Genomic DNA, 57,671 nt, shown 5'->3' on the forward strand with positions numbered 1-57,671 from the left:
AATCTTTCTTTTTATCGATTTAAAATCAGATTTGAATTTAGGCGCATAAAATTTAAGCAAGCTTAGTCTTACATATAAAATCCTATTTGGTTACTGGTATGGTCATTAGAGCACTATTTTTTTTATTGCTAATAAAATTTCCTGAAAAATTAATTCTGATACTATATTATCCACTTTTGAAATTTTAAAAAGTGATCCTTTGGGCGTAAATATTTTATTCTGATAAATAAAATATTGAATAAAAGCCATTACTTTCTAAAAACTATGATTATTGTCTTATATTCATATATTACCCACTTTTTTTTCCATATTACACTAAAATACAATCCTTTTTTATGCATATTTTAAAAAACTGGTAGGTACTGGTATGTGCTGACGAGGAAACATTTCTAATTTTGGTTTTCACATTTTATTGTCTTTCACGAAAACGAGAAAGTAAATTACTAACCAAAAACCATTTTTACAAAACATGAAATTATTAATCAAAGACAAACCAACAACTGTTTGGCTTACTTCTGAAATCTGGAAGTTTACCAAATTGACACCTGGATTTCTGTTAGCTATGACCCTGCAAGTTTCTGCAGCAACAGAATCAAAAGACAGCAATTTTTTCCTAAAGTTACATAACACTCCATCCACGGGGAGCACAGAAACAGGAACAAAGAATGAAACTATTTTATCAAACTTTCAAAAAACGATCAAAGGTACCGTAACAGGCTCAAAAGGAGAACCCCTGCCTGGCGTTAACATACTTGTAAAAGGAACCAATAACGTCGTGACTACAGACTTCGATGGTAAATTCTCCATTGATGTTCCGGACTCCAATAGCATTCTTGTTATCTCATTTACGGGTTTTGTAACTAAAGAAGTTAGAGCTGCTGACAGCTTAAATATTCAACTGGAAGAAGAAAATCAAACCCTGAATGAGGTAGTTGTTGTGGGATACGGTACTCAGAAAAAAGCCTCTACAACAGGAGCAATTGCTTCTATCAAAGGTGGAGTATTGACACAAAACGCATCTGCAAACGTTTCAAATGGTATTGCAGGACGTATGTCTGGTGTTATTGCCAATAATCGTTCGGGAAGACCTGGTGATGACAGTTCAAGCCTTCTAATTAGAGGATTTAACTCTTTTGGAGGTGGAACCAGCCCTCTGGTAGTCGTAGATGGTATTCCGGATCGTGATTTAAACAGAATCAATCCGGATGATATCGAATCGGTTACGGTTTTAAAGGACGCATCGGCCGCAATTTACGGTGTTCGATCTGCAAATGGAGTAATCTTAGTGACTACGAAAAGAGGTAAAGTGAGCGCGCCAACGATCAAAATTGATGGCTCCCATGGTGTTCAGCAATTAACCCGAATGGATGAAAAAGTAAATTCATGGCAATACATGACGTATTACAACGAACTTAATGCTCACAAGGGAACCACACTTCCGTACGCGCAATCTGAAATAGACAAATACAAAGCCGGAAACGATCCTAATTATACCAGCACCAATTGGCTTAAGGAAGTTTATAGAAAAGATGCACCGCAATCGAACGTTTCTATGTCCGTAAATGGTGGTACGGAACAAGTGAAATATTTCTTTTCTGGTCAATATTTAAACCAGGAAAGTAATCTTAGAAACAGCGATGAGCGCTACAGACAGTTCAATCTTAGATCGAATATTGATGTTAATATTTCATCCAACTTAAAAGTAAACCTTGACATTGCTACACGAAGAGAAGACCGAAATTACCCGGCTGTAAGTATAGGAAGTATCATGCACGAGACCGTTAGTATGTATCCTTTTATTCCGGCCTATTGGAAAAATGGTTCTCCGTCTTCAGGAATTGCAAACGGAAGAAACCCTATTTTGATGTCTTCTTCGGCTGCTGGTTATGACAAAGTGATAAACCTCATTGTAAACCCAAAAATTGGATTCGATCTTAAATTACCAAAAATTACGGAAGGCCTTTCTTTAAGCGGATATGCAGCATTTGACTATAATGTTCGCAGTCAAAAGAAATTCACAAAACCTTGGGATGCTTATTCGTACGATAAAACAAATGACAGTTACAATAACGTAAAAAACAGCACTAGTATAACAAGCGTTATGCAGGATGAGCAAATTGCCAATCAAAATACCTATTTCGCAAAATTAGCCTACGATCGTAAATTTAACAAACATTCCTTTAATGCTTTTGTTGGATACGAACAAACTACTACGGACAAAACCGAAACGTATGCTTTCAGAAGAGATTTACTGAGTGATAAATTAGACCAAATTTTTACCGGAAGTACTAAGGGACAAAATGCGACGGGCAGTGCTTATCAGGACGGAAGAGAAAGTTATTTAGGCCGCGTTGCTTATAACTTTGACAACAAATATTTTGCTGAAGTTTCTGCGCGTTACAACGGATCTTTCAATTTCCCTTCTTCTACACGTTGGGGCATGTTTCCTTCAGTATCTGCAGGTTGGAAAATATCTGAAGAAGACTTTTTCAAGAATAATATCAAAGCAATTGATCAGCTTAAAATAAGAGCTTCATGGGGAAAAATGGGGAATGATGATATGAGAAGCGGCAATCAACTCAATCAATATCTTTTCTTAACCAGATATCAGCTAATTACAGATCAACAGCTGTACAGTTATTTTGGTTCCGATTATACGCTAAACAACAGTATCTATCTTTCAGCTACTCCTAACCCTAATATAACCTGGGAAGTTCAGGATTCAAAAAACATCGGATTTGATTTTGGATTTTTCAATAATAAATTAACAGCAACTTTTGATTATTTCAGCAATAAAAGATCTGATATTTTAACGGCAAGAAATGCATCTGTGCCTTTGTATACAGGATTGGCGCTTCCTAAAGAAAACATTGGAGAAACTGTTAACAGAGGTACTGACTGGTCTGTAAATTATGCTGACATGGGTCACCAATTCAAATACAGTATTGGTCTAAACTTTACGTATGCACAAAGTGAAGTGTTGTTTCGCGACGAAGCTCCTAATATCCCGCAATGGCAAAAATCAACCGGAAAAGCTATCGATTCCTGGATGGTTTACCAAACCAATGGCATTTACCGCACACAGGCAGATGTTGACAATTCAGCACATTTTGAAGGGGCAAAACCTGGAGATCTTTGGGTAAAAGATACAGACGGAGATGGTAGTATAACTACTAATGACCAGGTTAGAATTCCACAATCGGCTACGCCAAAAATCGCTTACGGTATTCCGATGAGAGCGGAGTATAAAGGATTCTCTATCGACATGCTTTGGACAGGACAATCAAAAGCAAAACAAATGATTCTTCCGCAAGCGCAAGGCGCAATAGTGGCACCACCAACATGGTTGTACAATGACAGATATACCGCAGATAATCCGAATTCTAAATATCCTGTAGCCTTCAATGATTCAGATAATAGAAACAATATTCCGGCTGACTTCTGGTTGAGAGATGCGTCTTTCTTTAGATTAAAATCATTAGAAGTATCTTATGTTTTACCTGAAAATGCACTTTCAAAATTTGGAGTATCAAACGTGAGGTTTTACGCCGGAGGAACAAACTTGTTTTCTTTCGACCATATGAAACAATACAACCTTGATCCAGAAACGAACAATACCACAGGAGTAAATTATCCACAGACCCGTATTTACAGAATAGGCGTAAGTATTCAATTATAATATCGCAAAAAAAATAAAGATTATGAAAAATCATAAAACCAATAAACTAATAAAAAAGATGGCATTCCTCCTTGCCTCTTTCATCACCATTCTATCTTTTACTTCCTGTAGCGAAGATCCTCTGGACAAAGTTCCATTGGATTCTTATACAGATGCATCCGTATGGACCGACCTGAAACTTGCCGAAGCTTTCGCAAACAATCTTTATACCGTATTGCCTAGCACACAGCACAACTGGAATGACAGAACCAACAGAAGCTGGGTTTTGTCTACGGCCTGCGATGAAGCTTTTAATAATTTTAATGATTATGATATTTGGAACCTAAATTCGGGAGCTCTGACTCCGGATAATGCAGGTAATTTTGATATCTGGAAACCTACTTATGCTACCATTCAAAATTGCAATATCTTTTTATCCAGAATTGATGATGTTCCGGGAGATGATGCGTGGCGCGCCAGACTAAAAGGAGAAGTGTTATTTTTGCGAGCATATGCTTATTTCAAACTTACGAGTGATTACGGAGGAGTTCCTTTGGTTACGGTTCCTTTTGATCTAAACAGTAATTTTAAAGTAGATCGCAGTACTTATGAGCAATGCATTGATTTTATCGTTACCGAATTAGACAAATCTGCTGAATTATTACCCTTAACAACTTCCAGCCTTGGAAGAATTACAAAAGGTGCTGCACTTGCCATAAAATCACGAGCATTGCTTTATGCTGCAAGCTCACAATGGAATACTACTAATGACATCTCAAAATGGAAAAAAGCATCTGATGCTGCAAAAGCTGTTATTGATTTAAACATCTATCAGCTTTATGATAAAAGCTATGCTGATCTTTTTACTACTAATAATTCAGAGATTATTTGCTCTCGTTTGTCTAGTAAAGACCCGCAATGGAGTGCTTTTAATGGTGTGGAAATGTTCAATTCTCCGAGTGGTTTTCACGGATGGGCAAACTTCGCACCAAGTCAGAGTCACATCGACGCTTACGGAACCGCAGACGGAAAAGACATTACGGATCCAACATCTGGTTACAATCCACAAAAACCTTATGTAAACAGAGATCCCCGTTTTTACAAAAATATCGTATACGATGGCCGTGCTTACGGAAAACCGGAGTTCTGCCAGGACCGTTATGATGCAGGAAGTTCAAACAAAGCCGAATTTTATGAAGGCGGACTAGACTCTCCTCAAGGATGGGATACCTGGAATGCCAGTAAAACACGTTACACTTTCCGTAAATATTGTGATACAACATACAATTACAATAGCGAGACGCAAACCAATAAAACGTGGATTATTTCGCGCTTAGGTGAAATTTATCTGAATTATGCCGAAGCCGAATTCAAACTAGGAAACGAAGGTACGGCGATTCAATATTTAAACGCAATCAGACAACGTGCCGGAATTACGGTTCCGTTGACAGGTTTAACCGGTACAGCTTTAGAGAATAAAATTCGCAACGAAAGACAAGTTGAATTATGTTTAGAAGGATTCCGTTATTATGATGTTCGTCGTTGGAAAATTGCCGACGTAACAGAAAACAAACCTTTAATGGGCGTAATTATTACCAAAAATGGTGATGGTACAAAAACCTATACTTACACAAAAGTTCAGGACAGAATTTTTAAACCTCAACATTATTTATTGCCTATTCCGAGAGATGAAACGAACAGGACAAGTCTCGTTCAAAATCCGGGTTATAATTAATTGTTTCTCTTTTTTGTCCCAAACCTAAAGTATTAGTTTATCAAACTAGTAGAAACTTAGCAAACCCACCATTTTATTTGTGTGGGTTTGCTTTTAAAATTTATTTAAATAATAGAAACAAGCTACATGAAAAAAGCATTTATAATTATAGTGGTTAATTGCTGTTTCTTTTTCAATGCATTTGGCCAAAATACAACAACTTTCAAATCCTCTGATCCGGCAATAGAACTGGCTTTTAACCGCGCAAAAAATATGGCTTTGAGTTATAAAGGAAACTCAAATGATCCCGTTGGCCCCTGGTATGAAGCAGCCCTTCCTTCCCGATCTGCTTTTTGCATGCGTGATGTATCACATCAAAGTATTGGCGCCGAAATACTCGGATTAAATAAAGAAAACAAGAACATGCTTTCGCTTTTTGCCAAAAACATTTCAGAAAATAAAGACTGGTGTTCCTACTGGGAAATTAATAAATACGGAAAACCTGCGCCCGAAGATTACAGAAATGACAAAGAATTTTGGTACAATCTTAATAGTAATTTTGATGTAATGTTTGCTTGCTGGCGACTGTATTTATGGACAGGTGATAAAACGTATATAGACAATCCGGAGTTTGAAAATTTCTTCGAAAAATCTACAACAGCATACATAGATCGTTGGGTACTTGATGCTGATTCCTTATTAACAAGACCGGAGTTTCCAAATCCTTCTTTTCCTTTTAATATAAAAGATGATTTCCATAGATGTCGCGGACTTGCCTCTTATTCTGAAGGGATAAACGGCTTAAAAATGGGTGTTGATTTAGTCGCAGCAATTTACCGCGGACTTCTAACGTATTCCTCTATTTTGAGACAAAAAGGAGATATTCAAAAAGCCGAAATCTTCGAAAAAAAAGCCGCAAAATACCAACAACAAATAGAACAGGTCTGGTGGGATGATACAACCTCAACTTATAATGTCATTTATACAAGTGATGGGAAATTCAGTAAAGACGGAGGCGAACTTTTTTTATTATGGTTTGACGCTTTGACAAATACAGAACGAACCCAAAAAACAATTGAACATATAATTTCAGAAAAAACCAATATCGAAAATCTATCCTATCTACCCTTTTTGCTGTACAAATATGGTTTTGAAGAAAAAGGATATGAGTATGTTTTACACCTTACTGATCCGGCAACAAAACGAAGAGAATATCCTGAAGTCTCTTACGGCGTGATCGAAGGCATTGTACATGGTTATATGGGAATAGAACCTGACGCTTCAAAAAATACAATAACAACTTTATATCGCGGTAAAAACGAAATTACATCCGAAGTTGACCATTTACCTGTTTTAAACACAGTGTTATCTGTAAAACACGAAAATCAAAATACAACGCTTCAAAACAAAGGCAACAATCCGATACAATGGAGAGTTATGTTCGCTGGAAATTACGATGCTATCTTTATAAACAACAAAAAAATTACCGCCAATCACACGAAAGATGATAACGGAAAATCCTATACCTTTATTGATGTTCCGGTAAATCCGGGACAAAAAATAAAGGCATCTTTCCTGTAATACTAAAACACGTAAAATATTTATCAAAAACAACAAAACAAAACTACTAAGACGATAGATAAAAAATTGTTGGCGGTAATTAAATTATATAATACAAAACAAAGCATTAACCAACACCATTTTAAAAATAAATTTAATGAAGAGAATATTTAATAAAAGTCGAAAACCTATTCTATTTGCCGTTGTCGCTTTTTGCTTCATGACAAGTAAAGCATTTTCGCAGGAAGATAATCGTTGGAAAATTGATTCTGATGGTGGTATTTCCTGGCAAATAAACAACAACATTCCGCATGACGACCATATCGAAATGAGCGGCAAAAAAATCTCCTGTGTTCTAAGATATGGTGTCGCAGCAGATGGTTCTTTCCATGCAACCCGCAGTCTGGTTTGGCCTATGCTGAGAACAATTCCGAATAATACGCACGCCAGTTTTACACGGCGTTTTGCACAAGATGCTTTTGATCTGGTTACGGTGAATTATAAACCAATTACGGAAGAAAAAGTAGTTTCATTAGCACTTAACGGAACATTGCTTGTTAAAAGTAAATCTGATAATGCCCTTGAATTAACCAGGCAATTTTTTCCATCAACAACTTTGGCAGGTTATTGTGAAATTTATACCCTTAAAAATACCTCTGATAAAACCTGCGTTGTAGAAATTCCAAAATTAAACACAGTTTACACTTCAGATCCTGCTAAAGGAACAGAAGGCAGTTATACGGTGAATGTGAATCTTTTTAATTCGGGGAATTTTAATCTTCAGGCAAATGAAACCATTAGCTTTTCTGTTTTCTATTCGGGCGTTAAAGCAAACGAACAAGTTCCTGTTGTAAATGCAGAAGAAGAAAAAAACAAGCGTATCAACTTAATCCATGAAATATGGAATAAGCTGATATTAGAAACTCCTGACCCTATTTTGAATACCGAATTTGCTTTCGCGAAAATTCGGGCATCTGAAAGTATTTTCCAAACCAAAGGCGGTCCTATGCATGGTCCGGGCGGAGAATCGTATTATGCTGCCATTTGGGCCAATGATCAGGCAGAATATATTGGTCCCTTTTTTCCTTATTTAGGATATGAATACGGCAATAAGGCTTCCTTGAATGCGTATCTGCAATTTGCAAAATTCATGAACAAAGAATACAAACCTATTCCGAGTTCGATCGTTGCAGAAGGAACTGATATTTGGGACGGAGCCGGGGATCGTGGCGATGGAGCAATGATTGCCTATGGCGCTTCACGTTACGCACTTTCGAGAGGAAATACAAGTGAAGCCCAACAATTATGGCCGTTAATTGAATGGTGTCTGGAATACTGTCATCGAAAACTAAATTCAGACGGTGTGGTAACTTCAGATTCTGATGAATTGGAAGGACGTCTTCCAGCAGGAAAGGCTAACCTAAATACTTCTTCTTTATATTATGATGCACTAAATTCGGCCGTTTATTTGGGGAAAGCTTTAGGAAAAAACGAAGCGCAACTCAAAGCATACAAAACGGAGGCTGAAAAATTAAAAGTAGCGATAGAAAAATACTTTGGCTCTAAAGTCGAAGGTTTTGAAACCTATAAATACTATAAAGGAAATGATGTTCTTAGAGCCTGGATCTGCACTCCGCTTACGATGGGGATTTATGATCGAAAAGACGGAACTATAGACGCTTTATTTTCGCCAAGATTATGGACAAAAGATGGTCTTGCCAGTGTTGCGGGTGACAAGATATTTTGGGATCGTTCTACTTTATATGCGCTGAGAGGTGTATTGGCTGCTGGAGAAACAGACAAAGCTTTAGACTTTTTACCTTATTATTCAAACCGACGCTTATTGGGCGACCACGTTCCTTATCCTGTAGAAGCTTATCCGGAAGGAGATCAACGCCATCTTTCAGCAGAAAGCGGTTTGTATTGCAGAATTTTTACTGAAGGATTATTTGGAATCCGACCAACAGGCTTACATAGTTTCGATTTCACACCACGTCTTCCTAAGTCCTGGCCCGTTATGAAATTGCGTCATGTATTTGCCTTCGAACGAGATTTTGATATTACTGTAGAAAGAGTCAATCAGAAATTGAAAATAACAATTAGTGATGGTAAAAAAACAGTTTTCAATAAGGTCATTAAAGATGGAGATACGGTAACTATCAATCTTTAAATACTAATTCTTTTTAAATATTTAGTAAGAAGAGCTTCATAGAAATTTGGAGCTTTTTTTATGTCAGCTACTCCATTTTATTCAGAATCTAAATCGAATTTATTGGATTATTTTTTGTAATTTAAAACTTCTAATCTTTACAAAAAATGCAGGAGCAATTTAAAAAATATATCATAGAAACTACTGGCCTCACAGAAACGAGTATAAAGAATTAGAACATTTGGTTTATTCAATTGAAGTAAAAAAAGGAACCGTTTTATTAAAGGAAAGCCAAATTTGCAACAGAGCCTTTTTTGTTTGCAAAGGGATTTTGCGCTGCTATACGGTAGATGAAATGGGAAAAGATCATATTATTCAGTTTGCTTCTGAAAATTGGTGGATTGCAGACAGGAGCAGTTTTTATTTTGATGAGCCGTCAGAATTATATAGTGACGTAATTGAAGATGCTGAACTTGTTTATACTCACAAGGATTTTATTAAGAATGCCCTACAGGTTTCTCAAAAATTTTCCTCTTATAATTCCCTTGCACTTCAGAGAAATATTAGACAAATGCAGAAAAGAATAAATTATTTACTATCGGCCTCCGCTGAAAAAAAATATTTAGACTTTATAGAAACCTATCCCAAAATTACTCAGAGAGTACCGCTTCAAATGATTGTTTCTTATCTCAGAATTACCCCTGAAAGTTTAAGGAGGATCCGAAAAGAACTCGCCAGAAAAAGCTTCAAAAGCTAAAAATCATTTTAGTAAACATATATTTCAATTGCTATTAACAATCGTTAATGGCCTGCCATATCATTTTCTTCCTTTGCATTTCTTATCATAGATCAAGTGGTTTATTAAGACTGGAGGTACAGCAGGAATCCTATTTTCTTACGATAGGGATTAATCCGGACTAAGTTTCCCTATACAATATTTCCAACGGACTCTAAACACTTTCGAATCCGTTGGAATTTATAATTTAAAGGGAAATTAAACGGTAAAAAGCATACTTGCAGCTCCTAATAAAGCAGCAACTTCATTATCTGTCGAAACAGAAACCGTAACGGTAAGACCTGATTCTTTTACTTTTTTATTGAAACTTTTCAGGAAGAATTCGCTCGCATTCGCAATCTTTCCACCAATAATAAAACTATCAGCTTCGAATTTTTCTAACCACGGAATTACAACTGCAGCCAGATCTTCTCCCATTTTTTCGAATACTTTTATCGCAACTTCATCTTCGGCGACAGCCAGCTTAAAAAGTTCCAATCCATTATTGAGATCTTTTCCTGTTAAGCTCTTATATGCTGACAAAAGACCTCTGGCCGAAACATAATCTTCTGCCATACCATCTTTATAAGGAAGATTGTAAATTTCACCATCTGTTGGAACCAATTCTCCAGAAACAATTGAAACTCCTTTATCAATAAAACAAGCTCCAAGTCCGGTTCCCAGCGTTACCGCTATTACCTTTTTAGAAAGATTTGTTTCATCTTTAAAGACCTCCCCTTTTCCAAAACAAACTGCATCGTTTTCAAAAAGAATCGGAAATTCATTGGAAAGATTAAGCGAACCCTGAAATAAATAACGAACATTCAGACCATAAAAATGTTCATATTTTGATTGGTCCTTTATCCAGCAGAGTCCATTAGCATAATCAAACGGACCAGGCATACATACAGCTAGTCCTTTTATCTCGTCTACTTTTGAATTTGCTACTGAAGTACGAATCACTTTTTCCCAAATAGACATGACCTCTTTCACAGGCAAATTAGAATCAAATGATTCTTTATGCAATGAAAAATCAATCACTTTCATGTTTACAATATCTATTATCGCTGCGGTAATATGTGTTCCTCCAATATCTATTCCTACGGCATATTCTTTATTCATCTTATTTTCCTGAATTGAACTACTAACCAGTTAAGCATTTACGACTTAACCTTTTAATAGTGAATTTTATATTTTTAATTTTAGATATTCTTATCTTTTAAAATCTGAGGATATTTAATGCTCGTATGTACAATCATTTCTCCAAAAAGCGTATTAGCCCATGCAAACCATTTTCTGGTAAACTTATTCACATCATCTTTATGAAATGATTCGTGCATAAAACCAGTATCTGCATTTGTCCTGATCAAATTACTAATACAAGCTTTAATCTCTTTTTCGTCTACACTTGTAATCGCTCTTAAAACAATACTCATTGGCCAAATTGTATCTGCACCTGTATGCGGTCCACCAACACCTTCGCCCGCTTTTCCTTTATAGAAAAAAGGATTATTTTCTGAAAGTACTACTTTTCTGGTATTCAAATAAAGTGGGCTATCCGGCTCAATCGCGCCAAGGTAAGGCAATGATAATAATGAGGGTACATTGGCATCATCCATCATGTGGAAACTTCCGTAACCGTTAACTTCAAAAGCGATTATTTTACCAAATTTCGGATGATCTATAATTCCGTTTTCTTCTAAACCTTTCTGAACCTGTTCTCTTAATTCTTTGGCTTTAGCCACTAAGTCCTTGTCTAACAGTGACGGCAAAGAGAAGATTTCGATTAAATAACCTAATACCTCAATTGCAAACATATTACTCGGAATCAAGTATCCGAACAAAGTGCTGTCATCACTTGGTCTAAAAGTCGAAACAATCAAGCCGCAAGGTTTTACAGGATATCCATAACCGCCTAAAGGTACGCCATCTGTTGCCCAGGCAGTTTCACGCTGAAAAGTATAAGGCCCTTTATCATGCCAGCGCTGTTGTTCTTTGAATGTCTGCAATACCAATAACATCGCTTCTTTCCATTTACTGTCAAATAAACTTAAATCACCTGTTTCTTTCCAGTAACCGTGCGCCAATCGAATAGGATAACACAAACTGTCTATTTCCCATTTGCGCTCATGGATTCCAGGCTGCATTCTGGTCATGTCGTTTTTCCATTCACTCTCTTTGGTAAAATCTTTATAAAAAGCATTCGCATAAGGATCCAGCAAAATACATTTTGCCTGACGATTGATTACGCCTTTTACCAATTCTGCCAGTTTTTTATCTTCTTTTACAAACGGAATATACGGCCAAATTTGAGCTGTACTATCACGAAGCCACATTGCATCAATGTCTCCTGTAATTACATAAGTATCTGGTTTTCCATCGATAATTTCAAAATCGACTGTGGTATCCAAAGTATTTGGAAAACAGTTCTCGAACAGCCACGCCAATTCCGGATTTGCAATTTGTTTTTTAACTCTTTTAATTGCTGCTTCAATGGCCGGACTTGTAAATTTTCGTTCTGCTAATGGAGGTCTTTTGCTAATAAAATCTTTAAGAGCAAAATTAAAAGCATCCGACTGCATTCCGAAAACATCTGTTTGGAGCGCCAATAATCCTGCTGAAAAAATTCCGGTATTTTTGATAAATTTTCTACGTGATTGCATAGTATTATTTTGAAGTTGAATAAGAATAGGGATAATCGTTTTTGGTAGTTCCTCTTTCTAAATTAGGCGAACTTGTCATATCAAAATTTAATTCACCACCTTTTAAGACATCAAAATGGTTAATGAAGTTTTTAGAATAGTCTTCATTGTTCCATTTTAAATCCTGAACATATTTATTGGTTTCTGAATTTTTAGGAGCATTTATAGTGAACTGTTTTCCGTTTTCTAATGTCAGTGTTAATTTCTTAAACAATGGAGCACCCAAAACATATTCGTCTGTCGCCGGGCAAACCGGATAAAATCCCATTGCAGAGAAAATATACCAGGCTGAAGTTTGTCCGTTATCTTCGTCACCGCAATAACCGTCCGGAGTTGGTTTGTATAAACGGTTCATTACTTCTCTTGACCAATATTGTGTTTTCCATGGTTCACCTGCATAATTATACAAATAAATCATATGCTGAATAGGTTGATTTCCGTGTGCATATTGTCCCATATTCATAATCTGCATTTCGCGAATTTCATGAATTACAGATCCGTAATAACTGTCATCAAAAACCGGAGGCGTTGTAAAAACGGCGTCTAATTTTGCGGTAAATTTTTTCTCTCCGCCCATTAAATCAATCAAGCCCTGAATATCATGGAAAACGCTCCAGCTGTAGTGCATTGCATTTCCTTCTGTAAAAGCATCTCCCCATTTTAACGGATTGAAATTTTTCGGAAAACTTCCATCTTTATTTCTACCACTCATAAAACCAATTTCAGGATTATAAAGATTTTTATAATTCATCATTCGTTTCTCAAATACACTGATTTCCTTTTTAGGGCGATCCAGAGCCTTTGCCAATTTCCAAATCGCAAAATCATCATAAGCATACTCCAATGTTCTGGCTGCGTTTTCATTAATTTTTACATCATAAGGAACATATCCTAACGTATTATAATATGAAACACCTGTTCGCCCCACAGCATCAATAAGTCCGGCATTATTGGCACCATGAACTAAAGCTTCATATAACGTATTGATGTCGTAACCACGTAAACCTTTTATATAAGCTTCTGAAACCACAGAAGCCGAATTATTCCCAACCATTACATTTCGGAAACCAGGACTTGACCATTCCGGTAAAAAACCTCCTTCTTTATAATCATTGATTAAACCTTCCTGCATTTCTTTATTTATAGAAGGGTAAACCAAATTCAGCAAGGGATACAAAGCGCGGAAAGTATCCCAAAAACCAGTTCCGGCATACATATAACCTGGTAAAACCTTTCCGTTATACGGACTGTAATGTACCGTTTCTCCTTTTGCATTTATTTCATATTGTTTTTGAGGGAAACAAGTGGCGCGATACAAACAAGAATAAAAGGTTTTTAGCTGCTCGTCATTATTACTTTCTACGGCTATTTTATCCAAAACTTTGTTCCATTCTTTTTTAGAGGCTTCAACGGTTTCATTAAAAGAAACATTTCCTAATTCTGATTTTAAATTCAGTTCCGCTTGTTCCGGACTGATGAAAGAAGAGGCTACTCTTACATTAATAATTTCTCCTTTTTTGGTTTTAAAACCAACAACAGCTCCAGCGTGATTGTCCTGTAATTCTAATTTGTCCTTTTGCAAGCCTGTATCATTCCATGTTGAATTTGAAGCAAAAGGTTTATCAAAAACCAATACAAAATAGTTTTTGAAATTGGCAGGAACGCCTCCACTATTGCGAGTTGTATAACCGATAATTTTATTTTCTGAAGGAATAATTTTAACATAAGAACCTTTATCGAATGCATCGATTACAATAGAAGATTTTTCATTTTCCGGAAATGTAATCTGAAAATGTGCCGCTCTTTCTGTTGCTGTAATTTCTGTAGTAACATCATAATCAGCTAAATAAACGCTGTAATAATAAGGCTTTGAAACCTCCGCTTTATGACTAAACCAGCTTGCTCTGTCTGCTTCGGCGAAAGCCAATTTACCCGTTACCGGCATAATCGAAAACTGACCGTAATCGTTCATCCACGGTGATGGCTGATGTGTTTGTTTAAAACCTCTAATTTTTTCGGCTGTATAAATATAAGCCCATCCATCTCCCATTTTACCGGTTTGGGGTGTCCAAAAATTCATTCCCCAAGGCCTGCAAATTGCCGGATAAGTATTTCCGTTTGAGAGACTGTGCAAAGACTGTGTCCCCATTAAAGGATTGACATATTCTACCGGATCAAGGATTTTGTCCTGGGCATTTGCAACGGCACAAAATTGTGTTACTGCGAAAAAAATTAAATGCTTTATTTTCATAAGTATTGGCTTTATGCTTTAAGCTCTAGGCTGTAAGCTATTCTAAAATCTGAACTCTTAAATTTAAAATTAAAGAGGCCTGTCTTCTTTTTTTACTCCAAAAGTTGTTGATGGCTTGCTTCCCATATACAATTTCAATTCACCGCCTTTTACAATCATATCGTGGGTAATATATGATTTTGTATACGGTTTTCCGTTGTATTCTGCTTTTTGGATGTACATATTTGTCGCGTTGTTATCAACTGCTTTTACTGTAAATGAAATTCCTTTTTTATGATGAATTACGGCTTCGTTTACCAATGGGCTTCCAAAAACATAAATCCCGTTTGCAGGATTAACCGAATAAAATCCCATTGAAGATAAAACATACCAGGCAGACATTTGTCCTAAATCTTCATTACCACATAATCCATCTGGTTTTGTCGAATAGAATTTATCATCAATTTCTCTGATTAATTTGGCAGTTTTCCATGGTTCTCCTGCGTAAGCATACAAATACGGAATGTGGTGATTTGGCTCGTTTCCTTGTGCATATTGACCAATTAAGCCACTGATATCTGGTGAAACTTCTTCTCCTTCTACTTTATCTGTAATTAGAAAAAGGGAATCTAACTTGGTTAAAAATTTACTTTCACTTCCAAATAAATCAATTAAACCATAAGGATCCTGAGGAACCAACCAGGTGTATTGCCACGCATTCCCTTCCACATAATCGTCTTTACGATGCGCTGATGAAAGCGGATTAAATGGTGTTCTCCAATTTCCGTTGGTTAATTTACCACGCATAAAAGTGGTTTCCTTATCAAAATAGAGTTTATATAGATTGGCTCTTTTTGTGAAATAGGTATAATCTTCGGTTTTATTTAAAGATTTTGCCATTTGCGCCACACAGTAATCATCGATAGCATATTCTAAAGCATTCCCAACCGTTTCCAACATTTTATCAGCCGGAATATATTCTAATTTTTGCACGTAATCCATTCCGTCACGCGTTTGCATTGCTGTCTTTTTGATGGCTTCGTAGGCCAATGCCACATCATAATCTCTGTATCCTTTTAAATAGGCATCAACAATAACAGCGATCGAGTGATTTCCGTTCATGGTATTGGTTTCATTCCCCATTAAATGCCAAACCGGTAATCTTCCCTGCTGTTGGTAAATAGCTAAAAATGACTTTACAATGTCATTAATTTTATCCGGCTGTGTGATCGTGTATAAGGGATGCAAGCCTCTGTAAGTATCCCAAAGTGAAAAAGTAGTGTAGTTGGTGAAGTTTGCTTTTTCATATACTTTTTTATCCGTTCCCCTGTAATCTCCGTTGGCGTCATTAAAAATAGAAGGTGCAAAAGCGGTATGATACAATGAAGTATAAAAAACTTTCATTGTTTTATCATCGGCTTTAATCTGGATTTTACTTAATTCTTTATTCCATTCAGATGTTGCTGCTTTAACTGTTTTGTCAAAATCCCAATTCGGAATTTCGGCTTTTATATTCGCGGAAGCGTTCTCATAACTAACCGGTGAAATTCCGACTTTTACTAAAACCTGTTTGTTTTTTAAAGAAGCAAAATCCAAAACGGCTTTCATTTTTAAGCCCTCACCTTCAGTACCTGAAACCGCTGTTTTGTCATCATATAATGCTAAATTTGAAATTGGTTCAGAAAATTCAATAGCAAAATAAACACGCTGATCTGTAGCCCATCCTTCAGAAAAACGATATCCTACAAGGGTTGTTTCGTTTATTTTTTTGATAAATGTTTTTACTGGTTTATCCCAGCCCACACCGTCTGCTAAGTCCAACAAAACATGAGAATCTGTAGCAGAATTGAAAGTATATTTATGAAAACCAACTCTTTCACTGGTTGTTAACTCGGCCTTAATTTTATATTTATCCAATAAAACACTGTAGTAACCTGGCTTGCTTACTTCGTTTTCATGCGAAAAATAAGAGCCATAACCGTTTACCATATCTTCTTTTGTACCTTTAAAAAGAGGTACTTTTCCAGAAACCGGAAGCAATAATATATCATTTAAATCTCCAATTCCGGTACCACTCAAATGCGTATGCGTAAATCCTAAAATGGTATTACTGGCATAGTTGTATCCGCTGCACCAATCCCAGCCTTCAAAAATATTTATTGGCCCTAACTGAACGGCCCCAAAAGGAACATTCGCCCCCACAAAAACGTGGCCATGTCCCGCCGATCCAATAAACGGATTTACATATTGGGTATAATCTGAATGAGTTGCTTTTGTCTTTTTTTGCTGAGAAATTGAATGATTAGCAAAAGATAAGCTTAAAGCAAAAATTACATTAAAAATTATTTTTTTATTTTTTGTAAACATGTTTTTTATTTTTTTATATGACTTGTCTAATGTAACGTTGATGAAACGGATTTATACAAAATCCTTTCCCCCTTTGAACCTCTGAGCCTGTGAACCTGCTTTTTTATAGTAGCCTTAAATCCCGATTTTTCTTAAATAAAAATAGTATCATTTCTGTAAATTCTTTTGAAAATAATGACTTCTTTTTCAGCAAAGTGATTCTATCTTATGCGAAAAAAAAGATTTACATCTGACAGAACGTAGTCCTGATAAACTCCTCTAATGTAATTAAAAATCCCGATTGAAATTAAAAATAAGCCGGGTGGTACAGGTATCCCTACCCGGCTTAATTCAACTAACTAACCAAACCTTAAACTATTGTTTGTCCCACCAAATTCTGGTTGTCATTAAGTCCAGCCCCTGTCGTGCCACTGCTTCCTTATAATTAGTTGCATTGGTAATCAACTCTGACTGATCATAAATTAATCTTCTTGGAATTGTTCCTTTAGTTTCGCCTGTTGGATCATTAACAGGAACTAAAACCGGATATCCTGTTCTTCTGTATTCTGAAAAAGCTTCAAAGCCATTAAATAGTAAAACAATCCATTTTTGAGTTATAATCTGCTCTATTTTTTCTGCTTCGCTTCCGGCAGTTTTAAAAGGATGAGCTGTGATGTAGGCATTGTATTCAGCTGTTGAAACCGCTGGTACTTTATCTCCAAAAATGGTCAGCACGTCCATCGCCGCTTTTACTCCGTCTTCGTAATATTTTTGAGCTGTTCCTCCAACATTCCAGCCTTTTACAGCTGCTTCTGCCAATAAAAATTCAACCTCAGCATACGACATGATTAAAGTAGGCGCATCTAAACGCAATACGGTAGAAGTATTAGGATCTGAAAATTTCTTTTTGTCTCCGCCCGGAAATTCTTTTGCGTCATTTGCAAGACCTTGTTGGTTTTCCGGTGTATTATCACCTGTTGCTTCTAATTTGGCATAAATTCTTAAACGCGGATCATTATTGTTTTGCAATAAATCGATAAATGTTTTGCTGAATTTAGTATTAGCATCACCTCCATTCAGGTCATTCCTAACCCATGAAGAAGTAATCGGATTTGTTTTTACTCCTTGCGGACCTGCATCATGTTTTAAAACAAGGCTGTCATCATTTGATGTGAATACACCTTTAGCAAAAGCTTTTTCAACATATTGTTTTGCTTTTGTCGGATTTACTTTAGACAAACGCATCGCCACTCTTAACATTAACGAATTGGCTAGTTTTTTCCATTTCGCAACATTACTTTGATAATATAAATCGGCATTGCCAACAAATGCTTTATTAGCATCCAAAGCATCTCCGGCTTCATCTAATTCTTTCAAAAGGTCATTGTAAATCGCTTCTTGTGTGTCATATTTTGGAGCGAAAACATTTCCGTTATATCCTTTTCCTGCTTCGAAATATGGAATTTCACCATAAGTATCAGTCAGTTTTTGGAATAAGAAAACCTTCATGATTCGACAAGCCTGAATCATGTTACTATTTTCCGGATTATTTTCTATAACCGACAACAGTTGAAAAATCTGGTTCAGTCCTTTACCATATGATTCACCAAAAAGTGCTCCTGAGTATTCAGAAGAGTACGTATATTTTGAACCCGCACCGCCTAATGAAGCAAAATGCTGTACGATTTGTGCTGCATATATATTATTTCCTCTTGTATTAGAAAAATCTTGTCCATCAACATAAATCTCAGCAAGGGTAAACATTGATTTTACTGCAGGATCAGTCAAAGCATTTGGATTCTTATTCATTTCTTCGAATCCCTTATCACATGAAGCTAATGCCAACGCAGTAACGATTGTGATACCAAATATTTTTATAAATCTATTTTTCATTTTTTTTGTAATTTAGAATTTGACATTTAAGCTAAAACCAAAATTTCTCGTCAAAGGCATAGAAGCTCTTTCAAGTCCCTGCGCGTTGCTATTCGAATAGTTTGACTCTGGATCAATATTAGGGACTTTGTCATAAATCGTCCATAAATTATGAGCTGAAAATGCCAGGCTTACTGACTGAAATGGCGTTTTTGATATATATGCTTTTGGAAAGTTATAACTAAAAGAAACCGCTCTTAATTTTACAAAATCTGCATCGTATACAAAGTTTGAAGTTACATCACTGTAGCTTCTCCAGTAATCATATGCAGAAACTGTTGTATTAACTGCATTTCCGCTTATATCTTTTCCTGATACTGCAATTCCTTCTTCACGTCCCGGGAGTGTAATTTCTGACAATCCGTAACGGGTTCCTAACTGGTTTGTTGCAGAATAGATTTCACCGCCAAATTTAGCATCCACAAAAATGGAAAGTGTAAAGTTTTTATAGGAGAAATCATTTGAAAGTCCCATTGACGTTGGTGCAACACCCTGTCCGGCGATAATTAAATCACCTCTCATGAATTTACCGTTTGTATCGATTACAATATTACCGCTGGCATCTCTTAAGTAATCGTAAGCTTTGATAACTCCAAAAGGCTGTCCTTTTTCTAATACTACAGATGCTCTCGAATCTCTGTTACCTTCTAATGATTTAGTTGTAATTTTATCAGAAAGATTAAGCACTTCACTATCATTGTAAGCAAAATTATAACCAACGCTCCAGGCAAAATTTGGTGTTTTTATTGCTTTTACATTGATGGCAAATTCAACCCCTTTGTTTAGAATTTCTCCCACGTTGATTTTAGTCGTTCTATAACCGGAAGCTTGAGAAATATCAGCATCCGTAATATCGTTTGTTGTTTTTTTGCTGTAGAAAGTCAAATCTGTACTAACTCTGTTATTGAAGAATGTATTTTCAAAACCAAATTCGATTGTACTAACATTATACGGTTTTAAGGTTTTGTTTGGAACTGTTTCTCCATTAACACCTAAAATTGGCTGTCCCTGAGAATCCGTCTGACCATCTGGTGCAGTGTAAGTCAATGCTAAAGCATAGGCATCTGGTAAAGCCCCTCCTACATTTCCCCAACCAGCTCTCAATTTACCATAAGACATCCATTCCGGTAAATCAATTACTTCAGAATAAATGAAACTTGTACTTACAGATGGATAAAAAGTACTGTTGTTTGATGGGTCTAAAGTAGAAAACCAATCTTCACGACCTGTTAAACTTACATAAAGAAAATCTTTATATCCTAAATCGGCTGAGTAAAAAAGAGAGTTTACTTCACTTTCAGAAAATAATTTTTCGGTTTTGTCCGGTTGTGTATTGGCGTAAAAATATTTAAATGGAACGATGAAATTATTTCCTCTCATTTTAATACCGCTATATCTGTTATGCTGACGATTTGCACCGATAAAAGCATCTAGTGAAAGATTCTTAGCAATATCCCCTTTATAACCTAAATAACCTGAAGCGTTATATTCTGAACGGCCTTCTACTCTGTTTTCAAATGATCCGCCTGGGTTGTAGTTGATTCCGGTAGGTTCAATTTCTGTAAATTCATAATTAATATCATCGATACCAATTACACCTTTTGCATAAATTTTCTCCGTAATATTATAATTAACTTTTGCCGAACCAATAAAACGTTTTCTAAGATCATCATTTAAAGGCTCCTGAGTTGCAAAGTACGGGTTGGTCTGATAGGTATTTGATCCGAAATAATCTGCCTCACCTCCGTTTTCATCATATGCATTTTTAATCCATCTAATGTCAGTACCTGGTGTCATGAAAGTAGTTGGAAAAGAAGCATTTCTTGGAGAATCATTCAAATAAGGTCTGTTATGACTTTTTTCTGTAATATACTGAGCATTAGTCTCGATGCTTATTTTTTTGTTTGGAGCAGAGTTCAAACTCAAAGAGACGTTATTTCTTCCAAAATTTGTTTCGGGCATAATAGATTCATCTTTAGTGTTTCCAAAAGACAATCTGAAATTGGTTGTTTCATTCCCTCCTGAAATAGCAAGAGTATTGCTAAAAGAATATCCAGTTCGATAGAAATTCTCTACATTATTTTTTCCGTAAGCCTGATAAGGTTTAGTAGTTCCGTCAATGGCAAGAGAAGGCGTACCATCATATTTATCTCCCCAGGCAAAATAGTACGAATCCCTAAGTTCCTGCAAGTTGCTAAATCTTGTAGCAACACCATTTACAGGTGCTCCTGCTCCGTATTGATCCTGCCAGCGCAAAAGACTTACAGGCGTATTGAAAGTTGAATTTGTATTAAAATCAACTCCAATTCCTGTTCCGTTTTTACCTTTTTTAGTCGTAATCAAAATAACACCATTTGACCCTCTGTACCCGTAAAGAGCAGAAGCGGCACTACCTTTTAATACTGACATCGAAGCAATATCATCCGGATTAAAGGAGGACATACCATCTCCCTTATCAGCACCACCCCACATATTCGCATTTCCCTGCTGGCTATTGTCGATCGGAATACCGTCTACCACGTACAATGGCTGGTTAAGTCCGGAAGCCGAAGTTGCGCCACGAATTACAACACGACTTGAACCAGAAGGTCCTGTTACCGGTGCCGAAACGTTCACACCTGCAATTTTTCCCTGAAGGGCATTACCTAAATTAATTTCTTTGTTTTTTGTCAGGTCTTCTCCTTTCAGTTCTCCCACTGCATAACCTAAACTTTTCTTTTGTTTTTTAACTCCAAATGAAGTTACTACAACATCTTTTAACTCCTGTACATCTTCCTTTAATACTACTGAAATTTTGCTTTCATTCTGTTGAAGTACTACTGTTTTTGATACAAAACCAATAGAGCTTATATTTAATGTCACGGCTCCTTCCGGGACATTCATTTTAAATCGGCCTTCTGCGTCTGTGGTTGCGCCGAAAGGTTTTCCTTGTACTTCAATGTTTGCACCAATAATTCCTAAATTTCCGGCATCAGCTACTATACCCGTTATCAGTCGGTTTTGTGCTGCGGCTCCAAAGCTGCAAGACAAGACCAAAGCTAATATTGCTAATATTCGTTTCATAAAGTTTGTTTTTTTTTTTTGATTTTTGTTTGATAAATGTGATTGTTTAATAATTAGTAATAATTCGAACTTAATTTAATATGGTATTTAAGGCCTCTCTTTCCTTTAAATACTATGGTTTGCAAAAAGTTAGCTTTGTCAAATTACTAAATCGTTATAGTAAACAGATTAAAAAAAATACTTTTATTTCACTTCTTATTCTGCTTTTCACTAAAACGATTTAGCAAATGGTTAAAAAAAAAGCAAAATGCTTTTTGTCTTTTATTTTTGATACTATTGATATTATCATACTGATTCTCTAATAATTAAGTTACCTTTTTTCAATCGCTTTTCAACCTCAAAAACTTCCATATCCGTCATCTGGCTCATTAATAACTGAATGGCATTAACCGCAATATCTTCAATTGGTTGTGCAATCACGCTGATTGTAGGCGTATGTAATTTAAAACTATCATGATCATCAAAACTAATGACCGCTATATCTTCCGGAATTCTGATTCCCATCCCTCTAAAGGCCTGAAGACCTGCTAATCCCATATAATTTGCTAAAAACAGAACAGCGTCTATCTTAGGGTTTTTATTGAAAAAATTCACAATTTCTTCAATTCTTGTTTCTTCGTTACTGTGATAATTTACATGAAGAACAAGCGATTCATTATACCTACCAACTTCTTTTAAGGCGTCTCTGTAACCGTCTTCCCTTAACGTCATCTGAATCATTTCAGAAGTAATATTAACTACGGCAATATTTTTACAACCTTTCTCAATCAGAAATTTTGTAGCCGAATGAGATGCTTCATAATTATCCATTACAACATGACTTACTTGTTGCCCCGGAAAATATCTATCGACTAATACGACTGGTTTCTTCAATTTTAAAAGAAGTTCAATTTTGTCTTCCAATTTTCGTGTTGGAGTGATTATAAAACCATCTACATTAGCCTGCAAAAGGCTATGTATCAATTCTTCAGAACGTTCATCATCATCACCTGTACTACAGTAAAAAACTCTGTAGTCTATATTTTTAGCCTCATCTTCAATAACTCTTGCTAAATCAGCAAAAAACTGATTTGAAATATCCTCAACAATCAGTCCAATAGATCTTGTTTTTCCAGTTCGCAAACTCGTTGCAATCATACTAGGCCTGTAGTTAAGCTTATCCGCTACATCCTGAACCTTTTTAATTACAGGAGCACTAATTCCCATTTTCTCTCCCTTACCATTAATGACAAAAGACACAGTAGATATTGATACTTCAGCTTGTAAGGCAATATCCTTTATAGTAATCTTTTTCATTGAGAGAATTAGTTTGTTACAGCTGTTAAAATATATACAAATATATACTAAAATAGAATTACTAAAACGATTTTGTAAATATTTTTAAAACAAATCGTTTTTTTAGAGTTAATATAAAGCACTATTCTCAGCTTTTTTTACGCTTTCATGTTAAATTATGGTATGTTTTACCTTAAACCAGCATTTTAAGAAATAGACGCTTAATTTTAATCCCGGAATTCAGAGAAAACATTTATCCTGAAATTCAAAATAAATGATATATTAGCTAAAGAATTCATGACCCTTAAGTTACTTATATAAAAACCTTTATGACCAAAAAAACTATAATTCTAATTGCGTTTATTATACTAAAATTTGCTTTGCAATACATCCTGATAAGCCCGAAATATGACCTGCAGCGAGATGAATATCTGCATCTCGATCAGGCACATCATTTGGCCTGGGGTTTTTTATCTGTTCCGCCGGTTACTTCCTGGTTTTCTTATCTTATATTCTTGCTCGGGAATTCTGTTTTCTGGGTTAAATTCTTTCCTGCACTCTTTGGTGTATTGACTTTACTAATGGTCTGGAAAACGATCGAAATGCTTAAAGGCAATTTATACGCTTTAATTCTGGGTGCCACCTGTATTTTGTTTTCTTGTTTATTGCGACTCAATACCTTATACCAGCCAAACTCCTTAGATGTTTTATGTTGGACCGCTTTTTATTATGTTCTTATTCAGTATATAACCACAGAAGAAAAAAAATGGTTTTATATAGGAGCAGTTGTATTTGCTTTTGGCTTTCTAAACAAATACAATATTCTCTTTCTGCTTATCGGACTCTTGCCTGCTCTTTTACTTTCTAATCAGAGAAAAATTTTAGCAGAGAAAAAGCTCTACTTCGCTTTGATTTTAGGATTACTATTGATTCTTCCAAATTTAATATGGCAATACAACAATCAATTTCCAATTGTGCATCATATGAAAGAACTGGCCGAAACCCAACTCGTTAATGTTGATCGTATTGATTTCTTAAAAGAACAATTGTTATTTTTTATTGGTTCCTTTCTCGTTATACTTTCAGCATTATACGCTTTACTGTTTTACAAACCGTTTGCAAAGTACAAACTCTTTTTTGCGTGTATAATTTTCACACTGCTTGTCTTTATTTATTTTAAGGCAAAAGCGTATTATGCCATTGGACTTTACCCTGTTTACATTGCTTTTGGTGCTGTTTTTCTTTCGAATGTTTTAAATACAGGATGGAAAAGATATTTACAACCCGTTTTCATTCTGATTCCGCTCTTATTATTTATTCCGATGTACAATTTGGCTTTCCCAAATAAAAGTCCTGAATATATAGCGCAGCATCCTGATAAATACAAAGATCTGGGAATGCTTCGTTGGGAAGACGGAAAAGAGCATACTTTGCCTCAGGATTTTGCTGATATGTTAGGATGGAAAGAATTAGCCCGCAAAACAGATTCTGTTTATGCTTCTCTTCTAAATCCGGAGAAAACATTGGTACTTTGTGATAATTACGGACAAGCCGGAGCAATCAATTATTACTCTAAAAAAGGAATCAAAGCTGTTTCTTTTAATGCCGATTATGTAAATTGGTTTAATCTTGATGTCAAATACAAAAATGTGATCAGAGTTATAGAATACGAAGAAGCTGAAGCGGAATTTAAGGAAACCAGTCAACATTTTCAATCTTCAGCCTATGCGGGTCAAATAACCAATAAATATGCAAGAGAATACAAGACCTCTATTTTCACTTTTATAAATGCCAAGGTCGATATTAATAAAATACTAGAACAAGAAATTAAAGAAGTAACAGATTATAGCAAGTAAATGGTTGATTTTAGCACTATCGAATATTTGAAAAACGGAAATCAAAAACAGATTCTGGCTTATGAGATCTTAACCCAAAATAATATTTTAGATAATATTGCTGAATTTGATCCTGTTTTAGTCGGAACTATTCCGATAAATATTGACATTGAAAATAGTGATCTTGATATTATTTGCTACTGGAAAAACAAAACTGATTTCAAAACCAAAATTCAAGCTGTTTTTGGAAATGAAAAAGAATTCAAAATTCGGGAAACACAAATTGATGATCAGGAAACGGTTATTGCCAATTTTAGAATTGATCCTTTTGAAATCGAAATCTTCGGACAAAACATTCCGACGAAAAATCAAAATGGCTATAAACATATGCTTATTGAAAACCAGATTCTGGCATCAAAAGGTGAAAACTTTAGACTAGAAATCATCAAACTAAAACAAAAAGGTTACAAAACCGAACCTGCATTTGGTCTTTTATTGGGTTTAAAAAACGATCCTTACCTGGAATTACTGAATTATAAAATTGATTCTTATACGTAAATCGTTTTCCAACACATTCCAAACAACTGTATATTAAGCATTTATTAAGTTTTTGAAACTCTAAAAAAAATATTTCGGTAATTTCTTGCCATAACCGTATTTACTGCTTATCTTTGCACCCGAAACATCGCGGGATAGAGCAGTAGGCAGCTCGTCGGGCTCATAACCCGAAGGTCACAGGTTCGAGTCCTGTTCCCGCTACAGAGAATAACCCATCAAAATTTTGATGGGTTTTTTGTTTTTTATTACCTCTCTCAATACCTGTAAACGTTGAGACTAAGCCAAAAATAGAGTTTACTCTTCCAGTTAGATATTCCCTGTTTTCAGCCCTAATTGACAATCCTTCTGGAAATACTAAATTCTGGATTCTTATTTTACTGTCAATATCTCCATCTCTCCAGTATTTATTGATATTTGTAACCTTTTCGATCACTTTATCAATATGTCTGCTGTGGTTAGATATTATTTTTTTATTTGAGGCAATCTGAAGATCAACCTCTTTTAATTCCATATCAAACTGAAATGAGTATCTATTGTATTTTTCATCCCCAAAATTCGGATTGTCAAAATAGCGTTTATCCAAATTTTCGATTTTCAATTCTAAATCTTTTTTCCTAGCAAGCAGACCTTTCATCTCTTCCCTGCCTTCATTTTCCACAATCTCAAAAAGTTTATTCAGCTGAAATTTAAAAGGTTCTACAAATTGAGCACTTAATGTATATTTTGATAACAGTTTTTCAAAAGAATCATTCAATCCTTCCGTTTTTGAATGTGAGGTGGTCAATGCATTAAAACTGGCATTTCTGCATCTCTGGCATTTATAGTAATGCGCATTCTTTTTCCTTACTACATAACTTGTGAGAAGGCTTCCGCATTCGCATCTTAAAAACCCTGTCAGAGGTCTGAACTCATTGATCTTGCTTTTAGAGTATTCTTTTACTGGCACTTTGCTTTCGGAAAGCATTCTGTCAACTTTCAGGAAATCCTCCTCACTCACTAAACCTGTCCAGTTTCCTTTCACTGGCTCTTCAAGCAGTGCATTGACCGATATTCCGCAGTAAAATGGATTTCTCCACATAGAGCCTAGTGATTGTTTTGTAATATTTAAATTAAGCTTTTCTAGTTTCTCTCTTATTACAAAATCTCTCTCTCCTGCAAGCTTCCATTTCCAAGCCTTTTTTAAAATCTCTCCCTCCAGATTGATGGTGATAGACTGCTTTTCCTGCATTAAGGAATAATCTCCAACCTTCTTTCCCCTCATCGTGTAACCTCTGGGGGCTTTGCCAAGCCAGTTTCCTGATCTGAGTAGTGCTTTCATGCCAGGAATTGTTTTTTCAAGCCTGTCCATGTTTTCTCTTCTGGCATCTAAAAGCTTGCTGTAAATATCAAGTTTACTGTATTCATCATTAGTGCAGAGACCTGAAGAAGTTTCAATTAAATGCACGCCTAATTTATCCACTAGTTCATGAACAATACTAATAGCGTTGCCACCAGTTCTGGAAAACCTGCTGATAAATTTGATAGCAATTGCAAAAGGTTTCTGTTTTGCACTTTTAACCTCTTCTAACAATCTTGTAAACTCTTTTCTGGTAAAATCTCCCGATGCACTTTCATAAGTGCCTCCTAGTATATTTTTGAGTGTATATCCATTTTTAGAAGCAAATTGTATTATTTCTATACGCTGTTCTTCAAGGCTGTTGTTTACCAGCTGTAATTTGGAACTTACTCTAGTATAACCCCAGATTTCTTTTACCTCAGCTCTTTGGGCTAATTTCTCTTTTTGAAATTTTTTAAAACTTTCAATTCCCATAATTTTACGTTTTAAAATTATAAACTATCATCGCTAATTGAAATAAGCTTTCAATTATTTCATTTCCATCTGATTCTGAAATTTCTTCAAAACCTCTGCATCTTCTTAATTCTTCAATTGTTAATTTTCCTTCATCCGTTGTGGGCTTTTTTTCTGCATCACAAACAATCCTTTCACTTTCATCAAACCTAACCCCCTGTTTTTCAATTTGTAAATTTACAAAAGTTTTTCCTCGGGTGATTCTTCTCTTCGCATCTGTTGCTTCGTTTTTCATTATAAAATTCCTCTTCATTAAAAAAAGACCATCACTGGTCTTTTTTGTTCAACTTTCATCCACTGTTATAAAATTAAATAATTCATATGTAAATATCCAGTTCAAAATTTGAACTGGATAATGTAAAGATATGAGTTAATCTTCTGGCTTTGATAAGTAAAATATACCTGTGAAAGCCCCAGAACGTTCTTTTAAATTCAAACAAAGATAAAACTCTCTCGTCTTATTGTCATGGACATAATATGTACATGAAACATTTTTTGCTATTTAGAATTAACTATAGTTTCATCTTTCTGGTAGTGGTATAAATCACTAATTTCGTTTATAAGTTCAAATTCATCAATCGGAAATAACTGAAGTGCAACTCCCAGTATTAGCCCTACATCAATATTCTGGTTTTGAATTGTTGGAGGAACTTCTGCGCTGTCCTGATCTACTGCAATAATGCACAGTTTCATCAGGTTTGTGATAATAGAAGCAAGTTCGTAATAATCGTAAACTCTTATCTCTGCGATATACATTCCCTGTTTATCATCAGCTGGTTTCAAAGCAGTAAGCAGTCTTTGGCTTAATCCTTTGATTTCTTCAATTTTTTTAATTTCATGAGTTTTCATGATTTTTAAATATTTCTTTAACTTTTTCTATCTTCTCTCCAAATATTATCTGAACTTCTTTCCTCATCCATTCAAGTTTCTCATGTGCATAATTAACCGTCTCAGCATCAAAACACTCAGTTTTTTCGCCCCATTGCACTTCGTTACAAGCACACTCAATTTTTTCTAAAACTCTCTTTTCTTTTTCATTATTTAAATCAAATGTATTTCCGATACAGCTGTTAAATTCAACGATATATTTCTGTTGGTAAGCTATGCTTTCATGAGGAGTCCATTCTCCTTTCACAAGCCACGAAGCATTTATAAATAAATACCTAAACTGCTGTTGAAGGACATATAGAGACATTAAATGGTTGGCATTTCTATCATGGTGCTTAAAATCTCTGCCAATTGTACTTGATTCTGATGCCCACCTTATGTACCTTCTGCGTGTCTGTTTTAAAAGCCGTTTCATTTTTATATTTCTGATATCTAGAACTGCCTTCTGTCCAGATTTTTTATATATGAGTTCCGTTTCCTTGCAGTGAAAAATAAAAAACAAGTTTCCTCTTTTTAATTCATCCTTGATGAAGTCCCTGTCAAAAAAACAGAATATAAACTCATTATGATTCTGGATTAATTTCCATAAATGGTCATAAACATCGTCATAGTAATGCATGCTTTCTCTACTTATCACAACTGTCATGATCCCAATTTTTGATTCGACATCTGATTCAGAGAAATAGATACAGTCAGCTTCGACAAACTCCAAAACAAGTTTAGCCATTTTCTTTAAAGCTCGATACTTTGGGTGCTCTTTCTGGGTTAGAATATTGCAATACATAACATTTGTTTTAAGATTCAACAACAGTGAGATTTTCCCGTTCCAATTCATTTTTTACCGAAGACATGCAGAATCGTGCAAAGTCATTGTAACGTTCCTGTAAAAGATTCATGTCTTCTTCTGAAAAAGTATCTTCCCCGCTATAACGGAGCGAAGGATGTGACCTGCTTAAAAGCGTAAAGAGATTTCTGTCCTGCTCAGTGACGCGGGGAAAAAAAGTACTAACTTCTGAATTAAAATAAGAGCATAATTCAAGCAAGTAAGAAAGAGAAAAATGATTCGGTGAATACCCCGTAAAAAAGCGTAACATCCCAAGACATATTTGCTCGATCATTGTATGTAGCATTAACGCTTTCAAAGGTGCATAACATGCCCACTCATAGTCTTCCTGCCAGCTTTCCATATTGTTTACAATAATATTTCTATATGACAGATAATCCTTTGCAGACGATAAACTGCGCAGTGGAAGACTTTTGGCTTGCAGTACAGCTGCATCTTTTTTAAATAATGCAGTACCGTTTAAAATAATATTTGTAAAGAAATATTTCTGATCTCCGGTTGCTGTTTGAAACTCTGAAAGAGTGTGGATTAAAAGTGTTGCACTACATTTTTCTTTGGTTCTGCTTTTGATAATGCCCGCCAGATCATGAACTGCGTTTGTTTTATTCTCACTCACAAATATTAAGAGGTAATAATGCATTAAAGATGTCTGTGTTTTAACAAAACAGTATAGTGCTTCGGTTTTAATATACGACGTAACGGCATTAATGACAATCTTTTCGTAATCATAAATTTGTGTTTCAGAGCGTTCTTCAACGCTTTTTACCTCAGAAAAGGAATCCGCTTTCTCCTCACAGTATGAAAGCTGTTCCTGAAAGATTGATTTAGCCTCTTTTAAAACAAGGTGCAGTTTCTTCTGTGCTTCTTTTACTTTGTCTTTTTTAATCTTTACACCGCCTGAAAAAGGAAAGTTAATCCTTGCTTCATCCATAAGATTAATTATCTCTCTATCATTCTTATTTTCAGCGTCGAAAATTTTAGTCAGGACCGGTGCGAAATCTTTAATAATACTTAGGTGGCGCAAAATATAATAATCTGAATGCAGTTTCCCCATCACCAGTTCTCCTATAAAACCAAAAAGGAGATTTATAGCTTGATGAATTGTATATAGCGCAAGCGGATGATTATTTGTGCCTTCATAATGTTGGGATCCTCTCCTGAGAGATTCAGCTTTCGAAGAATGCTGATTGCATTTTTTTACTGCTTTTTTTAGAAGTACTGAAACAGGGGGAATATCTTTTTTAGTTTTAAAATTAAAATCTTCATTTTTAAAAAGAGTAATGCTTGATAAATACCACTTTAAATAATACAGACTTCCATTTTTCAACCGATGTATTATGTCTCCAATATTTATAATAATATATGGCACTGGCGGATATTTATTCAAAACCTTATCTGCCCAGATGTACATCTCCGATGCAATCTGATCTGTTTCTTCTCGTAAAATTATAGTCAATATTTGACCATTAATTCCAGCTGTCTGCGCCTCATGAAGGGTAACTGCCGTAATATCCATGAATGATTGGAGTTCTCTTACCGCATTCTCCAATTCTTTCTGTTTCTGAATTTGAACTACACTCATAATTTTAAATTTTTAATTGATACTTGTCTGAAAAATTGTATTTTTGTTTAATACACAGCAAGTAAGCAATTGATTGTACCGTACCGAACTAATGGTGATTGTACATCACAAGTATGCGGTTGTGATTTACCAAGACAGAAAAATTTAAAGAATTTTAAATATCTTTGAACTATGAATACAGCAACAAAACCAAAGCATATTGGAAGAAATATAAGCCGAATCAGAGAGCTTAGAGGAATGAAGCAGGAAGCACTTGCTATCGCTATTGGTGTTAGTCAGCAGTCGATCTCTAATATTGAAGCAAGTGAAACAATTGATGAGGAAAGATTATCAGCAATTGCAAAAATTCTTGGAGTGACCCCTAGCGCGATTACTAATTTTTCAGAAGAATCAGTGATTAATTATTTCAACAACTTTTACGACAACAGCTCAAGCCAAGGAAATAGTTTTAATCAAGGAATGTTTGCAACTTTTAATCCATTGGACAAGCTCATTGAAGCTTACGAAGAAAATAAAAAATTATACGAACGCTTAGTGCAAGCTGAGAAAGATAAAGTTGAATATTTGGAAAATTTACTAAAAGCTAAATAAGCTTTATAAAAGATATATTAATTCAAACAATAAAAGAGACTACCAGTCTCTTTTATTGTTTTATTATTTAAACTGAAAACTACCATTGTGTTTTGTGATTCTTACTAATATTACAATGCTTGTCAGAAGTGGTTATTTAACAATTTCTATTTCATCTTCGCTAAACCATTCTAACTCTAATAAATTAGTCATTAATTGCTCTGCTTTATCAGTATATGCAACAATAGCTAAACTGTCTTTCGCCCTACTACACGCCACATAAAAAAGTCGTGATGTACGATCTATTCCAGTTTCAATACCTCCTGCAATATTCTCATTGTCACCTTTTGTTAGTTCCTTTATACCAAACAGCTTGTCATAGCTGAACATAAATCCTTTAGATTCTTCGTCATCAATAATTACCAAGACTCTTTCAAACTCTAATCCTTTAACTCCCTGATGAGTTCCGAAATTTGAACTGCCAGTTACATAATCATTGTATCTGATTATTTCATCAAAATTGGCATTTAATGCTACATCCCAAGCTAATAATACTTTGCCATCATCCTCATCTTCTTCATTATCTTCCTCTTCACCTAAACTTTTTGTCCTGTCGATAGATATACTTAAATCACTTGGAATAGTAAATATTTCTGATTCCCTAACCTCCAATAGTATATCCATTAAAGTTGGTTGCTTATGATTTTCCCACAAATACAATAACTTGTCAACACTTGTTTTAGCTTTATTTAAGACAGCTTTTTTGTCCACTGCATCAATAATATACCTTTTGTCAAATATGGGGGAATCTCGTTTTACAATGTTGGATATTTCGAATCTATTATTTGCTTTATTAGCATTATATAATTGTAGTATTGTTTTAATAAAGAAATTGACAGAAGATAAATTACCTTGTAGTAAACCTTGTTTTAGTTTATCAACTTGGTATAAAGGATTAAAAAAATTTCCGAACCCCATTCTATTCGCTGCCATGTGATGCTCTAGAGTTAAAGTTTTAATAGAACTGTCATCATTCCATTTTTCATCTTCAGCAAATTCAATCATACTTTCTTTTATCTTTTTTTCTACTGTCATTTTTTCTAATCCTCTTTGGACAATAAAAAATCTGACAGTTCCACCTGACTTTTCAACCCGAGCCAACTGTTGCTGACCATCAATTTCCTTTCTAATTTTATTGTTTAGTTCAATAATTCTAGATTTTGATCGATGATTCATTTGTTTGGCTGGTTTCAACCAATCTTCAGGTAGCTCTTCTCCAAGTTTTTCTTTACCATCACTATAAATACGTTGCATAGTATCACCAAATAACCCTAGTGAAAAAGATTCTTTATATTCAGATTGAATTTTGAAAAGAGCTTCAATTAAATCTTTTTTAGTGTCTTGACTTTCGTCGATTAAAACAATTGGATATTTGTTTATTAAAACTTGCTTAAATAAATCCTTCTCAACTAAAAAATAGCAAGCTATTGATATGACTTCAGAGTGATTTAATGATGCTTTGGTATAATTATCTCCATTGGGATTATATACAAACTTATTTATCGTTGGCAGCGCAAGCAATCTTTTTTTCTTAGATTCTAGTTTTTTCCTGTTAGATATCGCAGTTTTATTATTAGGATCTCTAGCTCTTGACAACTTGTCTTCAAGATCAACAATAGATTCATTCGCATCTTTTTCAATCCATTTTTTTATATCTGCAGTAAAGTTTTTAATTAGTTCCCAGCAAAAACTATGAATCGTACTTACTTCAAAAATTGAATCATAAGATAACCTATGATTAATTTCATCAGCAGCAGCGTTAGTGTAAGTTATTATCGCAATTTTTCGATTCCTAAACTTATATTCATGTCCAAAAGTTTTCTTGAATTTAGTCAAAACGTTAACTAACGTACTTGTTTTGCCAGAACCTGCACCTGCAAAAAGGAAGAAACTCTTTAGGGATATTGGTTTTAAACAATTAAAAATATCCTCATCAATTTGTTTATCAATGTCATTATTTTCAGCTATCATGTTGTTGGAATTTCAGATTCAACAATATTTTTTATCGGTTTTAAAACGTATTCTAACCAATCTAAACCTTCCTTAATGTAAGTTGGAACTTTTAATTCTTCTGGCACTTCGAAATACAAAACATCGAGTGCAAATTCCGCTTTTTTTACGCCTTCACTATTTATAGCTTGATAAGCTTTTTCAGCAACAATATTTACATCATCTTCATTAACGGCTTTAACCATTTTTTTCAACAAGCCTGACTTCGCTTTAATCTCTTTAAACTTCTCAATATTTTCTAGGACTAGTGCATCTTCAAAGGTATAAGGATACACTTTAACTCCTGATAGATCGATCTCTGATTGATAAGCAACTCTAATTGGATAATCTGTCAACAATTTTCCATCAAAGTCTAATTTTATCAGCTCATCAATCTCTGTCAATTTAGGGTTCCAATTTTTTAAAGTGTCATTATTAGTAATTTGATGATTTTTAATTTTTGGTTGACATTTTTTGTATTTATCTTTTGATGGTACTGATGAAGTATCTGAATATTTTTCTTGAGAATCTAAATCTGTTATAATTAAAGTAATTAATCCAAGCTTTTCAATAAGTGGTTTTAATCTATGCGCATGACTTCCTCCAATTTCTAAAATTGTTATGTAGCAACTGTCAAGAATTTCGTGATGATTTTTAATAAAATGAGGAATAAGCATTCTTTCAGCTGGTCCTTCAACTAAAATAGTTGCATCTGCAAAGAACAAATCATTATGTGTTGTATTTAAATATCTAATTACAAATTTTTCAGTTTCTTTTTCTGCTGGTATAGTCGAATCGAATACTGATTTTATACTCAACACCTCAGACGTAGGTGTTGTAGTTGTATTATTATTTCTTTTAAAATATCTTAAACTTTCAAATTTTTGATGTGCAATATAACTAGAGTGGGTACTGATTACTAGCTGAGTAGTGAAATCTGTTTTGATTCCTAAATGTTCATGTGCTCTTAAAATTTCATATGCTTTTTTTATAAAAACTTGCTGTACTTGTGCATGTAGATGAGCTTCGGGTTCTTCTATTAGCACCAAATGGATCGGTTCTATTATATTATCTTTTTCTAATATATTTTTACCATTCATCATCCATTCATCACGGTATCGAATTAATTTAAAAACAATAGAAATTAAATTTTGATAACCTAATCCATTATATTTTTCTGGCAATGTTAACCCTTCTGCTAAATTATATCTAACTGCTGAATCATGATCTAAGCCATCTGTAGCTTTAATAAGTGATGCTAATGTTATTTGTGGATTTCCAAATCCAGGATAATTCAAGTCACTTAACTCCTTTAATGGAGCTTGAAAACTTGAAGTCAAATTATTATTAAATGTAATCTGCGCCTCATTTAGTTTTTCGAGTGCGTCTAAATCTTTTTCATTAGGTTCTATCGAAGGGTTTAAATGTTTGTCATAATAAGAACGAAGTTGGGAAGACAAAGATTTAGTACTGTTCGATTCTGGATTATCTGAATTAGCATCACTAAAACCCCGCTGAGCATTTATTGTGTGAATTTTTATTAAACCATTTAAAGGATTGCCTTCAAGTTCTACGTTGTTATCAGATAAATCCTGTTCTTCATCATATTTATCAGGATCTAATAGATATGATTTTATTTCAAACAAAGTATTTATCTTCTTGTCACAAAATTGCCAAAAACTGATAGGCCACAGTTCTACAGCTTTTCCTGATTTTGTATTAAGATCTATTACTTTTTTTCTCGCAAGATTGTACTCTTCAATAAGTGTTTCTAAGTTTTTAGGGTGTAATACTAATCTTAAACCTAACAAACCTCCATTCCAATCAAGTGACGGTATGATATGACTTACGTATCGTAATTCTTTAATATCTACATTGAACCATAAATCTAAAGACGGTAAATACGGTTCAAGAAGTTTGATACTTTTATCCTCATTTTCTAAAGTTTCTTTCGTAACCCATACTTCAGCAATTCTATTTAGTTCAGTCCAATTTGTAATTGTGAAATCCTGAGTTTTAAATTCTTTTCTTTCTAAAAAGGTAATAAGTGCGTCCATAGCGGTTGTTTTTCCGCTATTATTTGCGCCTACAAATATGGTTTCTTTAGCAGAAAACTCAATTTTACAGGATTTAAGTTTTCTAAAATTTTTTATCCTTACAAAGTCAATTTTCATAGTTTATTTTTATAGAAGAGTTAGTATATCATTCCCATAACACTCCAATAATAAGTGTAGTGTCAGTGTTTCGATTATAGAATACATTTGCTATGCATGTATTGTGCACTATAAATCATTCTAAGGCTACAATACTACATAAAAAAAACTAACATGTATTACGGTTTTCCATAATCCAGAATTATTTAAAACATAAAAAATTAACCTAAGTAGTTCATTAAAAAGCCACTAAGTTAACATTAAAGAATTTCAATCTTATATAGCATCTTTTGTCGCTTTAGAAGGATTTTATTTCAGAAGGTCAATAAAAAAAGGTAAGCAAAATTAGTGGACATCAACAAAAGATGAGCGCATAATGTCAGGTCTCGTACCTCAACCTTCCACCCTTTGGGACTTATAGCCCATCTTTTGTCGATGTCCACTGCCTGAAATGCTTTCTTTTTTTCTTTTTTTTCTTTTAAAATGTATTTAAAATTAATCGTGATAAGTATAATATACTTATGATACTCAAAATATTTTTTCTTAATTTAACTTTGTTTTGACTTAATTACAAGACCTCAATAAATTTCAAAAGAATAACAATCAATAGCTATCATGTTCAAAATATGGTCATGATGTTATTATACTATTTACATTCACTAAATTTGAGTTTGGCTTTAAACGGTTTATATAGTAAAAATCAAATCTAGCAAAACCCAATACCCTAAAAAAGCTACAAAGCGGAACTTCAAATTAATCCACATTATTAAAAATACGCTATATTTTTTTAAGTCTAACATATAATAAAAAAATCAAGACCACCTCGTTCCTGTGGTCTGGCAAGATGAACGGTTGTTAAACAACCGCCTATCTTGCCACCTATTACCTCGGAACTCGGTGGTGGAGACACTAGAAAGAAAAGAGTTTGAAAACAATGAAAATGAAAGATGATGAAAAGAGAAAATTCAAACAGAACACGAATCGTGGGACTGCGATTAACTCCTTTGGAGTATGCCGAACTGGAAAAAAGATTTAGAGCAAGTACCTGCCGAAAATTAAGTGACCATATAAGAAGGCACTTATTTAATAAACCCATTGTAACAACTTACAGGAATGCTTCTTTTGATGATTATATAGAAGAAATAATTACATTGAATAATGAACTTAATTCAATAGGAAATAACATCAACCAAATTGCTAAAAAGATGAATTCTTTTAAGACTATATCCGAATTTAAAACACAGGTATTCTGGTTTGAAGTAGATAAAAAGAAGCTATTCGAAAAAATGGAGGAAATTAAAATACACTCTCAAAAATTCTCAGAGCAATGGTTGCAATTATAAAAACCAGTAATTCAGTACAGCGAATTTTAAACTACAATGAGATAAAAGTAAAAGAAGGAAAAGCAGAATGTATAAGTGCTATTAACTTTCCTCTGGAACTCGACAGGCTTAATTTTACTTTAAAACTTAATCGTTTTACAAAACAGGCTTCGCTTAACGAAAACGTTAAGCGAAACGCTGTACACATATCATTGAATTTTGATCCTTCGGAAAATCATTCCAAAGAAAAACTTACTGAAATTACAAAAGTATATATGGAAAAAATCGGATTTGGAAGACAGCCTTATCTGGTTTATCAGCATAACGATGCTGGGCATCCTCATTGTCATATCGTCACAAATAATATTCAAAGAGATGGAAAAAGAATAGATCTGCATTTACTTGGAATCAAAAAATCAGAACCTGCCAGAAAAGAAATAGAAGAAACCTTTGGACTTGTAAAAGCTGAAAGAAGAAAAGTAAAAGAACAATTTTCTTTACAACCAATTGCAAACCGCAAAGTAGAATATGGAAAAGCAGAGTCCAAAAAAGCTATTAATGGAGTTTTAAACAAAGTTTTATTTGACTATAAGTATTCAAGCCTTCCGGAGCTGAATGCCGTATTAAACCAGTACAATGTTCATGCGGACAGAGGAACAGAAGATTCCAGGGTTTTTAAAAACAATGGACTACTTTATAAAATACTAGATAAAGATTCGAAACCAGTTGGAGTGCCAATCAAAGCAAGTGATTTCTACAGTAAGCCGACTTTAAAATTTCTGGAAGAAAGATTTAAGATCAATGAGGCAAAAAAAGAATCACAAAAAAGTCATGTGAAAAATGCTATAAGAATAGCTTTCTATGATAAAAAAATCATAAATCCAGAAAAATTAGTAAATTCTATTCAAAGCGAAGGCATTCATGTTGTTTTAAGAAAAAGCAAGGATGGACAGCTTTATGGAATAACTTATGTTGATCATAAAACACAATGTGTTTTTAATGGAAGCCAATTGGGAAAAGAATTCAGTGCAAAAGGAATTCTAGAACAATGTGAAAGAAATATTTTTCATCATGAAAAACATTATCAAAAATTAACTTCAATTACTTCTGAAATCATTCCGAATTTAGAATCGAATTTGAATATAAAACCTATTTCTATCGATATTTTAATGCGTGCTGAAAATTCCAATGATTATCTCCCAAAACAACTAAAACAAAACAAGAAGAAAAGAATTCGTAGAAGGATTTAAAAGTTAAAAGTACAGAATTATTCCTCATATTTTTTTACTTTTTTAGTTGATAAATCCAATGTAATATAATTCTAATTTCCCTACTAAAGATTTTTAAACTGTTATGGTTTTCCCTAATTAGATTTCAAATCATTTCATTATGTTTGTATGAATGTACTTTGTGAGAAATAATCTTTTTTTTTGCAATACAAAACTACTAAACTTGATGACATCAAAATTCTCATTTTTACAAAATAATTATCCTGAGCTTTTCAAAATTAGTGAATTAGCGGAAAAATTGTATTATGTTGATCCAAGTTCATCTTTGGCCAAATCAAGGTTATTTTCTGAAAAGACAGCGATCCTAATTTGGCAGTTTGAAAGTTTAGGCTACTTTGACGGAAATCAAGTAGAACGTATTAATCAATTATTTTATGACAATTATATTCCAGAAGTAATAAAAGATTTATTACATGCTATTAGAAAATCAGGAAATAGAGCAACTCATGATGGGAATAGTTCAGAAAATGAAGCTTTATTTATTCTTAAAAAATGTTATCAATTATCTCGATGGTTTTATGAAACTTATGAAAATACTTTTTTAGAAACAGAAGATTACATACTTCCTGAAAATGATCATGTAAAGACTGTTGAAACACTTAATAATGAATTAAGTAAACTTTCAAAAGAAGTTACTGATTATCAATCTAAAATTGAAACATTAAATGCCTCAACAAATGTTATATCTAAGCGAAAAGAAAAATCAAATCAAAACGCCAATAATATAAATCTCGATGAAGCAGACACCAGATTATTATTAATTGATAAACAATTGTCTAGTGCTGGCTGGGAATGTGATTCTATTACAATTAATTATAAAAATAATAAAACACTTCCTGAAAAAGGTAAAAATAAAGCTATTGCAGAATGGCCTTGTAATGGAAAATGGGCAGATTATGCTCTTTTTGTTGGAACAGAATTATATGGAATTGTCGAGGCTAAAAAATATTCCTCTGATATTTCAACTGATTTGCATCAATCAAAAATATATGCAGAATGTTTAGATACATCTTCAAATTTCAAAACATTAGGAGAATGGAATTCGTTTAAAGTTCCGTTTTTATTTTCTACAAATGGAAGAACTTATATTGAGCAACTAAAAACTAGAAGTGGAATTTGGTTTTTAGATGTAAGAAAGGAACGTAATAGAGCCTATCCTTTAAGAGGATGGTTTTCACCAGAAGGAATTGTTGAACAATTTTCAAGGGATATCGAAAAAGCAAACACGCGATTAGAAGAAAGTAATTACGATTATTTACAAAATCCTAATGGATTAGGATTACGGTATTATCAAATTGATGCAATAAAAGCGGTTGAAGATAAGATTATTAATAATCCTGATGATAAGCGTTCCCTTTTAGTAATGGCAACTGGAACTGGTAAAACGAGAACAACTATAGGCCTTGTTTACAGAATGATTAAATCGGATCGTTTTAAGCGAATTCTATTTTTAACTGATCGTAGGTTATTAGCTCTTCAGGCTTTAGGTAACTTTAAAGACAATAAAGTTGAAGACATTAATACTTTCTCCAATATCTATAAAATGGAGGAAATGAAAAATGTTATTCCTGAAGCTGATACCCGCCTGCATTTTGCCACCGTCCAAAGTATGGTAAAACGATTGTTTTATTCTGAAAAGGAGATTTTACCAATAGATACTTATGATTGTATTATTATTGATGAAGCTCACCGAGGGTATAACTTAGACAAAGAAATCAATGAAGAAGATTTAACCTTTAAAGATGAAAATGATTATGTTGGACAGTATAAAAGAGTAATCGAATATTTTAATGCTTACATTGTTGGCTTAACAGCAACACCTGCCTTACATACAACCGAAATTTTTGGAAAACCAGTTCATAATTATTCTTATCGTGAGGCAGTTATTGACGGATTTCTAACAGATCATGAACCTCCATATATTATTAAAACAAAATTAAGTGAAGAAGGAATATTATGGGAAAAAGGAGAAAAACCTAAAATATTAAATTCTGAAACCAATCAAATAGAAGAATTAGCAGAGTTAGAAGATGAATTACACATAGAAATTGAGCAATTCAATAAATTAGTAATTACCGAATCCTTTAATCGTGCCGTAATTAAAGATTTAGTTCAAAGATTAGATCCTGAGGGCGATGAAAAAACATTAATTTTTGCTGTTCGTGATAGCCATGCCGATTTAATTGTACAATTACTTTTTGAAGAATTTGAGGCTATAGGGGTTGAAGTACCGCAAGATTCAATACAAAAACTTACAGGAAAAGTATACGAAGTAGAAAACTTAACCAAACGTTTTAAAAACGAAAAGTTTCCAAACATTGTAGTTACTGTAGATTTATTGACTACTGGAATTGACGTTCCTCAAATAGTAAATTTAGTATTTATCCGTAGAGTGCGTTCTCGTATTCTTTTTGAACAAATGTTAGGCAGAGCTACAAGATTATGTCCTGAAATTGACAAACAATTCTTTAAAATTTACGATGCAGTTAGAGTTTATGAAGCCTTAGAAGATTATACTCAAATGAAAACAGTTTCAAATCCTTCTATTTCCTTTCAGAAATTGATTGAAGAATTAGAATATATTGATACGCCTGAACGCGCTAAAAAACAATTAGAACAAATTGTAGCTAAGTTACAACGTAAAAAGAAACAAATTAATGAAGGTCAACTCGAACAGTTCATGTATTTGGCCAAAGGAGATTCGCCTGAAGAATTTATTGAAAATTTACTAGAAATTGAAGATAATAATATCAAAAAGGTTTTAGCTAATTATGCCAGCCTTTGGGATTTTCTGGATAAAAAAATATATCAACCAAAAATGCAATTAGTTTCAGAGCATCTAGATGAAGTTACCGGAATAGAGCGGGGTTATGGAAAAGCTGAAAAACCAGAAGATTACATTAAAGGATTTAAAAAATTTATTGAAGAAAATCGAAATCAAATAGTGGCTCTAAAGACTATCTGTACAAAGCCATCTGAACTTGATAGAAAGTCACTAAAAGAATTGAAACTTTTACTAGATCAGAAAGGTTATAATGAAATTACTTTGACCACAGCCTGGAAAACTGTAAAAAATGAAGATTTAGCAGCCGATATTATTTCTTTTATTAGAACCCTAGCATTAGACACCGACTTGATAAGTCATGAAGATCGTATTAAAAATGCAGTTACTAAAGTAAAAAATAGTCGTTCATGGAATGCTACTCAAATAAAATGGCTTGATCGTTTTGAAAAGCAATTGTTAGTAGAGACAGTACTGACCAAAGCCGATTTAGACACCAAACCATTTAGTGATGAAGGAGGATTTACCCGTTTAAATAAAATTTTTGAAAATGACTTAGAAAACATTTTAGTTGTTTTAAATGAAAATTTATATACTGCATAATTATCTCTATCTAAAGAAAACAATAATACCATAATAAATAATTTGAGGAATCTCCTCGCAATAAATAAACAATGAGCGCACAAGAAATAGCCAACAAACTCTGGAATCTTTGTAATGTATTACGTGATGATGGTGTAACCTATCACGAATATTTAAATGAGTTGACCTATATTCTTTTTCTAAAATTAAGTGAAGTAAAAGGTTTTGATGATAAAATTCCCACAGAATATAAATGGCAGTATTTTGTAAATGAACATGATAATAATGAAGCTTTCGCTCGTTACCGTGAATTCTTAGCAACTGTTAGTGATAAAACTCAAAGCCAAAGCATAAAAGAAATATATAGCAACGCCTCAACAAGCTTACGTAAACCAGTAAATTTTCGTTCTCTTGTGACAGCTATAGATAAACTAGATTGGTACGAAGAAGACGATCGTGATGTAATGGGAGACATTTACGAAAGCCTTTTAGAAAAAAATGCGGGAGAAAAGAAAAGTGGCGCCGGACAGTACTTCACTCCTCGCCCATTGATTAATATCATGGTTGATTTAATGGTGCCTAAATTGGGAGAACGCTGGACTGACCCTGCCGCAGGAACATTTGGTTTTATGATTTCTGCAGATCATTATTTACGACGTAAAACGGATAGTTATTTTCATTTATCTGAAAAAGACAGGCATTTTCAAACAACTCAAGCTTTTTCTGGCGTCGAGTTAGTTCCTGATGCACATAGACTAGCATTGATGAACGCTCGTTTACACGGAATGGAAAGCACTATATATTTAGCAGATACCTTAACCGAATTTGGTAAAGGTTTAAAAGATTTTGACGGTGTTTTGGCTAATCCTCCGTTTGGAACTAAACAAGGAGGTGAACGCCCAACACGAGACGATTTTACATTCCCGACAAGTAACAAACAATTAAACTTTTTACAGCATATTTATCGTAGTTTAAAAAAAGACGGAAAAGCAAGAGCTGCAGTAGTTTTGCCTGATAACGTATTATTTGAAGATGGCGATGGACAAAAAATACGTCGTGACTTAATGGACAAATGCAATCTGCATACAATTTTACGTTTACCAACTGGTATTTTTTATGCCGCTGGTATAAAAACCAACGTATTATTTTTTACTAGAGAAAAAACTGAAAGCAACAATACCCAAAATGTTTGGTTCTACGATATGCGTACCAATGCTCCAAGCTATGGTAAACGTACTCCTTTTAATGAAAAGGCTTTTGAAGATTTTGTTTTTGCCTACACTGGTGGAATATCATTTGACAAAGTTGAAAAAGAATATGATGGATTAGTTTCTGATGCAAAACGAAAAAATATTAAAGATCAAAGATGGCATAGTATTTCGCGTTCTGAAATTGAGAAGAAAAATTACAGCTTAGATTTAGGTTTAATTGCTGATAATACTTTAACAAACTCTGATGATTTAGGCGAACCAATTGATATTGCTAAAGAAGCACTTTTAGAATTGCAAAGTATTACGGAGCAATTAAATGCAATGATTAAAGAATTGAAGTAATGGAAGAGCAATTGCCTAAAAATTGGGTTAAAACTAATTTAGAAAATCTATTCAACTTATATTATGGAAAAGGATTATCTACTTCTGAATTAACTGATGAAGGATTTGATGTTTATGGAGCTAATGGAATAATTGGTAAATATTCAAAATATTCTTTTGAAAATTCGAAAATTATTATTTCTTGCCGTGGTGCAGCAAGTGGAGCCATTCACAAAACAAATTACAAATCATATATTACAAGTAATTCAATTATTCTTGACGAATTATCAAAAGAATTAATCAACTTGGATTTTGTAAAATATGTAATGGCCAGTATAGATAAATCAATTGTTATTACTGGGACAGCACAACCGCAAATAACAATTCAACTTTTAAAATATATACAATTTCCGCTAGCACCACTTGCAGAACAAAATCGTATTGCAAAAAAATTAGATACAATTTTTGCCCAACTTGAAAGAATAAAAACAAGAATCAAGAATTTAAAAGACATTTCAAATAGGTTTACATATTCTTGTTTGGTAGATTCAAAGAACAATAAGTTTCATGAGAGAGAAAAAATAGGGCAGTATTTAGAAGAAAGAACTGATAGAATTGGAGCCAATTGGAAAAACCTAAGGCTTATTGGAGTTTCTGCTAAAGAAGGCATAACAAACTTAAGGATTGGACAAAAAGAATCTTTTGAAAAATACAAAATTGTAAGACCTGGAGATTTTATATACAATACAATGAGAGTTAATATAGGATCAATCGCAATTTATGATGGAACTGAAAATGCTCTAACTAGTCCTGACTATGTAGTATTTAATGTTAGCAAACATCTTTCCCCACGTTTGTTGTTAAATTTTTTAAAATCAGACCAAGGATTGTTAGAAATTGGTGCAAATACAAAAGGCAGTGTTAGGGCACGATTATATTTTAAAGCATTATCAGAAGTAAGAATGCCAATTGCCCCAATCAAAATCCAAAATTTTGCAGAGACTTTTCTAAAAGGCTTCAATAGTACTTTGAATTCTTTAAATACTCTTAAAGAAACGTCGTTTGACAAACTTTCTCCATCTATTCTAGCAAAAGCCGTTAAAGGTGAGTTAGTGCCGCAGTTGGATAGTGATGGTCATGCCAGCGAGTTGCTTCTACAAATACAGGAGCTGAAAGGTCAATCCATAAACACAAATAAGAAATAATTATCGATTATGAGAATTAAATCATTGTGGGTTTCAGAATATAAAAACTTAAAAAATATTGATTTGAAATTTAATTCAAATCTTATAACTCTTTTGGTTGGAAAAAATGGCGTGGGCAAATCAAACTTAATAGAAATTTTAGGGTTATTATTCAAAAATTTTGATTTACTAAATACAGAAGAAGAATTTGTTTATTGGGAATATGGAAATGAGCGAAAAAAATTTCAATACAGTATTAATTATGAGTGTTATGATGATGATATTTTAATTGAATGTACAGAAACTAATTTTACAATAAGCACAAGGGCATTAGCTTCAGGAGAAAGTATTGATTTTAAGATACTCGATTTTAAAGAATTTATTAAAAATAGAAAAACAAAATATATACCTAAATATATTATTGGTTATTATTCTGGAGAGAATAAGAGAATAAGGAATATACTAAAAGAGCATGAAGATCAACAAAAAGATATTTTAAAGAACTTTCATCGCAAAAAGAAAGAAGAACAGGATTCTGGATTGCGAAGAATGTTGTTTACAGAGAATCATCATAGCCAATTGCTATTACTGACTCTGGTTTTATTCAGAGAAGATTCCAACTTCAAAGATAAAATAGATGATTTGTTAAAGAATTATTTAGGAATAGAAAATATTGAAAATTTCAGTATTCTCTTTAATAATCCTGATTGGGATTATAAAAATGTCGATGGAAAGGATAGAGGAATGGATTATCTGATTTCTAACATTGGAGATAAAGAAGAAGTGAAAAATCCATTTTGGAATGTTAAAGGTAAAATCAATTGGTTATTAACAAGACTATATAATCATCAAATTGACAATAGTTCCGAACCTATTTATTATGATAATGAAGGAGATGATGAGAGACGATTCGTAAAAGAATTCTTGCTCTTTGATAAGATAAAATTTGATGTATTTATTGATGAAGTTACAAAATATTATAAGCATCCCATTGATTTTTTTGATGCCCTTGAATCCACAACTATAATTGATATTCTTAAAGCAATAACCTTCAAGGTAAGAAAAAAAGATATTAAAGATCTAATTGAATTTGATCAATTAAGTGAAGGAGAACAGCAGTTATTAACTGTTTTTGGTCTTTTATTAGTTGTCGGAACAGATGAATGCTTATTTCTTCTTGATGAGCCAGATACCCATCTAAATCCTGATTGGCAAAGAGATTATATTGAACTTTTAAAAAGATTTAATACAAATAGCTTTGATAGTCATATTTTTGTTGCTACACATAGCCCTCTTATAGTTCAAAACTCTGTTGATTCTGAAATTCTTCTACACAGAAAAGAAGATAATGAAATTATTATAGAAGAATCTGAGATAGAGTTTGATACTTGGAGAATAGATCATGTCTTAACAAGTAAATATTTTGGTTTAGAAAGCGCAAGACCAAAAAACAAAAAGACTGATAGTTTTTTTGCAATGAGAAAGCTTTTCCTAGAAGGAAAACTTTCGGATGAAGAAAAAGAAAAAATGAAAGAATTAAGGATTGGACACTTATTCCCTTCTGGTGAAACATATAATGATTTAATAGTTTTATCAAAGATATTGAAAGAAGATGATCCAAATTAATAAACCAATAATTGGACCTATTATTCCATACTCGATAGGTAGAGTTGGACAATGTAAACTTGTAAATCATACTCAAAGTTTATTAGATCAGTATATGGTGGATAATGATAAATTTAACAATCCCAACCGCAGATGGAGACCATCTCAAAGTGTTTATGGTCATAATATAATCAAAGATTTTTTAAAGCGAAATATTCAAAAAAACAAATGTTGTTATTGTGAAAAGGAGATTTTAAGTAGTTATGAAGTTGAACACTATAGACCATGCGCAGCATATCAACAAGATTATAACGGACAAACTTATAAGCCAGGATATTATTGGTTATCTTATAATTGGAGTAATTTATTCTATTCTTGTTCTAGTTGTAATAAAAGTAAAGGCGAATATTTTCCTTTAGCAAATAATTTAAATAGAAGTATTCCTCATATTGTTAATCAAAATTGTGAGAATGAAATTCCACTTCTAATCGATTTAGTAAATGAAGACCCAAGAGCTTTCATTTTTTATGATGGTTTAGACCCAAAAGGAACAAATGAAAATTTTGATAGAGGAGAACTGATGATTAAAGCTGTAGGGTTAAGAAATCAAGACATGTATGATGAAAGAATTTCTCACTGGAATAAAATTTTAGCTCATAAAAAGTTCGTTGAAAAAGTTATTAATAGGATGAATGATGAAAACAAAGCAAAAGAAATTAATGATTACACAACTTACCTTGATGAAAAATGTAATCCAGAATTACCTTTCTCTACTTTAATTTCAGACAATAGAGCATTTTTTGAATTAGAATTAGTTTAATATACAGAGAATTTAAATACAAATCTAAATGACACTAAACGAAGTAGTACAAAATATAGATGTCTGGACAAACTGGGTAAACTCATATAAAAATTACGTTCCTAAATTTATTGAAGAAGCACAGAATAAAGAAAAATGGGAGGATTGGAATAAAGATATTTTTAGAGAATTTTTTGAACAAGGCAGAAATCAATGTGTCTCTTCATTGCAGCAAGGATATTTTACAAATGATGAAAAAGCAAAGATTAAAAAAAATTGGCATGAAATAGCACCATTACTAAAAAAAATTGCAATTAGTCAAGATAGGCCACTATTTGATGTCTATGAATTAATAGAAAGAAATATAAGGAAGTATACAACTCTACATAGAAGAGCATCAACTTATAGATTAATAGCAGGGCTCCAACCGAAATTATTATCTACTGTAGTTAATAAGAATAATTTGGCTGAATTGTTTTATTATTTAAAAAAGTATGTGGATGAACCTTTACCTGAATTTAGTGGGAATTGGTACAAAGACAGTTACAATATAGCACAATATTACAAAGAACACATTAAAGTTGATAATCTCATGGATTTGATTGCCTATCCATGGCAATCATTGGTTCATTTTAAAGAGGAAGCTACTATTACATCAAATGAAATGAGTGAAACAGACATAAAAAACAGTATTGATTCTAATTCGTTGAATCAAATTTTATATGGCCCTCCAGGAACAGGAAAGACCTACGCAACTAAAGAGTTGGCTGTGAAAATTGCTAATCCAAATTTTGTTTTAGATACATCATGGGATGATGAAAAAAAGCGAAAAGAAATCGTTAAAGAATATGATATTTTGTTTGAATCAGGACAAATTATTTTCACCACTTTTCATCAGAGTATGAGTTATGAGGATTTTGTAGAAGGTATAAAACCAAAAACAATAAATAATCAAGTTGAGTACGAAGTTGAAGACGGTATTTTTAAACAAATCTGTCAAAAAGCAAGTGTCAAAAATGGCAATTTTGATGATGTTATAGAAAAGTTGAAGCACGACATATCTGAGTTAGATGGAAAACCTGCACTTACCATTAAATACGCTAACAATTCTTTTTTAGTAGTATATAGAGGAACTAGTGTGTTTTATGTTCAGCCTCAAAATACAACTAAAGATAATCCTTGGTATCCAGTAAATATTAACAATATGCGTATTGCATTTGATACAGATGATTATTCGAGGTTATATAATCCCACTTACATTAGAGAGATACTAAACTATTTAGTTAAAGAATATGCTTTAGTCAAAGGCAAAAGAGAAAGCAAAAAAAATTATGTGTTAATTATTGATGAAATTAATAGAGGCAATGTTTCTGCTATTTTTGGGGAATTAATAACCTTGTTAGAAACCGATAAACGCATCGGAGAAAATGAGCAGATTTTTTTAGATCTACCGTATTCTAAAAATGAAAAGTTTGGTGTTCCAAATAATTTATATCTAATAGGTACAATGAATACTGCGGACCGTAGTGTGGAGGCATTAGATACTGCCTTGAGAAGACGCTTTTCATTTACTGAAGTTATGCCCGAGCCAAAACTACTAGAAGGAAAATTTGTTGATGGTATAGCATTGGATAAATTATTAGAAAAGATTAACAAAAGAGTTGAAATTTTGTTAGACAGAGACCATACTATTGGGCATTCTTATTTTATTAAATTAAAAAAAGATGATATTGAAGGTCTAAAGCAAGTTTTTAAAAACTGTATTATACCATTACTTCAAGAATATTTTTATGGTGATTATGAAAAAATAGGGATGATTATAGGCAATGGTTTTTTTGACGAAACGGAAAAATACGATAGTGATGTTTTCGCTTCATTTACTAGTCAAAATTACCCAGAAAGTGGAAAGTTGTTGAGGTTGAAAAATATAGATGAAGATTTTGATATTATTTATGCAATAAAAAAATTATTAAACATAAAAGAAGAAAAAAAGACCGATGCCTAAAATTCAAGTTTTTGAACACAGCTTTTTATCTATTGAAGGAAAGTTTAAACAAAACCATTTTGTCGCATTGTCTAAATTGAATGCATTACATAATGACAAGTATTTTGATATACGCCATAATGGTGTAAAATTTAAGCAATTTGTTGGAGTAATTCAGGTTGATGGTTTAACAATTGAGATCTTGCCTAAAATAGATAACGATGGTAAGAGTTTTAATGTTTGGCAAAAAGCATTAATCAAAATGCTTCGTGTAACTAAAAAACTAAAAGTTCAAAAATTAGATAATGCAGATGTAAATAGACAAAATATTCATCTCTTAGATATTTACTTTGAATGGTTTTTAAACGAAGTTCAATTACTAATTCATCAGGGATTAATAAAACAATATTATACAGAGACTAGTAACGTAAATGCCTTAAAAGGAAAACTGGAATTTGCGGGACACATCAGCAAGAATCTGGTTCATAAAGAGCGTTTTTATACTACGCACCAAGTTTATGATAAAGATCATTCGGTACATCAAATACTATCGAAAGCATTGGGTATTGTAGAAAAATGTACAAAAGGCAATTATTTATATTCCAAATGCAAAACCGTACAACTTGATTTTCCAGAAGTAAAAAATATTTCGGTTAACGAAGCAGCGTTTTCTAAAATTCCTAAAACGAGAAAAACGACTCCTTATGAAACGGCTTTGGCAATTTCAAAGTTCATCATATTAAATTTCGCACCCAATATTTCTAGTGGTTCAGAAAATATGTTAGCTTTATTATTTGATATGAATAATTTATGGGAAGAATATATTTTAGCCAGACTAAAACAATCTGATAAAGGCTTAACTGTTTACGGTCAGCAATCTCGTCATTTTTGGGATGGTATTTCAATACGACCTGATATTGTATTAGATAATGGATCAGATAAATTTATTATCGATACAAAATGGAAAAATATAGCTTACAGCCAACCTTCAACACACGATTTACGTCAAATGTATGTTTATAATGATTACTGGAAATCTACAAAAGCAATGCTACTATATCCATCAAACGAAACTAAATTTGAAGGATTTGTAAAATTCCAAGATCATCATATTCATAAAAGCATTGAAATAAAACAACATGAATGCGGAGTTGGTAAAATTTCAATTTTCGAAGATGGAACAGATATTTTAGATAAAAATATAGGAGATAAGATTATAGATTGGTTTTTAATAGATAAATTCAAAACATAAAAGTGAATTAACTACTTATCTGACATTGCAAAAAATAATTAAAAAAACTTAATTATTGACACTGTCCTAAAAAGTGTGTAAGTTTAAAAATAACGGGGTTTGACTTTTTTTAAAAATTTCGATTGCTTTTGTAAATCCTCCATTAAATGTATTTTGATCATAAATATGTAACATCATATCTACTTTTGGCATCCATACTCTACCTAATTCAATTGCTTTAGCAATCGGCATAGCAGGAAAAATGTGTAATGGAGTTGTTTCTCCATACTCCATCTTTATTTGATTAAATAACTGTCTGACTGTTAAACTAAAATCTTCTAATTGTTTCTTGCTTTTTAAATAATCATTAAACGGGTTATCAATTGTGAGAGTATAAATATCACATTCATTCCCTAAAAGATTAGTGATTCTATCATTAGTAATAGTCCCACTTAAAGAAATATTTAAGGCAACTGTTTTACTTTTAGTAGTTGGTTTGATTACTTTATACTTGATCTCAGTTTTATCATCATCTAAATTCCAAGTATCGGGGTAGCGTACCTTATGATGAATTCTACAATTATAAATATCATTTACCAACGTACCTAATCTAACCAATAAAGGAATTGGGGCAAATGCAAAAATCGAAAGATGTTTAATTTCTCCTTTAGTAAAATTCTGGAAAAGCTTTCTATTGAATTGTGCTTCTAAATTAGCTAATTCGGTCGCCCAGAAAATTACGTCTCTATCTCTTTGAATACTGTTGGACAAACTCAAATCGATACAATCCGACATAGCAGGAAAATAATCTGGTTGTAAATACTGACTAACAGTTTGGTAACTTATTTCGGGTGTAAAATTACCAACATTTGCTTTGTAAGTAAGAATATGACTTTGCATGTTTGATGCAATAGCAGTAACACGCTCAATACGATCTTCATGCTCCTTTTTCATTTCCAACAACACTGATTCCTGATGTTTTTGCACATCTACTACATCAATAAGACGATGATGAGCAGAACATAAAAGCATTAGATTTGATAAATCTTTAGCTAAAAGTGGTGACCGTTTTAAATCACCTCTAGGACCTCCAGGCACATCAGCAATTATATGAGCTATATAAGATTGATTAAAATCACGTTTTGTAACTATGTCCTTATACAAAGAGACATTACAACCTCTATATTGACATCTGCCTCCAGATTTTATAAGCAGCTGATTTTTTATTGATGCTGGTATTTGTGTTTTACTCATTTCCTTTCTGAACTAATTTATAATTTCTCTTTACATAATAATAACTAGCAAAATTCATTATCTAAACATTGTAATTATTTGTTTTTCAATCTTATTGAACATTTACAATAAATTCATTACTTCGTGCTACACAAACTCCATCTTTAATTATAAAGCATTCAATCCAATGCATTCCTGTATATTCAGAATACTCTTTTTGATTTAGGCCACCTTTTCCAGCAGTTTTAGAATGATATATACCTCCTCTCAGGCCTTCTCTTGTTTTAGCTTCATCTCCTGTATTAACCACTTGCCAAAATACATCATAAGGTTTAGGAACATTTGAGCTAGCTACAAAAAATATTTCACAATGTTTAGGCACAATTACATTTGGAGTAATTGATTTCATCTGTTTCCCTCGCTTAAAACTTCCATAAATTTCAATATTATATTTTAGACTTAGCTTCCAATATGGCCGGGCTCTATGGCTAACTTCAAACATTTTTCTATCAAATGTTGCTGGTAAATAACTTTCTGTTATATATGAAACCGCATTAGCTTTTCTAAACGCCTCATTAACTGCATTTGTACCTAAAATTGTTTTTAATAATTTATAAATCTGGGTAAAATCGGCATTTCTTAATAGTTCAAAATCCGATTGAGCTTTGCTAAGCCATATATCAAAATTCTCTTCCTTTGCAGTAGAATTCACCCACTTATCTGCAAAGTTTTCTTCATCGTTAACAGGATTTCTAACCCATGCTATTTGTTTTCCATGTTTTATAGAATATTCATACTGGATGTGTTTACGCATAGAAGATAGAATATTTAGTAATGCATCAGTTATATTTTCTTCTTGCTTATATGACTTTGCAGCAAGTGTAGTTATGATAATTGAAATTGGTTTGTCCTCATTACTACCAAACATTATATCTCTATGACGTTTTAATATTTGTATGACTCTCTGTAAAGGAGATTTTTCCCGTTCATATTTAGGCAAGGGCTTTACACTTTCACTTAAGTTTAAGGACCTCGCGTAAGATGTTTTCTTTTTTTCATTGAACCAAGCTGCATATCCAAAAGGGTTACTAGGCATCCAATTTTGTGTATTGGTATCACTGTAATAGTTATCTAAAGTATTATCAGTAATTCTAATTGCAATATTTTTAATTTCTTGGTTTGTAAGGTTGCTGTATGATTTTTCAAGCAGTGTAAAATGATTTTGATCTACAACTGACGGTAAAATATCTAAATGGAATTTTGTATCTTCAGCATAATCAATCCTCCAGCATCTTTTTCCTTCTTTTTTACATAACATTTGTTTATATCGAGCATCTTCCTCTATTTGTTTTTTAACCTCTTGCTTTAAGTGATATTGTGCCCAATAATCATGTTTACCTGTCAGTCTGCATACAATATCGACATCTAATTCATCATCGGACATGATTGGTTTTATCATTGTACCTAGTAAAAAAGAACCTTGAGGCATCACACTTGGACGAAATTTCTTAAGTAATGATGTATCCTTACAAAGATGATCACCGACTGCTTTATATCTATCCTCAACTAATTTATATTGAGCCTCCGTTATGTCTAGAGCAACTCCAATCTCAACTAATATATTGTTTTTTACACCCTCTTGAGTTATTACCATATTTGATTTTTATGTTCGTTTATTGTAATTTATTTAATTTATACTTTTCTAATTTCTACAATTTTTAACAGTAATAATTTTTATTAGCCATTTCAAAAAGAAATGAATTCTTCGAAATATTCCTTGGAAACTTTTAAAATTAATACAGTAAAAAATAATTAAAAAACGGTTTTCCATAATTGATACTGATTTTTTAATTTTAAATATGAATTAAGTTTATTTTTTTGAATGTCAAGCAAGTATTTATACCTAATTTAAACCACAAATGAGATATTTCACTGAATGCCACATTATCTAACATTAAGATTTATCACGATAACTAATCAAATCAATATGTGGAAGACTACCTAAACTGTAACTACTGCTTTTCAGTTGTTTAACGACTTCATCTCTTGGAATTCCAAATTTATCAGAAATGTAATGATAATGTGGTTGTCCATTTTTCCAAGATTCTTTCCCTTTTAAACTATCATATGTCAAAAGCAAACAATGCCATTCATTTCCTTTATCGAGGAATTTTGAAACGATTACTTTTCTTTGTTCAATTGCTTGCTTAAGTTGTCCATCTGTAAGTGGGGTATCTCCAATTTTATGAACTACATCTTTTTTTATTTCAACAAGAGCAGGCATTTTTGATTCATCTAGACCTTTATGATTATGCTCTCCCCTATATTGACTAAAAGAATATCCAAAGTTAATTTTTGCTTTAAATAGAAACGCAAGTAACTGATCTGGATTTATTGATTGATTTTTTAATAATTTAACTTGTTCTTTTTTTGTCTTAGATATTAAGAGCGATATAAAATTTTCTGGTATCTTAGTTTTTAAAATTTCATTAAGTTCCTCATCCCATTTTTTAACTGCTTCTTTCATCAGAGTTTGTTCGATAAATTCAATGGGAAATGGAAACGGAGGATCTTTAAGTAATACTATCTCTTTCATCATTGCGAAATTACTTGCTACGATAGCAGTGGAATAATGCTCTATGGGATTTACAAATTCAAAATCGAATGTTTCAAAAATAGAATATTCACCATTCCCATCATCTTCTTTTATTTTTCGATGTCTTATCATGTTTATAATCTTTAAAGGTTAACTTCGACTCAATGATAGAGCAGATATAAATAATTTAGCTTCTTAATTCTTTCTTTTCAAGTTAATACTTGTTCTCCATTTTTAAATACGATTTTCTTAATGATGGATCAAAACTACAAATGCTGTACGCAGTTATTCTGCGTAGTTAATAAAAATTATTACTTACAAATTTCTCTTCCATATATTGATAAGCCAAATCGCTGATTAAATTTCAGAATGCAAGAATATAGCTTCATGTAATATATAAATCTCGCATTTTGTATCATCAAGATCACTTAAATGAAGAGACCCTCATAGAGTTCGAACCATAAGAACCAATTCAATTATAATATATATCATTTTTAATATCAATTCTTCAGATCTTAAAAAGGCATTTCATAAATTTAATAAAATTAATATTTTATGATTTATGGAAGTAAAGGAACTAACAAGGAAAGAATTATTTGATTTGGTCTGGTCAACATCTCTTGTCAAACTTACAGTACAGTATGCTTATTCAAACGAGGGTTTGAAAAACATCTGTAAAGAATTTGAAATTCCAATGCCTGATGTTGGATATTGGACGAAATTGAAATTCAAGAAAGAGGTAGAAAAGCCTACGTTGAATTCACTTTTCCAAGGAGAAGACAAAATCATTTTAGCTTTAAGACAAGATAAAAATCTTGTTAACATAGATAAATCCCCAATAACTACTAGAACAAAAGAAATCATAAGTGAATCTAAATCTCCATTGATTGTTGCTGAAAAATTAGGCAAACCGGATATTTTAATTCAAAATACCAAGTTATTTTTCGATAAAAAGAAAAATGACGGATATTTTATGGACGAAAAGATTGACATGATATCAATTTATGTTGAAAAGAATAACTTCAATAGAGCTCTAAGAATAATGGACACATTTATAAAACTTCTTAGATATCGAGGTCATTCCTTTAGAAGAGATAGAAATAATAGAGGACCACGTATTGTAGTAAATGATGTTGAGTTTCACTTCCAAATAAGAGAAAAGAATAAAAGAATACCTTCAGATAAACCATACAGTTCATCTACTTTCATTCCTACAGGTATTTTAATAATCAAAATTGGAGAAAGCTTTCACGCTAAAGAATGGAATGATGGTACTTTAAAGTTAGAAAATCAATTAGCCAAAATAGTTGCCACAATTGAACTAGAAGCAGACAAAGAATTGGTATGGAGAGAAGAATGCAGAATAAATCGTTTAAAAAGAGAAGAGGAGGAAAAATTAAGGATTGAATTTCAGAAGAAAAGAGAAAATGAACTTAAGAAAACCAAACAACTATTTAACGATGCTATTTTTTACAACAATGCAAAAATAGTGAGGGAGTATTTAAATGATATAGAAGTTACTGCTGTAAAAAACAATCAACTTACAAATGAATTACAAGGCTGGCTAAATTGGGCTATTGACAAAACAGATTGGTTCGATCCATTGACAAAAAAAGAAGATTCTCTTCTAAATAATTCCGACAAGGAAGAATTAATCTCAATTAAAAAAAATGACACTTCCTTTTATAGGTATTAAGCCCTAATTAATATTTTTTCCAGAACTGATAAAACTTAAACAAATAAGACTATATGATATCAATTACAAAATGCAAAAAGATTTTAAACAAAAATGGATTTTCATATACTGATGATGAAATATTCATGATACGAAATGTTCTTTATAAATTTGCAGAGGTAGCACATAACATTAGTCAACGAAAAAAACGCTTTTCTGTTATTCCTACTGAATCAGTAAATAATTATGAGAATATAAATAGTATCCAATTTGCTCCGGAATACCCACTAGTCCCGAAAACTATTAAAAGACTCAAACTAAATTAAATAGTAGAATTTCATGAAGTTTTAAAATAATATTATTAGCTGACGATTTTGTAAAAATCTTCAAAAAACTGGTTAGATAATTGAATGCTTCCCGCTACTAGAATAAGTAAAAGCCTGAGAAATCTAGATTTCTCAGGCTTTTTTGTGGTTCGATAAATCTTGTTTTATTTTTTAAGAATAAAAACTCCCAGTGTTTTCAAGGAAAACTGGTTCAAGTCCCGTTAAGTTAATTCTCTAAAAAAATTAACTTACTAAACTCAAATCCAAAAATAAATCTTTAAAACTGCCATAAAAACTACTAAACTTTTACTAAAGCAGATTCTCCGTCGGTTCAGTCTTTTTAGATGAGTTCTGAGTATCAGATTCTTCCTTTCAATATGATTTGTCCCGAACCGCTTTACCGAATGCAGCTTCTCGTCAATCAGATACCTGTAGTTTTTTAATCTGTCTGTAAATATCTTTTTAGCGTCAGATAATTTTAAAGTTTCCAGAACACGGCTCAGCGTTTTATTGGTTCGTTTTCCAACATTAAAACTCACAACTGTTTTAGAATTCTTTTCCAAGGCATAAACCAGCCAGATGTAATTTTTCTTGTGCCTGATATAAGTGCACAGCTCATCAACTTCATAAGTTTTGCCTTTGCTGATAATTGGCTTGGAAATACCTCTGGCAATAGAAACAATCCTTTTCAATAATGTTGTAGTTGAAATATTTAATATTCTTGCCGTGCTTCTTATTCCTAATCCCTCTTTGGTTAATTGGATAATCTTTTTGTTTGTATTTGATTTATAAGCATTACTAGTGTAATACTCTACTTTAGTTTTGTTACATTTTGAACACTTAAATCGAGCCTTTCCCGATGAAGTAAAACCATGTTTGATGAGTTTTCCTTCACATACATCAGAGTCTTTTTGTCCAAAACACACTTTTGATACACCAAGTTTAATATTATCCATTTTTAAACCATTATTAAGCGTCAAAAATAAAGGGATGAGTACAAATACCCATCCCTTTTAAAATTAATTTTATTTAACATATACTGATTATCAATATGTTTAAATTTTATAAAAGCAAAACCACACAATTGATACACTACCGCATTTTAAGGCTTTTTAAAATATTAAAAACAGAAGAGACGACCTGATGGTCGTCTCTTTTACTATTCAAAAATTACAAATCTTTATTCTCTTTCAGGTAGTTAAATTGCTAATATGTAAAAACACCTAATCTGATACACTACCTATTTGGGGGAATTATCACCAAAAAGATGTTCATGCAATTTGTTTTTATCCATGAGAATGCTTTTTTTCAGAGGTGTCATAATGAAAATATATGCTTCATCTTCAATTTGATAAATTACTATATTAGCATTTAATTTTTTTAGTCCATAATATTCTATTTTACTAAATATTACCTTTGCATCCTGATTATTAATTTTGATCACATATTTACTGAAATTAAGATCAAAGCTTTTTATAGTGTCATTATTTACTTGGTAATTTATCTCATTATCTGAAAAAATATCTATGCTATTAATTTTATAGTCATCTTTAAATATTTCTGGACTCAAATTAACTTCGTATAACCCTTCGTTAATAGTAGAAAAATAGCCCGGTGTTGGATAATTAGTTGATTTATGATTATTGAAAGTACAATTCTTAGATACATTTTTAAGTTTTATTACCATTAATGAATACTTTGATTCAATTTCATATTGTGAAATAATTGAGTCATTCTTTAATATATAGGTGCCTATACATACGTGGTCGTTTTTAAAAGGTAACAAATTTTTAATTTTT

37 protein-coding genes and 1 tRNA gene (1 of these 38 cut by a window edge) are annotated in these 57,671 nt (G+C 32.9%); 19 read left to right on the top strand and 19 right to left on the bottom strand.

What is annotated here, in order from left to right:
* The first annotated feature begins 469 nt into the window (after window positions 1-469).
* The 5 genes from Q7C23_RS04190 to Q7C23_RS04210 all read left to right on the top strand — a co-directional run bounded on the left by Q7C23_RS04190 (window position 470) and on the right by Q7C23_RS04210 (window position 9,838).
* Complete coding sequence (locus Q7C23_RS04190) at window positions 470-3,679, top strand: SusC/RagA family TonB-linked outer membrane protein (protein WP_375031322.1); 3,210 nt, start codon at window positions 470-472, stop codon at window positions 3,677-3,679.
* 22 nt (window positions 3,680-3,701) lie between these two features.
* Window positions 3,702-5,393: a RagB/SusD family nutrient uptake outer membrane protein gene (locus Q7C23_RS04195; RefSeq protein ID WP_375031323.1), complete on the top strand. Its 1,692-nt coding sequence runs from the start codon at window positions 3,702-3,704 to the stop codon at window positions 5,391-5,393.
* Window positions 5,394-5,519: 126 nt separating this feature from the next.
* Window positions 5,520-6,953 carry a hypothetical protein gene (locus Q7C23_RS04200; protein WP_375031324.1) on the top strand — a complete coding sequence of 478 codons (1,434 nt, stop codon included), beginning with the start codon at window positions 5,520-5,522 and terminating at the stop codon, window positions 6,951-6,953.
* Between the two features lie 136 nt (window positions 6,954-7,089).
* Window positions 7,090-9,102, top strand: a complete 2,013-nt coding sequence (locus Q7C23_RS04205; protein ID WP_375031325.1) for a hypothetical protein — start codon at window positions 7,090-7,092, stop codon at window positions 9,100-9,102.
* Window positions 9,103-9,322: 220 nt separating this feature from the next.
* Window positions 9,323-9,838, top strand: a complete 516-nt coding sequence (locus tag Q7C23_RS04210) for a Crp/Fnr family transcriptional regulator (RefSeq protein ID WP_375031326.1) — start codon at window positions 9,323-9,325, stop codon at window positions 9,836-9,838.
* Between the two features lie 237 nt (window positions 9,839-10,075).
* Here Q7C23_RS04210 and Q7C23_RS04215 read toward each other — a convergent pair whose 3' ends face one another.
* The 7 genes from Q7C23_RS04215 to Q7C23_RS04245 all read right to left on the bottom strand — a co-directional run bounded on the left by Q7C23_RS04215 (window position 10,076) and on the right by Q7C23_RS04245 (window position 23,425).
* The gene (locus Q7C23_RS04215; RefSeq protein ID WP_375031327.1) at window positions 10,076-10,978 is read right to left on the bottom strand and encodes an ROK family protein; all 903 of its coding nucleotides are present in this window, start codon (window positions 10,976-10,978) and stop codon (window positions 10,076-10,078) included.
* 80 nt (window positions 10,979-11,058) lie between these two features.
* Window positions 11,059-12,519 (bottom strand): glycoside hydrolase family 125 protein, encoded by a 1,461-nt coding sequence (locus tag Q7C23_RS04220; RefSeq protein ID WP_375031328.1) that lies wholly within the window; start codon window positions 12,517-12,519, stop codon window positions 11,059-11,061.
* Between the two features lie 4 nt (window positions 12,520-12,523).
* On the bottom strand, window positions 12,524-14,809 hold the full coding sequence (locus tag Q7C23_RS04225) for a GH92 family glycosyl hydrolase (RefSeq protein WP_375031329.1): 2,286 nt from the start codon (window positions 14,807-14,809) through the stop codon (window positions 12,524-12,526).
* 69 nt (window positions 14,810-14,878) lie between these two features.
* On the bottom strand, window positions 14,879-17,155 hold the full coding sequence (locus Q7C23_RS04230) for a GH92 family glycosyl hydrolase (RefSeq protein WP_375031330.1): 2,277 nt from the start codon (window positions 17,153-17,155) through the stop codon (window positions 14,879-14,881).
* 354 nt (window positions 17,156-17,509) lie between these two features.
* Window positions 17,510-19,027: a SusD/RagB family nutrient-binding outer membrane lipoprotein gene (locus Q7C23_RS04235; RefSeq protein WP_375031331.1), complete on the bottom strand. Its 1,518-nt coding sequence runs from the start codon at window positions 19,025-19,027 to the stop codon at window positions 17,510-17,512.
* 12 nt (window positions 19,028-19,039) lie between these two features.
* The gene (locus Q7C23_RS04240) at window positions 19,040-22,129 is read right to left on the bottom strand and encodes a SusC/RagA family TonB-linked outer membrane protein (protein WP_375031332.1); all 3,090 of its coding nucleotides are present in this window, start codon (window positions 22,127-22,129) and stop codon (window positions 19,040-19,042) included.
* Between the two features lie 285 nt (window positions 22,130-22,414).
* On the bottom strand, window positions 22,415-23,425 hold the full coding sequence (locus tag Q7C23_RS04245) for a LacI family DNA-binding transcriptional regulator (protein ID WP_375031333.1): 1,011 nt from the start codon (window positions 23,423-23,425) through the stop codon (window positions 22,415-22,417).
* 308 nt (window positions 23,426-23,733) lie between these two features.
* Between Q7C23_RS04245 and Q7C23_RS04250 the strand changes: the two genes are divergently transcribed.
* The 3 genes from Q7C23_RS04250 to Q7C23_RS04260 all read left to right on the top strand — a co-directional run bounded on the left by Q7C23_RS04250 (window position 23,734) and on the right by Q7C23_RS04260 (window position 25,998).
* Complete coding sequence (locus Q7C23_RS04250) at window positions 23,734-25,260, top strand: ArnT family glycosyltransferase (protein ID WP_375031334.1); 1,527 nt, start codon at window positions 23,734-23,736, stop codon at window positions 25,258-25,260.
* On the top strand, window positions 25,261-25,797 hold the full coding sequence (locus tag Q7C23_RS04255) for a DUF4269 domain-containing protein (protein WP_375031335.1): 537 nt from the start codon (window positions 25,261-25,263) through the stop codon (window positions 25,795-25,797).
* A gap of 128 nt (window positions 25,798-25,925) precedes the next feature.
* Window positions 25,926-25,998: transfer RNA gene (locus tag Q7C23_RS04260), tRNA-Met, on the top strand.
* Here Q7C23_RS04260 and Q7C23_RS04265 read toward each other — a convergent pair.
* The 5 genes from Q7C23_RS04265 to Q7C23_RS04285 form a co-directional block, all read right to left on the bottom strand.
* Entirely contained in the window at window positions 25,958-27,607 is a 1,650-nt protein-coding gene (locus Q7C23_RS04265) for a recombinase family protein (protein WP_375031473.1), read from the bottom strand. The two genes, Q7C23_RS04260 and Q7C23_RS04265, sit on opposite strands and share 41 nt — an antisense overlap.
* Before the next feature lie 4 nt (window positions 27,608-27,611).
* Window positions 27,612-27,881 carry a hypothetical protein gene (locus Q7C23_RS04270; RefSeq protein ID WP_375031336.1) on the bottom strand — a complete coding sequence of 90 codons (270 nt, stop codon included), beginning with the start codon at window positions 27,879-27,881 and terminating at the stop codon, window positions 27,612-27,614.
* Between the two features lie 263 nt (window positions 27,882-28,144).
* Window positions 28,145-28,495, bottom strand: coding sequence for a hypothetical protein (locus Q7C23_RS04275; protein ID WP_375031337.1), 351 nt, complete (start codon window positions 28,493-28,495; stop codon window positions 28,145-28,147).
* Window positions 28,482-29,261: a hypothetical protein gene (locus Q7C23_RS04280; protein ID WP_375031338.1), complete on the bottom strand. Its 780-nt coding sequence runs from the start codon at window positions 29,259-29,261 to the stop codon at window positions 28,482-28,484. Before Q7C23_RS04280 ends, Q7C23_RS04275 begins: the two co-directional genes overlap by 14 nt.
* Window positions 29,262-29,328: 67 nt before the next feature.
* The gene (locus Q7C23_RS04285) at window positions 29,329-30,960 is read right to left on the bottom strand and encodes a hypothetical protein (RefSeq protein ID WP_375031339.1); all 1,632 of its coding nucleotides are present in this window, start codon (window positions 30,958-30,960) and stop codon (window positions 29,329-29,331) included.
* A gap of 171 nt (window positions 30,961-31,131) precedes the next feature.
* Between Q7C23_RS04285 and Q7C23_RS04290 the strand changes: the two genes are divergently transcribed.
* The gene (locus tag Q7C23_RS04290; RefSeq protein WP_375031340.1) at window positions 31,132-31,551 is read left to right on the top strand and encodes a helix-turn-helix domain-containing protein; all 420 of its coding nucleotides are present in this window, start codon (window positions 31,132-31,134) and stop codon (window positions 31,549-31,551) included.
* 132 nt (window positions 31,552-31,683) lie between these two features.
* Here Q7C23_RS04290 and Q7C23_RS04295 read toward each other — a convergent pair whose 3' ends face one another.
* Both Q7C23_RS04295 and Q7C23_RS04300 read right to left on the bottom strand, forming a co-directional pair.
* Window positions 31,684-33,561 carry a UvrD-helicase domain-containing protein gene (locus Q7C23_RS04295; protein ID WP_375031341.1) on the bottom strand — a complete coding sequence of 626 codons (1,878 nt, stop codon included), beginning with the start codon at window positions 33,559-33,561 and terminating at the stop codon, window positions 31,684-31,686.
* A complete protein-coding gene (locus Q7C23_RS04300) occupies window positions 33,558-35,753 on the bottom strand; it encodes an ATP-dependent endonuclease (RefSeq protein ID WP_375031342.1) in 2,196 nt (731 codons plus the stop codon). The genes Q7C23_RS04295 and Q7C23_RS04300 overlap by 4 nt, the downstream gene beginning before the upstream one ends.
* Before the next feature lie 926 nt (window positions 35,754-36,679).
* Here Q7C23_RS04300 and mobC point away from each other — a divergent pair.
* The 9 genes from mobC to Q7C23_RS04345 all read left to right on the top strand — a co-directional run bounded on the left by mobC (window position 36,680) and on the right by Q7C23_RS04345 (window position 50,063).
* Window positions 36,680-37,075, top strand: coding sequence for a plasmid mobilization relaxosome protein MobC (mobC, locus tag Q7C23_RS04305; RefSeq protein ID WP_375031343.1), 396 nt, complete (start codon window positions 36,680-36,682; stop codon window positions 37,073-37,075).
* On the top strand, window positions 37,060-38,304 hold the full coding sequence (locus Q7C23_RS04310) for a relaxase/mobilization nuclease domain-containing protein (protein ID WP_375031344.1): 1,245 nt from the start codon (window positions 37,060-37,062) through the stop codon (window positions 38,302-38,304). The genes mobC and Q7C23_RS04310 overlap by 16 nt, the downstream gene beginning before the upstream one ends.
* 205 nt (window positions 38,305-38,509) lie before the next feature.
* Complete coding sequence (hsdR, locus tag Q7C23_RS04315; protein ID WP_375031345.1) at window positions 38,510-41,728, top strand: type I restriction-modification system endonuclease; 3,219 nt, start codon at window positions 38,510-38,512, stop codon at window positions 41,726-41,728.
* Between the two features lie 71 nt (window positions 41,729-41,799).
* Complete coding sequence (locus Q7C23_RS04320; RefSeq protein ID WP_375031346.1) at window positions 41,800-43,260, top strand: N-6 DNA methylase; 1,461 nt, start codon at window positions 41,800-41,802, stop codon at window positions 43,258-43,260.
* On the top strand, window positions 43,260-44,444 hold the full coding sequence (locus Q7C23_RS04325) for a restriction endonuclease subunit S (protein WP_375031347.1): 1,185 nt from the start codon (window positions 43,260-43,262) through the stop codon (window positions 44,442-44,444). The genes Q7C23_RS04320 and Q7C23_RS04325 overlap by 1 nt, the downstream gene beginning before the upstream one ends.
* A gap of 9 nt (window positions 44,445-44,453) precedes the next feature.
* Window positions 44,454-46,049: an AAA family ATPase gene (locus Q7C23_RS04330; RefSeq protein WP_375031348.1), complete on the top strand. Its 1,596-nt coding sequence runs from the start codon at window positions 44,454-44,456 to the stop codon at window positions 46,047-46,049.
* Window positions 46,036-46,848: a hypothetical protein gene (locus Q7C23_RS04335; protein WP_375031349.1), complete on the top strand. Its 813-nt coding sequence runs from the start codon at window positions 46,036-46,038 to the stop codon at window positions 46,846-46,848. Before Q7C23_RS04330 ends, Q7C23_RS04335 begins: the two co-directional genes overlap by 14 nt.
* A gap of 28 nt (window positions 46,849-46,876) precedes the next feature.
* Window positions 46,877-48,832, top strand: a complete 1,956-nt coding sequence (locus Q7C23_RS04340; RefSeq protein ID WP_375031350.1) for an McrB family protein — start codon at window positions 46,877-46,879, stop codon at window positions 48,830-48,832.
* Window positions 48,825-50,063, top strand: coding sequence for an McrC family protein (locus Q7C23_RS04345; protein ID WP_375031351.1), 1,239 nt, complete (start codon window positions 48,825-48,827; stop codon window positions 50,061-50,063). Before Q7C23_RS04340 ends, Q7C23_RS04345 begins: the two co-directional genes overlap by 8 nt.
* A 66-nt stretch (window positions 50,064-50,129) precedes the next feature.
* Here the strand turns inward: Q7C23_RS04345 and Q7C23_RS04350 are convergent, their stop codons facing one another.
* The 3 genes from Q7C23_RS04350 to Q7C23_RS04360 form a co-directional block, all read right to left on the bottom strand.
* Window positions 50,130-51,296, bottom strand: a complete 1,167-nt coding sequence (locus tag Q7C23_RS04350) for an SAVED domain-containing protein (protein WP_375031352.1) — start codon at window positions 51,294-51,296, stop codon at window positions 50,130-50,132.
* Window positions 51,297-51,387: 91 nt separating this feature from the next.
* Window positions 51,388-52,929 (bottom strand): nucleotidyltransferase, encoded by a 1,542-nt coding sequence (locus Q7C23_RS04355; RefSeq protein ID WP_375031353.1) that lies wholly within the window; start codon window positions 52,927-52,929, stop codon window positions 51,388-51,390.
* A gap of 300 nt (window positions 52,930-53,229) precedes the next feature.
* On the bottom strand, window positions 53,230-54,003 hold the full coding sequence (locus tag Q7C23_RS04360; protein WP_375031354.1) for a hypothetical protein: 774 nt from the start codon (window positions 54,001-54,003) through the stop codon (window positions 53,230-53,232).
* Between the two features lie 430 nt (window positions 54,004-54,433).
* Here Q7C23_RS04360 and Q7C23_RS04365 point away from each other — a divergent pair, with 430 nt between their 5' ends.
* Window positions 54,434-55,567 (top strand): hypothetical protein, encoded by a 1,134-nt coding sequence (locus Q7C23_RS04365; protein WP_375031355.1) that lies wholly within the window; start codon window positions 54,434-54,436, stop codon window positions 55,565-55,567.
* Between the two features lie 562 nt (window positions 55,568-56,129).
* On the opposite strand, the gene Q7C23_RS04370 is transcribed toward Q7C23_RS04365, so the two are convergent.
* The gene (locus tag Q7C23_RS04370; protein ID WP_375031356.1) at window positions 56,130-56,828 is read right to left on the bottom strand and encodes an IS1 family transposase; all 699 of its coding nucleotides are present in this window, start codon (window positions 56,826-56,828) and stop codon (window positions 56,130-56,132) included.
* A gap of 284 nt (window positions 56,829-57,112) precedes the next feature.
* Window positions 57,113-57,671, bottom strand: the 3' portion of a protein-coding gene (locus Q7C23_RS04375) for a hypothetical protein (protein WP_375031357.1). 116 nt of this gene lie beyond the right edge of the window; 559 of the gene's 675 nt are visible here — the last part of the coding sequence; its start codon lies beyond the right edge, outside the window; the stop codon is at window positions 57,113-57,115.

The organism is Flavobacterium sp. LAR06, assembly GCF_041946075.1.
In the GTDB taxonomy this organism is placed as follows: Bacteria; Bacteroidota; Bacteroidia; order Flavobacteriales; family Flavobacteriaceae; genus Flavobacterium.

Excerpts from the sequence above, each read along its gene's own strand:
- Q7C23_RS04350 (WP_375031352.1), bottom strand. The coding sequence starts at position 51,296 with ATGAGTAAAACACAAATACCAGCATCAATAAAAAATCAGCTGCTTATA.
- Q7C23_RS04280 (WP_375031338.1), bottom strand. The coding sequence starts at position 29,261 with ATGGCTAAACTTGTTTTGGAGTTTGTCGAAGCTGACTGTATCTATTTC.
- Q7C23_RS04225 (WP_375031329.1), bottom strand. The coding sequence starts at position 14,809 with ATGAAAATAAAGCATTTAATTTTTTTCGCAGTAACACAATTTTGTGCC.
- Q7C23_RS04360 (WP_375031354.1), bottom strand. The coding sequence starts at position 54,003 with ATGATAAGACATCGAAAAATAAAAGAAGATGATGGGAATGGTGAATAT.
- Q7C23_RS04340 (WP_375031350.1), top strand. The coding sequence starts at position 46,877 with ATGACACTAAACGAAGTAGTACAAAATATAGATGTCTGGACAAACTGG.
- Q7C23_RS04235 (WP_375031331.1), bottom strand. The coding sequence starts at position 19,027 with ATGAAAAATAGATTTATAAAAATATTTGGTATCACAATCGTTACTGCG.
- Q7C23_RS04255 (WP_375031335.1), top strand. The coding sequence starts at position 25,261 with ATGGTTGATTTTAGCACTATCGAATATTTGAAAAACGGAAATCAAAAA.
- Q7C23_RS04230 (WP_375031330.1), bottom strand. The coding sequence starts at position 17,155 with ATGTTTACAAAAAATAAAAAAATAATTTTTAATGTAATTTTTGCTTTA.
- Q7C23_RS04265 (WP_375031473.1), bottom strand. The coding sequence starts at position 27,607 with ATGGGAATTGAAAGTTTTAAAAAATTTCAAAAAGAGAAATTAGCCCAA.
- hsdR (WP_375031345.1), top strand. The coding sequence starts at position 38,510 with ATGACATCAAAATTCTCATTTTTACAAAATAATTATCCTGAGCTTTTC.
- Q7C23_RS04240 (WP_375031332.1), bottom strand. The coding sequence starts at position 22,129 with ATGAAACGAATATTAGCAATATTAGCTTTGGTCTTGTCTTGCAGCTTT.
- Q7C23_RS04365 (WP_375031355.1), top strand. The coding sequence starts at position 54,434 with ATGGAAGTAAAGGAACTAACAAGGAAAGAATTATTTGATTTGGTCTGG.
- Q7C23_RS04215 (WP_375031327.1), bottom strand. The coding sequence starts at position 10,978 with ATGAATAAAGAATATGCCGTAGGAATAGATATTGGAGGAACACATATT.
- Q7C23_RS04370 (WP_375031356.1), bottom strand. The coding sequence starts at position 56,828 with ATGGATAATATTAAACTTGGTGTATCAAAAGTGTGTTTTGGACAAAAA.
- Q7C23_RS04295 (WP_375031341.1), bottom strand. The coding sequence starts at position 33,561 with ATGATAGCTGAAAATAATGACATTGATAAACAAATTGATGAGGATATT.
- Q7C23_RS04190 (WP_375031322.1), top strand. The coding sequence starts at position 470 with ATGAAATTATTAATCAAAGACAAACCAACAACTGTTTGGCTTACTTCT.
- Q7C23_RS04320 (WP_375031346.1), top strand. The coding sequence starts at position 41,800 with ATGAGCGCACAAGAAATAGCCAACAAACTCTGGAATCTTTGTAATGTA.
- Q7C23_RS04330 (WP_375031348.1), top strand. The coding sequence starts at position 44,454 with ATGAGAATTAAATCATTGTGGGTTTCAGAATATAAAAACTTAAAAAAT.
- Q7C23_RS04310 (WP_375031344.1), top strand. The coding sequence starts at position 37,060 with ATGGTTGCAATTATAAAAACCAGTAATTCAGTACAGCGAATTTTAAAC.
- Q7C23_RS04290 (WP_375031340.1), top strand. The coding sequence starts at position 31,132 with ATGAATACAGCAACAAAACCAAAGCATATTGGAAGAAATATAAGCCGA.
- Q7C23_RS04250 (WP_375031334.1), top strand. The coding sequence starts at position 23,734 with ATGACCAAAAAAACTATAATTCTAATTGCGTTTATTATACTAAAATTT.
- Q7C23_RS04195 (WP_375031323.1), top strand. The coding sequence starts at position 3,702 with ATGAAAAATCATAAAACCAATAAACTAATAAAAAAGATGGCATTCCTC.
- Q7C23_RS04270 (WP_375031336.1), bottom strand. The coding sequence starts at position 27,881 with ATGAAAAACGAAGCAACAGATGCGAAGAGAAGAATCACCCGAGGAAAA.
- Q7C23_RS04355 (WP_375031353.1), bottom strand. The coding sequence starts at position 52,929 with ATGGTAATAACTCAAGAGGGTGTAAAAAACAATATATTAGTTGAGATT.
- mobC (WP_375031343.1), top strand. The coding sequence starts at position 36,680 with ATGATGAAAAGAGAAAATTCAAACAGAACACGAATCGTGGGACTGCGA.
- Q7C23_RS04300 (WP_375031342.1), bottom strand. The coding sequence starts at position 35,753 with ATGAAAATTGACTTTGTAAGGATAAAAAATTTTAGAAAACTTAAATCC.
- Q7C23_RS04275 (WP_375031337.1), bottom strand. The coding sequence starts at position 28,495 with ATGAAAACTCATGAAATTAAAAAAATTGAAGAAATCAAAGGATTAAGC.
- Q7C23_RS04205 (WP_375031325.1), top strand. The coding sequence starts at position 7,090 with ATGAAGAGAATATTTAATAAAAGTCGAAAACCTATTCTATTTGCCGTT.
- Q7C23_RS04220 (WP_375031328.1), bottom strand. The coding sequence starts at position 12,519 with ATGCAATCACGTAGAAAATTTATCAAAAATACCGGAATTTTTTCAGCA.
- Q7C23_RS04285 (WP_375031339.1), bottom strand. The coding sequence starts at position 30,960 with ATGAGTGTAGTTCAAATTCAGAAACAGAAAGAATTGGAGAATGCGGTA.
- Q7C23_RS04325 (WP_375031347.1), top strand. The coding sequence starts at position 43,260 with ATGGAAGAGCAATTGCCTAAAAATTGGGTTAAAACTAATTTAGAAAAT.
- Q7C23_RS04245 (WP_375031333.1), bottom strand. The coding sequence starts at position 23,425 with ATGAAAAAGATTACTATAAAGGATATTGCCTTACAAGCTGAAGTATCA.
- Q7C23_RS04345 (WP_375031351.1), top strand. The coding sequence starts at position 48,825 with ATGCCTAAAATTCAAGTTTTTGAACACAGCTTTTTATCTATTGAAGGA.
- Q7C23_RS04335 (WP_375031349.1), top strand. The coding sequence starts at position 46,036 with ATGATCCAAATTAATAAACCAATAATTGGACCTATTATTCCATACTCG.
- Q7C23_RS04200 (WP_375031324.1), top strand. The coding sequence starts at position 5,520 with ATGAAAAAAGCATTTATAATTATAGTGGTTAATTGCTGTTTCTTTTTC.